Genomic DNA, 57,671 nt, shown 5'->3' with positions numbered 1-57,671 from the left:
CGACGACAAGGGACCGACGACAAGGGACCGACGACAAGGGACCGACGACAAGGGACCGACGACTCGGGACCGACGACGAGGGACCGACGACGAGGGACAGGGGAGGACACGATGCCCGAGACCGTGACCCGGGAGGACGCCGGCGGCGTCGCGACCGTGACGCTGCGGCAGGCGGGGCTCACACGGGTCGCGCGCCGGGAGCTGCTCGACGTCGTGCGGGGCATCGCCGGCGACGACGCGGTCCGCGCGGTGCTGCTGACCGGGACCGGCCGGGCGTTCTGCGTGGGCCAGGACCTCGCCGAGCACGTCGAGTCCCTGCGCGGGGACGCCGCCACCTCGCTGTCGGTGGTCGAGGAGGAGTACAACCCGCTGGTCCTGGCGCTGGCGGGGCTGCGGGTGCCGATCGTCGCCGCGGTCAACGGCGCGTGCGCCGGGGCCGGGCTCGGGCTGGCCATGGCCGCCGACCTGCGGGTGGCCGCCGCGGGGGCGAAGTTCACGACGGCGTTCACCGGCATCGGGCTGTCCAGCGACTCCGCGCTGGCCGCCCGGCTGGTGCACACCGTGGGCGTCGGCCGGGCCACCGAGCTGCTGCTGCTGCCCGACGCCTTCCCGGCCGAGACCGCGCTGCAGTGGGGCCTGGTGCACCGGGTCGTGGACGCCGGCGAGGTGCTCGGCGCGGCGCGGGCGCTGGCCGAGCGGCTGGCCGGCGGGCCGACGGCGGCCTACCGCGCGCTGAAGACGGTGCTGGCCGGCGCGCCCACCGACACGCTGGAGGAGACCCTCGCCCTCGAGGCGCGGCTGCAGACCGAGCTCGGGCGGACCGCCGACCACAGCGAGGCGGTCGAGGCCTTCCTCGCCAAGCGGCCGGCGAGGTTCACCGGTCGGTGACGCTGTGTCGTCCCCGTATGACCCGGGGTGCCGACACGGGGCCACCCGGACCGTCGCCGCGCGGGCGGCCCGGTGCCGCTCCGGTACGGCTCCGGCGCGGTGACACCCTGCCCGCACGCCAGTGGAGGGAGCGACGGTGGACGCAGGCTCGACCGGGACGACGGAGGCCGCCCTCGGGGAACGGCCGCTGCCCCGCGGGCCCGTCCGGGCTCCCGGCCCCGCCGGCCGGCCCGCACCGCCCCGGCCTCCGCTCACCAGCGCCCTCGCCACGCCGCTCACCCCGGCGGTGCCACCGCGCCCCGGCGCCGTCCGCGCCGCCGGCCTGCTGTGCTGGGCCGGGGCCCTGGCGGCCGCCGCCGGCCTGCTCGCGCTGCTGCTGGACCGCGCGGCGCTCGACGCGCGGCTGACCGCCACCGCGACCGCCGCCGATCCCGCCGCGTCGGCCGCGGAGGTCTCCGACGCCGTCGCCGCGACGATCGCCGCGGTCGTCGGCGCGGTCGGGCTGGTCACCGCGCTCGTGGTCGCCGGCACCGCCCTCGCCCTGCGGCGCCGCGCGTGGGCCCGCCGGCTGCTGCCGGCGCTGCTGCTACCGACCCTGCTCGTGCTCGGCGTCGCGCAGAGCACCGCCGCCGGGGACGCCGACCTCGACCGCGTCGCGCTGCTCGCCGCCGCCGTCCTGTTCCTGCTGGTCCCGGTGGCGCTGTCCACCCGCTCGGCCCGGGCCTGGTCCCGCCCCCGCTGACCCGTCCGCGAGCGCGGCGAGGACCCCCTCGCAGGAGCGCACCACCACGTCGGCGGCGTCGGCGGCCGCCCGGTCGGCCAGCGGGTCGCCCGCCGCCTCCCGCCAGCGCCGCAGCGCCTGCACCGCCGCGGCCCGCAGCGCCCCCTCGGGCGAGCCCTCGGGCAGCCCCAGCCGCGCGGCCGGCGTGGTCCCCGCGACGCCGAGCAGCCGCTCCCCCTCGGTCAGCAGCGCGGCCGGCAGGGGACCGCCGGGCGCCCGGGTGCGGGCCAGCAGCGCCAGCTCCGCGACGTCGTCGGAGGACAGCCGGATCCGCTCGACCTCCGCCCGCACCGCGTCGGCGCCGCCGACCGGGTGCTCGACGAGCAGCTCCTCCACCAGCCGCAGCGCCGCGGCCACCCGGACCGGCCCGCCGCGGGCGGTGACGTGCACCCGCAGCAGCCGCTGCAGCTCGGTCAGGCCGCTGCGGCGCAGGAGCTCGGCGGCCAGCGCGTCGGCGTCGTCGACCCCGGTCCGGACCAGTGCGACCGACAGCCGGGTGCCGAACAGCCCCAGCCGCTCGAGCAGCGCGGCCCGCACCTCCGCCGACAGCGGGACGGCGGTCTCGGCCCGGCGGAAGCGGTCGGCGGTGAGCAGCACCGAGGTCACCGCCGCCGGGTCGGCGCCGGCCAGCGCGCGCAGGGCGAGCAGGTCGCCGTGCCGCAGCGTCCGCCCGGCCAGGGCGAGCTGCCCGGCCACGGGGACGACGGCGGAACTCACCGCCCGCAGCTGCGGGTCGGCCGACATCCGGCGGGCCACCGCCGCGGCCGCCTGCAGCGCGTCCATCCGCCCGGCGCCGACCTCGTCGGCCCGGGACAGCACGGTGATCGTCGTCGTCAGGGTGCCGCTGGCGCCGGTGGCGGCCTGGAAGGCGCGCAGGACGGCGAGGTCGTCGGGCTGCGGCTGGCGGGTCAGGTGCACGACCGCGTCGGCGCCGGCGAGCCCGGCGCCGGTGCCGAGGAAGGCGTGCGTCCGGTCGCTGGTGCCCGCCGACAGCGAACCGGTGCCCGGGGTGTCGACGAGGGTGGCGCCGAGCAGGTCCGGGGAGGGCCAGTCCACGACCAGCGCGGCGACGTCCTCCGGCGGCGTGCCGGCGAGGTCCAGCCGCAGGCCGCCGCCGACCCTCCGCACGGGCAGGTCGCGGGCGGCGCCGTCGGTGCCGTGCTGCACGACCCGGGGCACCGCGCCGTGCCGGTACTCCGTCACCACCCGGGTGCACTCACCGGCGTCGGTGGGTGCGACCCGGGCGCCCACCAGGGCGTTGAGCAGCGTGGACTTGCCCGCCTTCACCCGGCCGACCAGCGCCACCCGCAGCGGTCCGTCCAGCCGCCGGCGGGCCGCGGCCAGCCGCTGCGCCGCCTCCGGCACGCCCGCCCAGCGGACCCGCGCGTCGTCGAGGAGCGCCCGGACGTCGTCGGTGAGGGGGTGGTCCGTCACGGGGCCGGCACCGGGGTGCGGTCGAGCCGGGCGACCTCGACGGTGAGCCGGTCGAGGCGCTCGAGCCGGGAGCGCAGCGCGCGGATGCGGGCCTCGTGGTCGGCGGTGGCCTCCTTCGCCGACCGCTGGGCCGCCCTGACGGCGTCGGCGAGGGTGCGGGCGGTCTCGTCGGTGGTGTCGGCGACCAGGTCCCGCAGCGTGCGCTGCACCGTGCGCAGCCGGTCCTTGAGGTGCTTGGCCACCTGGAAGACCACCTCGTCGAGGTGCCGGCGCACCACCGTGCGGGCCTCCGACTCGCGCCGCTGCCGCCGCTGCCGCGCGTCGTCGTTGTAGGCCTTGCGGCCCAGCACGACGCCGGCGGCCAGCGAGAACGGGTTGATGATGGCCAGTCCCGCCAGGCTGGTGACCAGGCCGGTCATGAGCACGCCGGTGTAGGAGCCGCGCAGGCCGATGAGCGCGCGCTCGCGCAGCGTCATGGCCCCGTCGTCGATGCCGGGGAGGTCGACCAGGGTGGACAGCGCGTCACCGGCGGTGCCGACCCCCAGCGCCGGCACCGTTGCGCCGCCGTCGCGGGTGACCTGCTCGACCACCTGCTCGGCCAGCCAGCGGGACCGCTGCTCGGCCCACACGTAGCTGTCGGCGACCGCGGCGGCGATGCGCTGGTCGAGCCAGGCGGTGATCTCCGGCCAGGCCGGGCCGGGGTCGCGGGCGGCGATGACCTCCTCGGCCTCGCGGACGACGGCTCTGGAGCGGTCCCGCAGGTCGTGGTCGATGTCGGCCATGAGGTCGGTGACGCCGTCGCCCAGCACCTGCTGCCAGCGTGAGGACCGGCGGCGCTGCTCGTCGACGGCGGTGCGGGCCTCCTCCAGCTCGGCGAGCAGCGCCTCGCGCGAGGCGGGGTCCTCCAGGCTGCGCAGCTCCGACCGCAGCGCCGGCGACAGGTGGGCGATCACGGCGGTGAGGTCGTGGACGAGGGAGCGGCGGGCCAGCGTCGCGCCCCGGCCGGCCACCTCGTCCTGCAGGTGGGTGACCAGCGGGGCCAGGCCGGACTCCTCGTGCAGCTCGCGGTCGCGGTGCTGCACGGCGAGCAGCGCCAGCGTCGAGGAGACGGCGAACACCGGTGCGTCGAGGCCGCGGGCGGCGAGGTGGCCGCGGTCGAGCTCGGCGATGCGCCGCCAGTCGGGACAGGTGTCGGTCTTGGTCAGGACGCAGACCACCGTCGGGCACAGCGCGGTGGCCTGCTCGAGGAGCGCCATCTCCGGCGCGGTGAACTCCTGGCTGGCGTCGGAGACGAACAGGACGGCGTCGGCGGTGGGCAGCAGGTCCAGGGTGCTCAGCGCGTGCGCCACCCCGAGGCCGCCGACGCCGGCGGTGTCGACCAGCTCCAGCCCGCCCGCGAGCAGCCGCCGCGGCAGCTCCACCTCGGCCTGCACGATCCGCTCGGCTCCGGCTCCGGCTCCGGCTCCGGCTCCGGCTCCGGCCCCGGCGACGCGGGCGGCGACCGTCTCGACCGGCACGGGCACCCGCTCGGTGGCCGGCTCGGCGCCCGGCTCCCCGGACGCCGGCCCGACCGCCCGCACCAGCGTGGCCCGCGGCGCGTCCCCGTTGCGCACCACCGTGGGGACGACGGTGACGACGTCGTCGGCGACCGGGCACACGGGCACCCCGGTCAGGGCGTTGACCAGCGAGCTCTTGCCCTGCTTGGGCTCGCCCAGCACGAGGACGCGCACGCCCGGGGCGGCGTGCCTGCCCCGCACCTGGGTCAGCCGGCGCTGCAGGTCGGGCCGCCCGCACTCCTCGGCGAGGACCAGCACCCGGTCGACGAGCTGCTCCGCTGTGGCCACGGTCACCTCCTCGGCGTCCGGTCATCCCACCACGGGGACCGGCGGCGGACGGGGAGCCGCCCGGCCCCGGCGCGGGAGACGCCGGGGCCGAGCGCGGAGGGTGAGGTCAGGCGACCGCGTGGTCGACGTCGACGGCCGTGACGACGTTGTCCTCGACGTCGCCGCTGTCGTCGATGAGGGTGTTGTCCTCGATGTCGCCGCTGTCGTCGACGACGACGTTGTCCTCGATGTCGCCGCTGTCGTCGATGAGGGTGCTGTCCTCGATGTCACCGCTGTCGTCGACGACGTTGCCGTCGTCCCCGTCGTCGGAGTGGTCGGAGTAGTCGTTGCCGACGTCGTCCAGGTTCGTGGAGTTGTCGGAGTAGTCGTTGCCGACGTCGTCCAGGTCGACCGAGGTGTTCCCGTCGTTGCCGTCGTTCGAGTCGCCGACCTGGCCGCCGTCGTTCGCGGTGGTGTTCGTGCCGCCCTGGTTCTCGCTGCCGACCTGGTCGCCGCCCACGACGCTGCCGTCGCCGGTCTCGACACCCTCGGAGTCCTCGATGATCGGGCTGTCGTCCCCGACGGTGACGTCGTTGCCGTTGAAGGACCCGTTGACGGAGTTGTCGACGTCCACCGAGTTGTCGGAGTTGTCCGTCGTCGAGTCGTCGGAGTTGTCGGTCGCGTTGCCGCGGCCGACGGCGTTGCCGTCGCCGGAGACGTCGTAGCTGTTGCCCGAGTCGGTGACCGTGACGGTGACGTCGTCGTCGCTGCTGTCGACCTCGGCGCCCTCGACGTCACCGCCGGCGGCGATGCCGTCGTCGGACACGACGTTGTCGTCGCCGAAGATCGCCTGCGCGTCGCCGCTGACCCAGATGCTGTGCGAGGCGTCGATCTCCACATCGACGTCGGTGTAGGTCACCGAGATGTTCTGCAGGTGGGTGATGACCACCGTCTCGCTGCCGCCGGCCGGGACGGGGGCGGGTGCCGGTGCGGGGCCGCTGCCGCCCGGGGCGCCGCCGTGGTCGTCGTGGTGGTGGTCGTCGTGGTGGTCGTCGTGGTGGTCGCCGCCGTCGGTGGTCGGTGCGGAGGCGGAGGCGGAGGCCGACGGGGTGCTCGGCGCGGGGTGGTCGTCGTGGTCCGCCGCGGAGGCGGTGCGGGGCGCCTCGTCGTCGCAGTGCCCGTGCTGCCACGGTGCCTGGTGGACCGGGGCGGCCGGGGCGGCCGGGGCGGCCGGGGCGGCCGGGGCGGAGCCACCGCCGTGCCCGCCCCAGGTGACCGGCGCGTACCCGGCGACCATCGGCACCAGGTCGTCGACCTCGGCCGGTGTGGCGTCGAGGCCCGCGGCGGCCAGGGCGCCGACGGGGTCGGCCGCGTAGGCGTCGGCGGCCTCGGAGTCGCGGAACAGGTCGAGGATGAAGTCGAGCAGCGAGTGCGTGATGTCGGTCATGGCCGGTCCTCCGTGTCGGTGAGCCGTCCGCCGTCGGCCGGCTGTCGACAGCAGTCCAACCGCCCCCGGGGGGACCGGGCATGGGGGTGTCGGCCCCTCCCGTGGTACCTCGATGGGGGGTGTCCGCTGACTCACCGTTAGGGGCTGCGGGGTGTCACCCCTCACTCACACCCTGCAAGCCGGAACGGGAGGGAGAAGCGGGACGCGTGTGACGTCCACGGCATACGGTCCTGCGACGTACCGGCGCGGGCGGGGGCCGGGAACGGTGCGACGGGGGGGAACCGTGCGCGACGGCGAGTACGGGCTGGGCATCGACATCGGGGACGGGACGGTCGCCGCGGCGGTCTCCCGCGCGGGCACCGGAGAGCTCCGGCCCCTCCCGCTGGGGGACGGGGGCTCCGGCCCCGCCGCGTACACGGTCGCCGACGACGGCGTCCGTCTGGGTGCGCCGGCGACGGGCGGCACGGCGCACGTCCTGGCGCGGGTCGGCGCCGCGACACCGCTCCACCTGGGGGGCCGCCCCGTCCCCGCCGCGGACGTGCTGGCCGAGGTGGTCCGGCAGGTGCGGGAGACGGCCGGGGCGCAGGAGGGCGGACCGGACGGGTGGACCGTCGTCACGGTGCCGCCGTCGTGGTCCGGTCACCGCCGCGGCGCCCTCGCCGCCGCGCTGCAGGAGGCGGGCACGCCGCGGTTCACGCTGGTGTCCTCGGCCGCCGCCGCCGTCGCGGCGCACACCGCCGCCGGGGAGCTGCCGGACCGGTCGGCCGTCGCCGTGTACGACCTGGGTGCCGCCACCCTCGACGTCGCCGTCGTCGGCCCCGACCCCGGGGACCCCGCCGCCGCGCTGCCCGTGCACCTCGCGACCCCGCCCGCACCGCACCCCTGGGCCGGGCGCGACGTGGACGACCTGCTCGTGGCCCACGTGCTCGGCTGCCTGACCGCAGCGCTGGACGGGCCGGCCGCCGCGGCGCTGCGGCGCTCCTGCACGGCCGCCAAGGAGGCGCTCGCGGAGGAGACCGCCGTGCGGGTGACGGCCGGACCGGAGACGGTGCGGGTCACCCGGGAGGAGTTCGACGAGCTGGTCGAGGGCCCCGTGCGGGAGTCGGCCGCGCGGCTGGCCGCCGCGGCGGAGTCCGCCGGCCTGCGCCCCGCGGACCTCGACGCCGTGGTGCTGACCGGCGGCGGGTCCCGCATCCCCCTGGTCGCCGAGGTGCTGTCCGGGGAGCTCGGCCGGCCGCTGGTCCTCGGCGCGGATCCCGCGCTCACGCCCGCGCTCGGTGCGGCCGGCCTGGCCGCCGCGGCACTCGCCGCCGAGGAGCCGGTCGCCGACGTGCCGGCCGTGCCCGCCGTGGGTCTCGCCGTCGACGCCGGCCGGCCGCCGCACCGCGCGCCCGCCGCCCCACCACGGGGCCCGTCCGGTGCCCGTCCCTCCGCTGCCGGCCCGGCGCGGCCCGGACGGTCCCGCCGCACCCGGCGCGCGGTGGTGGTCGGGTCCCTGCTGACGGTGCTGCTCGTGCTGCCGCCGGCGTTGACCGGGCTGTTCGGCGCCGGGGACACCTCGGCGCCCGCCGCCGGGGACGTCCCGACGGCGCAGGCGGAGACCGCGGAGGACGGCACGGCGCTCCCCGCGGGGGACTCCCTCTCGGTGGCCGGTGCCGCGATCGTCGATCCCGGGGGCGCCTCGGGCGGCGGCGCGGGAAGCGGCCGCACCCGCGCCACGGGCGAGGGGACGGCCACCGACGCCCCGGCCGCCTCTCCCGGCAGCGCCGGCACGCTGCCGGCGACGGCGCCGGGGTCGGCCGGTGGCACCGTCGCTCCTCGCGGCAGCGCGAGCTCGGCGTCGGCCGCCGGCGGCACGACCACCCCGGCGTCCGCCTCCCCGGGCGACACCGCGGGTGCGCGGGGAGTGCCGCCCGCGGGGACGGTGCCGCCCGCGGTGACCACCGCACCCGGGACGACAGCGCCCGGGGGGACGACAGCGCCCGGGACGACAACGCCCGGGACGACAACGTCCGGGACGACGTCGCCGCCGGTCACCTCCAGCACCCCGGACACCGGCACCCCGGACACCGGCACCCCCGACACCGGCACCCCGGCTCCGCCGGTGACGACCACGCCGCCGGTGGAGACCCCCGACCCGCCGCAGGTCGAGACGCCCGACCCACCGACGACGCCGGATCCCGAGCCGGTGACGGACCCCCCGACGACCGGCGACACGGGAACCGACGGCGAGACGACCGGCGACACCGAGATCACCGGCACCGGCACCGGCACCGGCGACACCGCGACCACCGGCGACGCCACGTCGGGGACCCCGTGAGCGCCGGCGCCCGCGTCCACGGCCCGGGTCCGTCCGTCCCGGTCCCGGTGGGGGCCGAGCCGACGGGGCCCGTCGTCCGGGCCACGGCGGCGCGCGCCGTCGTCGTCTCCGGACCGGCCGGGACCGGCAAGACCCACCTGCTCGACGACCTCGCCGCGGCCCACCGTCGGGCCGGGACGGCGGTCCTCGACGGGCGCACCGCCGACCCGGACGGCGTCCCCGGCGGCTTCGTCCTCGTCGTCGACGACGCCCACCGGATGGCCGGCGAGGTCGCCGACCGCGTCCGGCGCGCCCTCGAGCACCCGGGCGGCCGCGTCGTCCTCGCCGCCCGGCCCTGGCCCCGGCCGCCCGAGCTGACGGCGCTCCTGGCCGACGTCGCGGCGGCGGTCCCGGGTGACCGGCAGTCGGTGGTCCTCGGCCACGCCGACCGCGCCCTCGTGGCCGGCTGGGCACGCGCCTGCCTGGGTCCGGCCGCCACCCCCGCGCTCGCCGACGCCGTCCTCGCCCGGACCGGGGGGCTGCCGGCGCTCGTGCACTGCATGCTGCGCTCCCTCTCCCGCCGCGGCGGGCGACCCGGAGCGGGCGACGTCATCCCCGAGGAGGTCCTCGCGCTGCTGCACGCCGACCTCGACGGGCTGGACGAGCCGACCCGCGCCCTGCTGCACGCCGTCGCGGCCGGCGCACCGCTCGACGACGACGTCCTCGGCGGGCTGCTGGACGTGCCCGAGGCGCGGGTCGCCGACCTCATCGCCGCCGGGCGGGCCACCGGCTGGCTGCTGCCCGACGGCCGGGTGGTGCCGCTCGCGCGGGAGGTGCTGCTGGCCGCCACCCCCGCCGACGTCACGCGGCGCACCCGCCGGGCGCTGCTCGGGCTGCTCGTCGCGCGCAGCGAGGAGCCGGTCGACCTGGCGCTGCGCCTGGCCGCCGACCGGGTGCGCGACCCCCGTGCCGCGGCGCTGCTGGAACGGCACGCCGACGCCGCGCTCTCCGCCGACCCCGCCCTGGCCGGGCAGCTGCTGGCGGCCGCCGCCGACAGCGGGGCCCCGGTGACCGGGCTGGCCGCCCGCCGCGCGCAGGCCGCGGCCCTGACCGGCGACCTCGACGGCGCGGTGCGGTGGGCCGACGCCGCCCTCGCCGACCCGGGCGCCGCGGACCGGCCGCGTGCCGCCGGCGTGCTCGCGGCGGTGCTGGCCCGCCGCGGGCTGCTCGGCCGCGCCGCGGAGCTCTACCGCCTGGCCGGCGCCGAGCACGCCGGGTCGGCGGCCCTGGCGCTGCTGGCCACCGGCGACCGCGACGCCGCCACCCGGGTGGTCGCCGAGGCCCGGGGCGCGGCAGCCGCGGTGCCGACGATGGTCTCGGTCAGCGAGGAGCTGATGGCCGAGGGCGTCACCGCCTCGCTGCGGTCGGGCACGGACGCCGGTGACACCGTGGCCGCGGCGCTGTCCACGCTCACCCGCGCCGCGGCGCTGCTGGAGCCGGTCGGCCGGACCGCCCTCCTGGTCGACACCCCCTCGGCGCTGGCCGCCCTGGTCGCCCTGCACTGCGGGGAGCTGACCGTCGCCGGGTCCGTGCTCCAGCGCGCCGTCGACACCGACCTGGGCGGCCGCCCGGCCCGGCCCCGGCACCTGCTGCTGCTGGCGTGGATCGCCATGCTGGCCGGGCGGATGACCCGGGCCCGTGAGCTCGCGGCCGAGGCCCAGGACACCGGCGACGGCGCGCTGGAGCCTCGCGACGAGGTCTTCCTGCAGGCCCTCGAGGTCGGCCTGGCCCGCCGCAGCAGCGACGTCCCGGCGCTGGTGCGCGCGTGGGTGCGGGCACGCGAGGCGGTGGTCCGCCACCCGGTGGACCTGTTCACGCTGCTGCCCCTGGGCGAGCTCGTGGTGGCCGCGGCGCGGCTGCGCGACGTCGACCGGCTGCGCTGCCACGTCGCGGCGGCGCAGGAGCTGCTGCACCGGCTGGGGGACCCGGAGCTGTGGGCCGCGCCGCTGCACTGGAGCGGCGCCCAGGCGGCGATCATCATCGACGACCCGGCCGCCCTGCGGCCGCACGCCGCGGCGCTGGTGGCCGCGGCACGGACCCACCCGCACGCGGCCACACTGGCCGAGGCCGGGCGCAGCTGGCTGCACGTCCTGACCGACGAGATCGACCCGGCGGCGGTCGTCGCGGCGGCGGAGGCGCTCGGGGCGGCCGGGCTGGGCTGGGACGGCTCACGCCTGGCGGGACAGGCCGCCGCGCGGGTCACCGACCCGCGGGTGCGGTCGATGCTGCTGGCCTGCGCCCGGACGCTGGTCGACCCCGCCGACGGCGAGGCGGCGCACGGGGAGGACGGGGAGGGCGCCGCGACGACGACGCCGGTGGCGCCCGGTGCGCTCAGCGACCGGGAGCGGCAGGTGGCGCGGCTGGTGGTGGAGGGGCGGACCTACCGGGAGATCGGCGGGCGGCTCTACATCTCCGCGAAGACCGTGGAGCACCACGTCTCCCGGATGCGCCAGCGCCTGGGCGCCGGCACGCGGTCGGACCTGCTGGCCCGCCTGCGCGCGGAGCTCGCCGAGGGCGCCTAGCGGCCCGCGGTCGACGGGCCGCCGGTGAGGACGACGCAGGGGGCGCACACGTCGCGGGTCGACGCCGGCCACTCCTCGTCGAGGCTGACGCGCGCCAGCGTGCCGCAGAGGGTGAGCTCGCAGGCGCCGTCGACCTCGGTGGCCGGGCGGTGCAGTTCCACGGCGTGCCAGAGGGCGGCCGTGGGGCCGTGCGCGCGGCTGCGGGCGGCGGCGTAGGCGGTGGTCGCGAACGCGGTGGGGGCGCTGGTCGGGACGGTCGGAGCGGCCATGCAGGAGAGGTCGGCAGCGGCGGGGCGCCGCGGGAGGCCGAGGAGCGCGGCACCACCCCTCCGGGTGAGGCGGCGGCCCTCCGCCCGTGGCGGCAGGATGCCGTCCATGGAGCTCACGAAGCAGGGGCACGCCTGCGTGGTGGTCAGCGACGGCGACCGGCGGCTGGTGGTCGACCCAGGGGCGTTCACCGACCCGGCGGCGCTCCAGGGGGCCTCCGCCGTCCTGGTCACCCACGAGCACGCCGACCACGTGGTGCCCGAGCGGCTGCGGGCGGCGCTGAAGGCCGACCCGGCGCTCGAGGTGTGGACGAACCCGTCCGTCGCGGCGCTGTTCGAGGGGCTCGGCTCGCGGGTGCACGCGGTGGGCGACGGCGACGCGGTCACCGCCGCGGGGTTCGAGGTGCAGGTGCACGGCGAGTGGCACGCGGTGATCCACCCGGACCTGCCGCGGGTGCGCAACGTGGGCTTCCTGATCGAGGGCCAGGTGTTCCACCCCGGCGACGCGTTCACCGTGCCCGGGACGCCGGTGCCGACGCTGCTGCTGCCGCTGCACGCGCCGTGGTCCAAGGTCGCCGAGGTCATCGACTACGTGCGGGCGGTGGAGGCCGACCAGGCGTACGCGGTGCACGACGGCCTGCTCAACGACACGGGGCTGGGCCTGGTGACCGGGCTGCTCGGTGAGCGCGGCCCCGGCACGCCCACCCCGTTCAGCCGGCTGGCCGCGGGGGAGTCGGTCGACCTGTGAGGCCGGCCGGCTCCCCCGGCGGACGTCAGCGCCGGATGGCGCGGTTGTTGCGGCCGGCGATGCCCTCGGCGACGCCGACGAGCAGGACGGCGGCGATCACGGCGCACACGAACCCCAGCACGTTCAGCTCCCAGATGGAGCCCGTCCGGAAGAACTGGGCGATCAGCCCGCCGATGAGCGAGCCGACGACGCCCAGCGCGAGGGTCGCGAGGATCCCGAGGTTCTGCTTGCCCGGGACGATGAGGCGGGCCAGGGCACCGATGACGAGCCCGGCGACGAGGAAACCGATCACGACTGTCCTCCAGGAGGGGGATGCGGCACCCGGCCGGTCGCCGGGTGCTCCTGAGCTTCCCGTACCCGCGGCACTCGCGGTGACGCTCCCGTCCCCCGTGTGGTGGACCACGTCAGTCGGCGGCGACCTGCTCCAGGTGCGCCGGGAGCTTGGCCAGCTCGCCGTCGACGGTGCGCTGGACCATCCGCTGCAGCGCCGTGCGGGAGAGCCGGTCGGCCAGCCGCACGCGGCGCGGCTGGTGCGTGAGCGTGACGGTGACCCGCGTGCCGCCGGCGTCGGCGTCGGCGTCGGCGAGCTCGATGCGCGTCGTCCAGGTCTCCGGCGTGAGCTCCAGGCGGGTGGTGACCACCCGCTCGGGCTCCCACTCGACGATCTCGCCGCGGGGCGCTCCGGCACGCGGCGTCTGGCCCTCGGGCAGCGTCCCCGGCACGCAGACGAACGTGGTGCCGGGGCCGGCGGCCTCGCCGTCGACGACGTAGGAGACGTCGCAGACCGCGCAGTAGGGCTCGAGCACCGCCAGCGCCCGCCACACGCGGCTGCGCGGGGCGGCCACCTCCCGACTGCCGCTGGCCGTGGTCACGCTCCCGACGGTAACCGGCTCAGCGGCCGGTGACCGAGACCTCGAACTCGACCTGGCTGACGTCGGGGCGCAGCCGGGAGAAGCTGTGCACCAGCGGGTGGCCGGCGCTGTCGCGCACGGTGGTGCGGACGACGAGCAGCGGTGACCCGACGGCGATCCGGAGCAGGTCGGCCTCGTCGGCGGCCGCGGTGCCGACGTCGACGACGATCCGGGCGTGGGCGAGGTCGGCGTCGTACTCGCGGCGGAGGAAGTCGTAGAGCGAGCCCTCGGTGAAGTCCTCCTCGGCGGCGCGCGGGTAGAGCGTCGCGGGCAGGAAGCTGTGCGCCACGTGGTTGGGGGCGCCGTCGACGCTGCGCAGCCGCTCCAGCTCGACGACGTCGGTGGCGACCTCGAGGGAGAGCTCCGCGGCCACGGCCGCCGTCGCCGGGACGACGCGCTGCTGCAGCACCGCCGTCCCCACCTGCGCGCCCTGCTCGGCCATCACCGAGCTCCACCCGGCGATGCGGTGCACGAAGCTCTCGCGGTACTCGTGCCGGATCGCCGGGCGGGTGACGTAGGTGCCGCGGCCCTGCTCGCGCACGAGGTGGCCGTCGATGACCAGCCCGTCGACGGCGCGGCGCAGGGTGATCCGGCTGACGCCGTACTCGGCGCACAGCGTCGGCTCCGGGGGCAGCAGCGCCCCCTCGGGCATGGCCCCGACCCGCCGCCGCAGGTGCTCGCGGACCGAGAGGTACTTCGGTCCTGCCGTCGCCGCCGTCACAGGTGCCAGCGTAGGCGCAGGTAGACGTCTGCGGACGTCATGTCGTATGAGACGTCTGTGGCGCTGCTCACCCGGCGCGCAGCTCGACGACGGTGACCTCCGGGCGGGCGCCGACCCGCATCGGCGGTCCCCAGTACCCGGCGCCGGCGGTGACGTAGAGCTGCGTGCCGCCGTGCTGCGAGAGTCCCTCGACGGCGGGCTGGTCCAGGCGGATGGCGTAGTCGAAGGGCCACAGCTGGCCGCCGTGGGTGTGCCCGGACAGCTGCAGGTCGACCCCGGCGGCCCGCGCCTGATCGACCATGACCGGCTGGTGGGCCAGCAGGACCACCGGGACGGCGTCGTCGCGGCCGTCGAGGGCGGCGTCGAGGTCGGCACCGTGGCCGGGGAGGCCGGAGGCGGCCGCCGTCCGGTCGTCGATGCCGGCCAGGTCGAACGCGGCGCCGCCGCGCGTGACGGGCACCCGCTCGTTGCGCAGCACCTCGACGCCGAGCGTGGGCAGGTGGCGCAGCCAGGCGGTGGTGTCGACGAAGTACTCGTGGTTGCCGGTCACGAAGTAGACGCCCTGCTCGCTGACCAGGTCGGCCAGCGGGGCGACGTCCTCGCGGAGCTGGTCGACGTCGCCGTCGACGAGATCGCCGACGATCGCCACGACGTCGGGGCGCTGCGCGTTGACGGTCTCGACCAGCCGCTCGAAGCGCCGTCCGCCGTAGGTGGCCGAGAGGTGGCCGTCGGAGAAGGTCACGATCCGCAGCCCGTCGAGGGCCGGGTCCAGGCGCGGGAGGGCGATCGGGACCCGGCGGACGACCGGTGCGGCGTTGGCGAGGTACGCGCCGGTGCCCGCGGTGCCCAGCGCCACCGCGCCGGCGGTCAGCGCCAGGCCGCGGGCCAGGAGCAGCCGGCGGGACGGGTCGGGGACGCCGTCCCCCTCCCGGGGCGCACCGCCTCCCGGTGCCGTGCCGGCCGCGGCGGGGTCGCCGTCCGCGGCCGGGTGCTGCGCGGGCACCGGCCGGAGCTCCTCGGCGGCGCGGCGCCGCCCGGCCCGCCGCAGGACCCGGGTGACTCCCCAGCGCACGGGCTCCAGGGCGAGCAGCGCCAGGAACAGGTAGAAGACGGTGCCCAGCCAGCTGAAGCCGACCCACTGCAGGGCGGTGCTGACGGCGGAGTCCTCGCGGCGCAGCAGGACCGCGCCCATGGGCAGCAGGGTGAGGACGGCGGTGAGCAGCGTGAGCCGCCGGCGGGTGCGGCCGGGCCGGGTGGTGCCGCGGACGAGCCGCCACCACACGTAGCCGTGCAGGACCAGCAGGGCGAGGAGGACGACCGTGCCGAACCCCAGCAGACCGATGAGGGACAGGGTCAGGACCTCCTGCGCCTCACCGCTGGCGAACCCGCGCCGGGACCCTGCGAGGGGGCCGCTCCGGCACGTCACCGGCCCCGCGGCGGGACCCTGCGCGCAGGCCGCCGGTGCGGGCCGGTCGGACGGTGGACAGGTTACGCCTGGGCGGCGGCGCGGACGGCGGCCCGCAGCGACGGCTCGAGCGCCCAGAACGCCTGGTCGGCCCGCTCGGCGCGCCACTCCTCCAGCGCGTGCAGCCGGCCATAGGTGAACGTGTCCTCCCCCGCGCCGGTGGCCGCCGCGGCCAGCCGCGTGCACACCGCCCGGGCGACCACGGTGTCCTGGGCCTCGCCGAGCACGTCCTGCACCTGCTTCGTGCAGGCGACCAGCGCCTCGGCGGGGGTCCCGAGCAGCGGGGCGGCGACCTCGGCGGTGTAGCGCACCCGCTTGGCGGCCTTGCGCACCTCGTGCAGGGCGTGCTCCTCCGCCTCGGAGGAGCCCGGCACCGTCTCCTGCCGCCCAGTCCCGGTCCCCTCCCCCGCCTCCTGCTGCGCCTTCTCCCGCGCCTCGGCGGTGCGGTGCCGCAGCCGCTTGCCGGTGCGCCGGATCGCGTCGGCGAGCACGGCCGGCGCCGGCTGCCCGGCGGCCTCGGCCAGCGGCGGGTCGGTGAGCAGGGCGTCGAGGGCGTCGAGCAGCTGCAGGTGCCGCCGGTCCGACAGCGCCCGGACGGCGGCCCTGCGGCCCTTCTCGTGGTCGGCGACGGTGGTCGACCGCAGGCGCGCCACCACCGGTCCGCGGACCAGCTCGGGAGGCTCGGCGTCCACCACCGCGCGCAGGTGCTGCAGGGCCACCTCGCCGTCCCGGGCCGCCGACAGCCGGGCGCCGGTCACCTGCAGCTCCGCGCGCAGCGGCTCGGTGGCGGCGCGGTCGAGCACCGGCCGGAACGCGGCCAGGATGCTGCGCAGCCGCCGGCAGGCGACCCGCAGGTCGTGGACGCCCTCGGGATCGCCGGTGCGGACGCCGATGTCGGCGGTCTGCAGGGCCCGGACCTGCGTGCGGACGGCGGCGAGCACCACCTCGGCCGCCGTCGGCGCGGCCCGTCCGGCCTCCGCCCGCTTGCTGCCCTTGCGGGCCTTTCCGCCCTTGCCGCCCTTCCCGCTCCTGCCGCGCTCGGGTCCGCCGTCCCCGTGGTCGGCCGCCGGCAGCCGCGGCGGCGCGGGGGTGAGCTCGGCGAGCCGGTCGGCCAGCACCCGGGTGAGCTTCGAGGGGGAGTCGGAGAGCGCGATGCCCGCGCCGGTCAGCGCCGCGGTCACGGCGTCGAGCAGGGCCTCGTCGCCGTCGACCAGCTCGACCTCGAGCTCGCGCCACGTCGTGGTCGTCGAGGGGGCGTCCGCGTCGGGGGCGAACGCGGTGCCGGTGACGGTGTCGCTCGCGACCTCGGCGAGCACCCGGCCCTCGGCGTCGAGCAGCGGCGTCACCAGCCGGGTGGTCCGCAGCGTGGCCACCGGCCCGGGGCGGATCCCGCGCAGCACACCGGTCACCGGCTCGGTCACCGCCCGCGGCACCACGCTGCGGCGCGGGCCGAGCGGGGCGTGCACCTCCCGGCGCGACCCGGCGACGGCGGTGGGCAGCTTGAGGTGCCAGCCGGCGTCGGTGCCGCCGGTGCGGCGGCGCAGCGTCACCCGCGCGCGGGCCAGCCGGAGGTCGGGGGTGTCGTAGTAGGTGGCGTCGAGCTCGTGGGTGACGACGTCCCCCACCGTGGCGACGCCGTCGACGGCCGTGAGGTCGGGCAGGACGGCGTCCGGTCCCGCCTCGAACTTCCGCTCCACCTCGAGCTGTCCGCTGCTCACGCCGTCCTCCTCAGCCGGTGGTCCCTCGACCGACCGTAGGTGTGACGGGGGTGTCGGGGCACGTCGGACCGGGCACTCCTGCGCCTGAGCGACGCCAGAGCAGGCGACGTGCGAGGAGGCGAGCAGCGTGTTGAGCGAGCGAGACCTGTCCGCAGCGGTCGGCAGCACGGCGCAGGGACCGGACGGCGAGAAGATCGGGACCGTCGAGAGCTTCTTCGTCGACGACCGCACCGGCGCACCGACCTGGGTCGCCGTCAGCACCGGCCTGTTCGGCACACGGCACTCGATCGTCCCCGCGACGCAGGCCAGCTTCGCCGACGGCGTGCTGCGGGTGCCCGTGAGCAGGGACGCCGTCCGGCACGCCCCCGCCGTCGGCGGTGACCACCTGGGGCCGGACGAGGAGGCGGAGCTGCGCCGGCACTACGGCCTCGACACCGACACCGACACCGGCGTCGACAGCGGCACCGACACCGGGCTCGGCACCGGGCTCGGCACCGACGGGCCGGCGACCCCGGTGACCGGCGGGCGCCCGGTCGACGACGCGCATGCCGCCCGGGACGACACCGCCCGGGACGGCACCGCCCGGGACGACACCGCGACCATGGGTCTCGCGGCCCCGACCACCCCCATCGACCCCGTGGCGGCCCCCGTCCCGGGGACGGTCCCGGCAGCTCCCGCCGCGGGGGCGGCCCCGGCTGCTCCCGCCGCGGGGGCGGCCCCGGCCGCTGCGGCGCCGGGACGGTCGACCGACGGCGCCATGACCCGCAGCGAGGAGCAGCTGCGGGTGGGCACCGAGCAGGTCGCCGCCACCCGCGTCCGGGTGGTCAAGTACGTGGTCACCGAGGAGGTGCAGGTGACCGTGCCGATCCGCCGCGAGGAGGTCCGGGTCGAGGAGGTGCCCCTCGACGCCCCCGACCCCGGCCCCGGCGAGTCGCTGGCCCCCACCGGCGGCGCCGCGGTGCCGGGCTCCGCGACCGGTACGGGCAGCGGGGTCGGGACGGGGACCGGCGTCGGCGCCGGCCTGCCCGAGGAGATCGTGCTGCACGCCGAGCGCCCGGTCGTGACCGTCGAGGTGGTGCCGGTCGAGCGCGTCCGGCTGCGGACCGAGCTGGTCGGCGGGCAGGAGCGGATCACCGAGCAGCTGCAGCGCGAGCAGATCGTCGTCGACCAGACCCCGGCGCAGCAGCCGGCCACGCAGCAGCCGCCCGTGCAGCAGGGCCCGAGGCACCAGGCCCCGGCGCCCCAGGACCCGACGCCCCAGGCCCCGGCTCAGCAGGGCTCCGTGCCGCCGACCCCCACCCAGCAGATCCGCTGAGGCGCGCTGCGGCCCCTGCGGGGTCCGTCAGCGGTCGGCGAGGAACTGGAAGCGCTTGCGGGTCGCGGCCACCTCGGCGGCGTCGACGTCGGCCAGCACGAGGGTCTCCCCGCCCGCGGCGGTGGCCAGGAGCTCGCCCATCGGGTCGATGACCTGGCTGTCGCCGGCGTGCTCGATGCCGTCGCCGCCGGTGCCGACCCGGTTGCAGGCGACGACGTAGGCCTGGTTCTCGATGGCCCGCGCCCGCAGCAGCGTCGTCCAGTGGTGGCGGCGGGTGGCCGGCCAGTTCGCCGTCACCAGGTAGACGTCGGTGGTCTCCGCCGCGCTCCAGAAGGCGTCGGCGAAGCGCAGGTCGTAGCAGATGAACGGCGTGATCCGCAGGCCGCCGATCTCCAGGCTGACCGGTGCGTCGCCGCCGAGGTACCGCTCGGCCTCGCCGCCGTGGGTGAACGGGTGCAGCTTGCGGTAGCGGTGCACCGTGCCGTCGGGCCCGGCCAGCACGAGCGAGTTGTACGGCAGCTCCTCCCCCGGCGCGATCTCCGGGCAGCTGCCGGCCACCCAGACGCCGTGCTCGGCGGCCTGCGCCCGCAGGAAGCCCGCGGACGGGCCGTCCTCGGGCTCGCCGATGCCCGGCGTCATGGAGAAGCCGGTCGAGAAGGTCTCGCTGAGCAGGACGAGCTCCGCGCCGGCGGCGGCCGCGCGGGCCACCTGCGGCGCCAGCCGGGCGTAGTTCGCCTCCCGGTCCTCCCAGACGATGTCGTGCTGGACGACCCCGATCCTCATGCCGCCATCCTCCCCAACCGGGCGACCGCCTCGCCCAGCACCTCGTCGCGCTTGCAGAAGGCGAAGCGCACCAGCGGGCGGCCGAGGTCGGCGTGCCCGCGCGTGTAGAAGACCACCGACGGGACGGCGACCACGCCGGCCCGCGCGGGCAGCTCGCGGCAGAACGCCAGGCCGTCGCCGTCGGGCTGCACCCCGCGGACGTCGACGGTGGCGAAGTAGGTCGCCTGCGGGCTGACCGTCGGCAGGCCGGCCCCGCGCAGCCCCGCGACCAGGACGTCGCGCCGCCGCTGCAGGTCGGCGGCGATGCCGGTGAAGTAGGCGTCGGGCAGCCCGAGCCCGGCGGCGATGGCCGGCTGGAAGGGGCCGGCGTTGACGTAGGTGAGGAACTGCTTGGCGGTCCGGACGGCGGCCACCAGCGGCGGCGGGCCGCAGATCCAACCGACCTTCCATCCGGTCGTGTTGAACGTCTTGCCGCCGCTGCCGACGACCAGCGTCCGATCGCGCATGCCGGGCAGCGTGGCGAGAGAGACGTGCTCGGCGCCGGCGAACACCAGGTGCTCGTAGACCTCGTCGGTGAGCACCAGCAGCCCGGCCTCCAGCGCCACCTCGGCGACCAGGGCCAGCTCGGCGCGGTCGAGCACCTTGCCGGTGGGGTTGTGCGGGGTGTTGAGCAGCAGCAGGCGGGTGCGGGGGGTGACGGCGGCCCGCAGGTCCGCGGGGTCGAAGGTCCACACGCCGCCGTCGGTGTCGGCCGGTGGCGGGGTGAGCGGCACGGGACGGACGACGCCGCCGGCCATCGCGATCGCGGCGGCGTAGCTGTCGTACATGGGCTCCAGCAGCACCACCTCGTCGCCGGGCTCGACCAGCGCGAGCAGCGCCGCGGTGAGCGCCTCGGTGGCGCCGGCGGTCACCAGGACCTCCGTGTCGGGGTCGTAGGTCAGGCCGCGGAAGCGCGCCACGTGCGCGGCGACGGCGGTGCGCAGCTCCGGGGTGCCGGGGCCGGGCGGGTACTGGTCGGCTGCGGTGCCGATCGCCGCGCGGGCGACGTCGAGCACCTCGGCCGGGCCGGGGGTGTCGGGGAAGCCCTGCCCCAGGTTGATCGAGCCGGTGGCCACCGCCAGCGCGCTCATCTCGGCGAAGACCGTCGTCCCGAAACCCTGCAGCCGCTCGGCCAGGTACGGCTCGGCCATCACTCCCCCTCCACCGAGAAACGCACCGTCCGCCGGTCGACGTCGGCCTCCGCCAGGCGGACCCGCACCCGCGAGCCGGCCCGCAGCCCGGCCCCGGTGCAGCGGGCCCGGATGGCCAGCTCCTGCAGGACGACGGTGCCCCGGTCGCCGTCGGCGTCCACCACCACCGCATCGAACAGCGCGCCCTCGCGGCCGGCGAGCAGCCAGGCCTCGGTGGCGTCGACGGCGGCGCGCTCCACCGCCCGGGTGCGCCGGTCGGAGGCGGCCATGAGCGCCGGCAGCTCCGGCAGCGCGGCCCGGACGGCGGGATCGGGCACGGTGTCGGCGGCCAGCGCCAGGCACACCTCGGTGGCGAACCGGTCGGCCAGCCGGCGCAGCGGCGCGGTCACGTGGGCGTAGGGCGCCCCGACCCCCGCGTGGCCGGTCTGCTCGGGCGCGACGCCGTCGAACGCGGTGTAGGCCGCGCCGCGCAGCAGGGCCGCCGCCTCCTCGAGGAAGGCCGCGTGCCGGGCGTCGGTGACGTCGAGGCCGGCGAGCACCTGCCCGGGGCCCGCGCCGGCCGGCCAGTCGACGCCGAGCGCGGGCGCCAGCCGGCGCAGCCGGGCGACGTCCTCGGGCCGGGCCGGCGGCAGCGTGCGCAGCAGGCCGACGCCGCCGTCGAGCATGAGCCCGGCGGCGACGCGGCCGGTCAGCAGCGAGATCTGGGCGTTCCACCCCTCGACCGGCAGGTCGCTGCGGGCGACCAGCGTCCAGCCGCCGCCGTCGGTCCGGACGACCTGCTGCTCGGGGGTGCCCAGCTCGATCGCGCCGCGGGCGGCCGCGGCCCGCTCGAGCAGCGCTCCGAGCTCGGGCAGCAGGGCGATCGGGTCGGGCAGCGTGCCGGCGTCGGCCTGCGCCTGGACGTCGGCGTAGGCGAGCTGCGCCCGGCTGCGGACCCGGGCACGGCGCAGGTCGACCGCGCGGACCTCGCCGTCGGCGTCGAGCCGGATGGTCCACAGGGCGGCGGCACGCACCTGGCCGGGCAGCAGGCTGGCCGCGCCCTCGCTCAGCACCGGCGGGTGCAGCGGCACGCGCCGGTCGGGGCTGTACAGGGTCTGGCCGCGGCGTCGGGCCTCGGCGTCGAGCGCGCCGCCGGGGCGCACGACCGCGCCGACGTCGGCGATGGCGTAGCTGACCAGGTAGCCGCCGGCCTCGCGCTGCAGGTGCACCGCCTGGTCGAGGTCGCGGCTGCCCGCGGGGTCCACGGTCACCAGCGGCAGCTCGGTGGCGTCGAGCTCCGGCAGGTCGGGGGCCGCGGCCGCCCGCTCGGCCTCGGCCAGCACCTCGGGCGGGAAGTCCTCGGGGACGTCGAACTCCGCGCGGACGGCGGCGAAGTCGGGCCCGGCCGGCGCGTCCTCGGGCCAGCGCGGCACCGCCAGCGGCAGCGGGACGCCGTCGTCCCCGGCGGTCGCCCCCTCGGCCCGGTTCCACGTGGAACTCACGCGACGCGCACGTCCTCGGCGCCCTCGATGGACACGACGTCGCCGCGGCGGACCTGCCGGCCGCGGCGGTCCTCGGCCTCCCCGTTGACCCGGACCGCGCCGGTGACCAGCACGTCCTTCACCTGGGCGCCGGTGGGGACGGCGTCGACCAGCTTGAGCAGCTGGCCGAGGCGGATGGACTCCTCACCGGGACGGAGCTCGACGGTGCGCACCCGGCCATGGTGCCTTCAGGCCGGCGTGAGCGCGTCGCCGACGGCCACCCGGCCCGGGACGGGCACCAGCGCGCCAATCGCCAGGTCCCCGTCGCGCTCACGGTGGATGGTCCTGAGCACCGAGGTGTCGCGGCCGATGCCGCCGGGCTGGGGCCGGGTGACCATGACGCAGCGGCTCACCGGCCCGACGACGTCGAGCACCGCCGTCCCCAGCCGGACCGTCGTCCCGACCAGCCCGTCCTCGCCGTCGCCGGCCAGCAGCACGTTGGACCGAAACCGCCGCCGGTCCCAGGCGCCCAGCGTGCCGGTGGAGACGAGCGAGACCCGGATGCCGGAGCTGTCGTGGAAGGCCCCGCGCGCGCCCTCGAAGGCCTCCCAGTCGCCCTCGTCGTCCTCGTCGTCCACCGCCGGGACCTCGTACAGCCGCGGGCCGCGCTCGGCCCCGGCCGCGCGCAGGGTCACCGGCCGGCCGAGCCAGCCGGACAGGACGGCGTCGTCGGCGGTGACCGTGCCGTCGGGCAGCACGACGTCCACCCCGCCGTCGTCGCGCAGCCGGGCCGCCGCGAACAGCAGGTCGGGCACCCGGCGGGCGGTGAGGCCCAGGCCGGTGGACCGGTCGAACAGCGCCCACTGCCGGTCGCCGGTCAGGCCCTCCGGCCCGACGTCGGCGGCGTCGACCCGCTCGCCCTGCAGCGACTTGACCGGGTAGCGCCACAGCTCCTGCACGCGCACGTCAGGCTCCCGTCCAGGTGAGGGTCCACGTGCCCGACCACGTCTCGGCCGGGTCGAGGACGACCAGGTCGACGCCGTCGGCGAGCGCGTTGGGCGGGCAGGTCATCGGCTCGACGGCGAGGCTGCGGCGGCGCTGGCCCTCGGGGAGGGTGTCGCCGCTGTAGACCTGCAGCCACGGCCACGCGCGGTCGACGGCGAGCTCGAGCTCACCGGCGCTGCCCCGGAGCCGCACCCGGGCCCAGCCGTCGCCGTCGCGCTCGAGGTCGGTGACGGCGTCGTCCAGCGCCCGGTCGCCGATCCGGCCGACGGCGCCGTCGAAGGGACGGCGGGTGCCGGTGGGCAGGCCGCCGTCGAGGTCGAGCGCGGTGCGGGCGGGGACGGTGAGCTCGGCGTCGCCGATCCCGCCGTCCCCGGTGGCGCCGACCGACAGGTAGGGGTGCATGCCGGCGCCGAACGGCGCCGGGCGGTCGCCGGCGTTGCGCACGCGCACGGTGACGGTGAGCCGGTCGGGGGCCAGCAGGGTGTCGACGGCGGCGGCCAGCCGGAACGGGTAGCCCGGCCGTGCCTCGACGACGGTGCCCACGGTGAGCGCGTCGGAGTGGCGGGCCAGCACCTCCCACCGCTGCCAGGTGACCAGCCCGTGCGCGGCGGGCTTGCCGGGGGCGGCGACGTCGAGCTGCAGCTGCCGGCCCTCCCACGTCCACCGCCCGTCGCGCAGCCGGTTGGGCCAGGGCAGCAGGACGCCGCCACGCCGCCCGACGGGGACGGTGCCGGCCGGGTAGCCGTCGAGGACGTCCCACCCGCCGGCGGTCAGCGCGCGCAGCCCGCCGCCCCGCAGGTCGACGGCGAGCCGCGCGTCGCCGCTGACCAGTTCGACGTCGGCCGGCTCGGTGGTCGGCCAGGCGGTCATCGGCGGGATGCTCATGTCAGGCAGCCCACCACACCCGGTGGCGGTCAGCCCAGCTCGTAGTCGAGTACGAGGACGGCACCGGACTCGTCGTGGGTGAGCTCGACCGTGCCGCGCAGCCCGGCCAGCTCCCCCGTGCCGGTGCCGGGCAGCACTACGCCGGACGCCCGGGAGTCCGCCCCGTCGACCACGCCGCTGTGCTGCAGGACGACGGTGCCGGCGCGACCGTCCAGCGCGCCGGTGATCAGCTCGACGGCGGTGTAGCCGGCGGGCGTCTCCCCGACGCTGACCGACGTCATGGTCACCACGCTGGTGCCGGTGAGGGCGCCGGAGAAGGTCTTGCGCAGCGTCACCCGCCCGAAGGCGACCGGGCCGGGCTCGCCGAGCGCCAGCGGCTCGGGCTCGAAGCCGGTCACGTCGAACGGGATGCGGACGACGGTGCCCACACGGACCTCCTGGACGTCGGGACGGTGGTCGCAGCCTGCCCCACCCCACCGACGGTCCGCGTCCCGCCGACTCGCGGTAGCGGCGCCTCGAGCAGCGCTCGGGCTGTTCCTGCGGTCGTCCACAGTCACGCTCTCCCACTCACGTGAAGCGGTCCGGCGGATCTGTGGACGGAGCTCTGACCTGCGAATTCAGGTGGCCAGGGCCTGTCGACTGCGATATTCTTCGCACAGGTGTTCGAACGGATCGGGAGGTGTCGTGGACGAGCTACTGGCGGTCATCGACGCCCTCGCCGACGACGACCTGACCGTCGTGTTCGGCCCGCAGCTCAACGCCCGCCTGCGAATGCTGCTGACGGCCAGCAACAAGCTGGCCGCGCTCTTGGCCCGGACAGTGCGACAGGGGGAGCTGGCCCAGGCCGCCGAGCACGACGGGCTGAAGAGCATGGCGTCGTGGCTGCGCGGGCACGGACACGTCTCCTCCGCTGCCGCTGCCCGGCTGGTGACGACGGGCCGGGCGCTGGAACAGCTGCCCGCGGTCGAGGGTGCCTTCTCGGCCGGGGCGGTGACCGGCGAGCAGGTCGCCGCCATCGCGCCGATCGTCGCTCCGGAGAACGCGGCGAAGGCCGCCGCGCAGGACGTCGACCTCGGGGAAGTCGACGCCGCACTGGCCGTGGTGGCCGCCGCCAAGCCGCACAAGGAGCTCACCGAGGTCGTCGCCGGCTACCTCGCCCGGCTCGACCCCGACGGACCCGAGCCCGACCCCACCGAGAGCCGCCGGTTGTCCATGGCCCGGCACGCCGACGGGTCGCTGTCCCTCCGCGGGGAGCTCGACGCGATCGGCGGGGAGAAGCTGCAGGCGGCGCTGGAGTCGCTGGTGCAGGCCGGCCGGTGCGCCGGCGACGATCGCACCCGCGCCCAGCAGCAGGCCGACGCCCTCGTGCAGCTGGCCGACAACGCCCTCGCCGCCGGCACTCTCCCCACGCTGCGCACGGTGAAGCCACACGTCGCCGTCGTCATCGACCTCGACGACCTGGCCGGCCCGGCCACCGGCCCCGCGACGGGGCGGATGGGCTTCGGCGCGACCATCTCTGCCGCCCGCGCCCGCTGGCTGGCCTGCGACAGCACCGTGAGCCGAGTCGTGTTCGGCCCCGACGGGGCACCCCTCGACCTCGGCCGCGAACAGCGCCTCGCCGACCGCCACCTGCGGCGCGCGGTGGAGCTGCGCGACGGCGGGTGCGTGTTCACCGGGTGCGACGCCCCGACCTGGTGGGCGGAGGTGCACCACCTGGTGCACTGGCTCGACGGCGGCGAGACGAACCTGGACAACTCCGCCCTGCTGTGCGAGCGGCACCACACCAAAGTCCACCACGGCTTCCGCATCGAACGACAACCGGACGGCCGATGGCGCACCTGGCGCCCCGACGGCACTGAGATCCGCACCGGACCACCACTCCTGCAACCCGCCGCCTGAGCGCACCCCCGACCCCGCAGTCCCGCACCCTCCCGCCGTTGCACGTGGAACGGCGGGAGGGTCGACGTGCGCGGTCAGGAGTCCGCGGTCAGGAGTCCGCGGTCACCTGCTCTCCGATCTGCAGCACCTGGTCCTGGGTCAGCTCCTGCGGCGCCAGCAGCAGGAAGCACCGGCCGTTCGGGAGCCGGCCGGCCAGCGTCCAGGAGCCCGGACCGCCCGCGTCGCGGCCGGCGGCGAGCAGACCCGGCAGCCCCTGGACCGTCACCGGCTCCGGCGGGCCGGCCAGCGGGGTCCCCTCCAGCAACTCGTCGAGCGTGCCGGCGTACTGCGGGCCGACGAGGCTCAGCCGCAGCAGAGAGTCGGGGTCGGTGTCGCTGACCAGGTCCAGGCTCCGGCTCTCCTCGTAGCCGCCGACCGACCAGCCGGCCGGCGCCAGCCCGAACTGCAGGCCCACGGGCTGCGGCCGGTCGACGATCGACCCGCCCAGCCCGACGAGTGTCGCGGTGTCGGCCTGGGCGCCCTCCCCCACCAGCGAGACCCACCGCCCGTCCGGCCGCTGCCACAGCAGGCTGACGGTCCCCCGCTCGCGCCACACGGTGGCCTCGGCGCCCTGGACCGTCACCGTCCCGGTGGGGTCCCCCTCCGGCCGGAAGCCGTACTCCTCCGACGACCGCGGGTCCTCGGGGTAGACACCGAGCAGGACCCGCCCCGGGTCGGCCACCGCGGGACCGGTGTCCCCGGACACCAGGGACGTCGGCTCGTAGTCGGCGACGAAGAACGCCGGCGTGCTCCCGTACCGCGGCAGCCCGCCGCGGCGGCTGAACAGGGGTGTCAGGCCGTCGGGCACCTCGGCCAGGGACAGCGGGAACGTGACCTCCTCGGCCGCCACCAGTGCGATGCCATGACCCGGGGTCGTGGCGGTCGGCGTGGCCGTGGGTCCGGCCGGCGTCGCCGGCGAGCCCACCAGGACGGCCGTCGTCCACGCCGCCGCGAGGACGAGCACCGCCGTCGTGGCGCGGACGAGCGTCCTCCGGTGCGGGCGCCGCCGGGGTGTGCCGCGGGCCGCCTGCGCGTCGGCGACCAGCTGGCGCGCGGCCACCACCGACGCCGGCTCGTCCGCCACGAGCGACAGGCCGGCGTCGGCCGTCACCAGGTCGAGGAACTCCTCGGGCAGGTCGGGCAGGTCGGCGTCGCGCACCCCGGCCGCACCGGCGAGCAGGACGTCCAGCTCTCGGTCAGTGGTCACGGTCGCCCTCCTGGACGTCGTCGGGCGTACCGAGGAACGCGCGGAGCCTCGTCCGCGCCCGGTGCAGCCGGACCCGAGCGGTGCCGGGCGCGATGCCGAGGGCGACGGCGGCCTGCGCGGGGGTGAGGCCCTCCCAGGCCACCAGCGTGACCAGCTCCCGGTCCTCGGCGGAGAGCCGGCCGAGGGCCTCGCGCACCAGCCGGAGCTGTGCGCCGTCCTCGTGCGCCGCCGCCGGGTCGGGCACGACGACGTCGGTCATCGCCTCCGCCAGCCGCTCCCCCAGGCGGTGGGCGCGCCGGCTGCTGCGGGCGGCGTTGGCCAGGCACAGGCGGGCGATGCCGAACAGCCACGGCCGGACCTCGTCGTCCGCCGGTGGCAGGTCGGCCCGCCGCCGCCAGGCGGTCGCGAAGGTCTCGGCCACGACGTCGAGCGCGTCCTCCCGGGACGCCGCCCGCCGCAGCGCGTAGCCCAGCACGGCGGTGCCCGAGGCGCGGTAGGCCGCCTCGAGGCGTTCCTCCGCGGACACGGGCGGGTCGTCGGTGGCCGGCGGCGGCCCGTGCATCGCGACCACACCCCCTCATGTCCGGCTCGGGCCGATCGTTACGCCGGGCGGGACGACGGTCACGGCGCCCGGCCAGCGCGGGGCGGGGCAGGAAGGCTCAGGTCACCGGCTGATGCCGTGCAGCAGCAGCGCGGCCAGCTCCCGGTAGGCGGCGGCGTCGTCCAGGCCGGTGGCGCGGGCGGTGTCCCCACGGCCGATGCGCAGCATCAGCGTGGTGACGGTGTCGGCCACCAGGGCCGCGTTCACCTCCCGGAACCGCCCGGCGGCCACGCCGTCGGTGATCAGCGAGCTCACCCGCTGCGCGGCGACGGCGGTGTTGTGCTCGTACACCGCCCGCGCCGGCGGGAAGGCCTCCAGGTCGCGGTGGAAGGCCCGCGACGCCGGTGTCAGCGCCCGTGCCACCGCCTCGAGGTAGGCGGTCACCCGCCGGGCGGGGTCACCCTCCCCCGCGGTCCGCGCCTCGACCGCCTCGGTGGCCCGCCGGAAGAAGTGCCGCACCACCCGGACGGCGAGCTGCTCCTTGCTGTCGGCCAGCGCGTACAGCGTCGTCTTCGAGCAGTGCAGCCGGACGGCGAGGTCCTCGAGGGTGAAGCGGGCGAAGCCCTCGGCGAGGAAGAGCTCCTCGAGCTGATCGAGCAGCTGCGCCTGCCGGGCGGTCAGCTGCCGCTCACCGCTGTCCGTCGTCGTCACCGCACCTCCCGGTCCGACAGCATGCGCCTGGACGCAGGACCGTACTGCGGTATCGTCCTCGGTACTGTCGAACCGTCCGCACCGAGGGGGACACCGTGGCCGTCGACCGGGAGCTGCCCACGCAGGAGGCCGCCGACCTGATCGCGCTCACCCGCGAGCTGGCCGACGCCGAGCTGGCGCCGCGGGCCGCGGAGTACGAGCGCGAGGAGCGCTTCCCGCGGGAGGTGTTCGCCACGCTCGGCGAGGCCGGCCTGCTGGGCCTGCCCTTCGGTGAGGACGTCGGCGGCGGCGGCCAGCCCTACGCCGTCTACCTGCAGGTGGTCGAGGAGCTGGCCATGCGCTGGGCCAGCGTGGCCCTGGGCGTCAGCGTGCACACCCTCGCCTGCGGCCCGGTCGACCGCTTCGGCACTCCCGAGCAGCGCGAGCAGTGGCTGCCCGCCATGGTCGGCGGCCGGCTGCTCGGCGCCTACTGCCTGTCCGAGGCGCACGCCGGCTCCGACCCCGCCGCGATGCGCGCCCGCGCCGTCCGCGACGGCGAGGGCTGGGTCGCCACCGGGGAGAAGGCGTGGGTCACCCACGGCGGACGCGCCGACTTCTACTCCACCTTCCTGCGCACCCCCGACGACGGCGACCGCGCCATCTCCTGCTTCCACCTCACCCCCGACCTGCCCGGGTTCGGCGCCGCGCCCCCCGAGCAGAAGATGGGCCTCACCGGCTCCACCACCGCCGCCATGCGCCTCGACGACGTCGCCGTCCCGGCCGGCCGGATGGTCGGCGAGCCCGGCCGCGGCCTGGCCATCGCGCTGTCGGCCCTGGACTCCGGCCGGCTGGGGGTCAGCGCCGTCGCCGTGGGCCTGGCCCAGTCCGCCCTCGACGTCGCCGTCGCCTACGCCTGCGAGCGCGAGGCCTTCGGCCGGCGGATCGTCGACCACCAGGGCCTCGCCTTCCTGCTCGCCGACATGGCCGCCGCCGTCGAGTCCGCCCGCGCCACCTACCTGGTCGCCGCCCGCCGCAAGGACGCCGGCCTCCCGTACTCGCGGCAGGCCAGCATCGCCAAGCTCGTCGCCACCGACGCCGCGATGACGGTCACCACCGACGCCGTCCAGGTCCTCGGCGGCGCCGGCTACACCCGCGACCACCCGACCGAGCGCTACATGCGCGAGGCCAAGGTCATGCAGATCTTCGAGGGCACCAACCAGATCCAGCGCATGGTCATCGGCAAGCACCTGGCGAAGGAGGCCACCCCCGCCAACGGCTGAGGGTGCAGGACGCACGGCGGATCCGTGACGTCTGTCAATGGTGGCGGCCACCACCGCGGGAAAGACTCGGGCCACACCGCCTGACGAGGAGCCCGAGATGCCCGAGCCGCACCTGCGCGCCAGCGACACCGACCGCGCCGCCGTCGCGACGACCCTGGACCGGTCCCTCGCCGACGGCCGGCTGGACCTGGCCGAGTACGAGGACCGGGCGGCGCGCGCCTCCGCCGCCCGCACCTACGGCGAGCTGGCCGAGCTCACCGCCGACCTCCCCCGGCCGGCCCGCACCGAGCCGCGGCGGTCGCCGGTCCACCAGGCCGTCCACGCCGGCGCCTGGCACGGCGCCTGGGGGCACGACCTGCGCGCCGCCTGGACCGGCTGGCTGACCACCGCGGTCATCGTCGTCGGCATCTGGCTGGTGTCGATGCTGGCCACCGGCGACCTGCAGTACCCGTGGCCGGTGTGGGTGCTCGGCCCCTGGGGCGTCGTCCTGCTGGCGCGCACGCTCGGCGAGCGCCGCGGCCGGGACGACGACCGGCGGCGGCTGACCGCCTGAGATCCGGTGCGGGTGCGTCCGCGACCGGCCGGGTAGCCCCAGGGGGACCGCAGCCCACCCCGGGAGGACCCCGTGCACACGCTCACCGAGCGCTTCACCGACGCCCTGCACCACCTCGACGCCGAGCGCGATCCGCAGCCCATGGTCGACCTGACCGGTGAGGACGCCGACCTGGTCAAGCTCAACCAGACCCACGAGGCCCACGGCCCCGAGGGTGCCCGCCGGTTCTGGGAGGACTACCGCAACGTCTTCGGTGACCTGGAGACGACGTTCACCTCGAGCACCGTCGGGGAGAAGACCGCCGCGCTGGAGTGGGAGTCGCGCGGCACCCTGAGCAGCGGCAAGCCCTTCACCTACCGCGGCGTGACCGTCATCGAGGGCGACGGCTCCGACGACGGCAAGCTCACCGGCGTCCGCACGTACTACGACTCGGCCGCCTTCCTCCAGGAGACCGCCGGCACCGCCTGAGCCGCGACACACCGAGCCGGGAACGCGAACGGCCCCCGGGGATCCCCGGGGGCCGTCGTGGTGGTGTGGGCAAGGGGGGAGTTGAACCCCCACGTCCTCTCGGACACACGGACCTGAACCGTGCGCGTCTGCCATTCCGCCACTTGCCCTGGCGAGGAAGGACAGTAGCAGCCACCGGGCGCAGGCCGGCGCAGGGGTCGGGCGGCGCCGCACGGGCCGTGCGGGCTCCCGGCAGGGGACGGCGGACCGGGCGGACCCGCCCCGGGGCGTCACGCGTTCCTGGCCGGTCGCGGCACCGTCACCCGGCTACGATCATCGGGAGTGTCACCGGTCCGGGCGAGCGTGGAGGAGCGACTGTGGGCGTGCTGCAGCGCTTCGAGCGACGACTCGAGGGCATGGTCGGCTTCGCCTTCGCGCGCATCTTCAAGGGCAAGGTCCATCCTGCCGAGATCGCCAAGTCGCTGCAGCGCGAGGCCGACGAGCAGCGCTCGGTGCTCGGGGAGGGCCGGGTCCTCGCACCCAACGTCTACGACGTGAAGCTGGGCCCCACCGACTACGAGAACCTCGCCGAGTGGTCCGGTCAGCTCGCCGCCGAGCTCGCCGACATGGTCGCCGAGCACATCCAGGGCGAGGGCTGGCAGGTCTTCGACGAGGTCCAGGTGCGCCTCGAGCGCGACGAGGACCTGCCCACCGGGGTGTTCGAGGTCAGCTCGCACGTGGCCGACCCCGCTCGGCCGGCCTCCCGGGCCGACGCCACCGCGGTGCCCCCCGCCCCGCCGCCGGTGACCGGCTCGGGCGCCGTCCCGCCGCTGCCGCCGCTGCGCGGCCGGGTGGCCACCGACACCGGCAAGCAGCACCCGTCGATGGTCGGCCGCGCCGGCACGAAGCCCGGTGTCACGCACGTGCTCGTCGTCGACGGGCCGGGGACGCGGCACGAGCTGACCACCGGCCGCAACGTCATCGGCCGCGGCACCGACGCCGACATCCGGCTCCCCGACACCGGGGTGAGCCGCAAGCACGTCGACGTCGTGCTCGACGGCGGCACCGCCTTCGCCGAGGACCTCGGCTCGACCAACGGCACGCTGGTCAACGGGCGGAAGATCACCCGGCAGGCGCTCGCCGACGGCGACGTCATCCGCATCGGCCACTCGGTCCTGGTGTACCGGCAGGACGGCACGTGAGCGACCTCCCGGGTGTGCACAGCAGCGGGAGCCGGCCGTGACCGCCGAGATCGTCCTGCAGGTCTTCCGCTTCGGCTTCCTGCTGCTGCTGTGGCTGTTCATCTTCGCCGCGTTCCGCGTGGTGCGCGCCGACCTGTTCGGCGGCCGCGCCGGGCGGGTGGCCTCGGTGCCGCCGCGGGCGGCCGCCCCCGGCCGCAAGCGCGGCCGCGGCCCGCGCACGCTGGTGGTGACCGCCGGCCCGCTGACCGGCACCAAGATCACCCTGGGCGAGCAGCCGATCCTCATCGGCCGCGCCGACGACTCCACCCTCGTGCTCACCGACGACTTCGCCAGCTCCCGGCACGCGCGACTGACCAACCGTGGTGGACAGTGGTACGTCGAGGACCTGGGTTCCACCAACGGCACCTACCTCGACCAGCAGCGGGTGCAGGGCCCGCTGCTCGTGGCTCCGGGCCAGCCGATCCGCATCGGCCAGACCGCCCTGGAGCTGCGGTGACGACGACCAGGGGGAGCGGCAGTCCAGACGTGAGCAGGGTCCGATGAGTCTCGCGCTGCGCTACGCCGCCCGTTCCGACCGCGGTCTGGTCCGCGGCAACAACCAGGACTCGGTCTACGCCGGGCCCCGGCTGCTGGCCGTGGCCGACGGCATGGGGGGACACGCGGCCGGCGACGTCGCCAGCAAGGTGGTCATCGCGGCCCTCGAGCACCTCGACGACGACGCGCCCTCCGGCGACATGCTGCAGGCGCTGCGCGCGGCGGTGTTCGACGGCAGCGAGCACCTGCGCGAGGTGATCCGCGAGTCGCCGCAGCTGGAGGGCATGGGCACCACGCTCACCGCCGTCCTGTTCGCCGGCGGCCGGCTGGCCCTCTGCCACGTCGGCGACTCGCGGGCCTACCTGCTGCGCGACGGCGTGCTGCAGCAGATCACCCACGACGACACGTTCGTGCAGACCCTCATCGACGACGGGCGCATCACCCCCGAGGAGGCCAACCACCACCCGCAGCGCTCGCTGCTGCTGCGGGCGCTCAACGGCCAGGACGTCGACCCCGACCTGTCCATGCGCGAGGCCCGGGCCGGCGACCGCTACCTGCTGTGCTCCGACGGCCTCTCCGGCGTCGTGAGCGAGGAGACCCTCGCCGAGGCCCTCAAGGACCCCGACCCGCAGTCGACCGCCGACCGGCTCATCGAGCTGGCGCTGCGCAGCGGCGGGCCGGACAACATCACCGTGATCGTCGCCGACGTCGTCGAGGACAACGGCTCGGGCATCCTCATCGAGCCGGTCGTCGACGGCGCCGCCGGGGACAACCGCGGACAGCGCGAGGTGGACCCCCGATCGGCGGCCGGGCGGGCCGCGCTGGCCGACCCGCCACCGGCTCCACCACCCCCGCCGACAGCACCCACGGCCGCCGCACCCCCCGACCGCCGCCGCCCTCGGCGGCGGCTGTTCCTCGCTGTGGGGACGGTTCTGGTCCTGGTGGCCGGCGGGATCGCCACCTGGCTGTGGGTGCTCACCCACTGGTTCGTCGGGGTCGCGGCCGCCGACGACAGCGACCGGGTGGCCGTCTTCCGCGGGTTCAACACCGATCTGCTGGGCCTGGACCTCTACCGGGTCGACGACGTCACCGACATCACGCTGGACGACCTGAGCTCCTACGACCAGAACAGCGTCCGGCAGGGCATCGACGCCGGCGACGCCGCCGACGCCCAGCGCATCGTCGCCGACCTGCACGACGCCGCGCTCCCGGAGTGCCCCTCCACCGCGGCCGCCGCGGCGTCGGCGTCCCCCTCCCCCGAGCCGCCCGCCGCACCCTCGCTGCCGCTGCCCGACGGCGCCCTGCCCGCGCCCGAGACCGGCGCGGCGCCCGCGCCCGGCACGGCCGCCCCGACTCCCACCGTCCCGACGACCACCGCGGCCTCGTCGACGTCGGCGGCGACGCCCGAGCCCGGAGTCGAGTGCCGGGAGGCGGAGTGATCGGCGGCCCCACGACCGACCCCCGCTCGGCGGCGCCGGGCACGGCCACCCCCACGCGGCGCAACACCGAGCTGGCGCTGCTGGGCTTCGCCGTCCTCATCACGCTCGCGGCGCAGTGCATCGTCGACCTCACCGTCACCGGCTCGCTGCGCGCGGAGCTGGTCACCTTCGGCAGCTGGTTCGCCGCGCTGTGGGCGGTGCTGCACCTCGTCGTCCGCCGGTTCGCGCCCTACGCCGACCCCCTGCTGCTGCCCGCGGTCGCGCTGCTCTGCGGCCTGGGGCTGACCATGATCCACCGCCTCGACCTCGCCGGTGAGCAGGGCGGCACCGCAGGGGGCGAGGACGCGCCGGTGCAGCTGCTGTGGGCGACCGTGGGCTCCGGCCTGTTCATCGCCGTGCTGGTCGTCCTGCGCGACCACCGGCTGCTGTCCCGTTTCGCCTACACCCTCGCGCTGGTCGGGCTGGTCCTGCTCGCGCTGCCCGCCGTGCTGCCCGCCTCGATCTCGGAGGTCTACGGCGCCAAGATCTGGATCCGCGTCGCCGGCTTCAGCATCCAGCCCGGCGAGTTCGCCAAGATCTGCCTGATCGTCTTCTTCGCCTCCTACCTGGTCGACAAGCGCGACGTGCTCGCGCTGGCCAGCCGCCGGGTCGTGGGCCTGGAGATCCCGCGGGCCCGCGACCTGGGCCCGGTGCTGGTCGCCTGGGCGCTGTCGATCCTCGTGCTGGTCTTCGAGCGCGACCTGGGCAGCTCGCTGCTGCTGTTCGGCATCTTCGTGGTGATGCTCTACGTCGCCACGGAGCGCGCCAGCTGGCTGCTCATCGGCCTGGCCCTGTTCGCCGGCGGCGCGTTCCTCGCCTACCAGGTCTTCGGGCACGTGCGGGTGCGCGTGGACACCTGGCTGGACCCCTTCGCCTACCGCGACGAGGGCGGCTACCAGCTGGTCCAGTCGCTGTTCGGCCTGGGCACCGGCGGGCTGTTCGGCGCCGGGCTCGGCGGCGGGCGGCCCGACCAGGTGCCGGTGGCCAAGAGCGACTTCATCGCCGCCGCGCTCGGCGAGGAGCTGGGCCTGTTCGGCCTGGTCGCGATCATCGTGGTCTACCTCATCCTGGTCGAGCGCGGCCTGCGCACCTCGCTGGTCGTGCGCGACGCCTTCGGCAAGCTGCTGGCCGGCGGGCTGTCCTTCGCCATCGCCTGGCAGCTGTTCGTCGTCCTCGGCGGCGTCACCGGCCTGCTGCCGCTGACCGGCCTGACCACCCCCTTCGTCGCCTACGGCGGCTCGTCGCTGGTGGCCAACTTCGGGCTGGTGGCGGTCCTGGTGCGGATCAGCGACGCCGCGCGCCGCCCGGCCGCCCCGCCCGCACCGCCGAAGCCGGCGATCGGCGAGGCGCCCACCGAGGTGGTGACGCCGTGAACGCCCCCCTGCGCCGCGTCGCCATCAGCGTGCTGGTCCTGTTCACGCTGCTGATCGTCAACGTCAACGTCATCCAGGTCGTGCGCTCCGACGAGCTGCGCGAGGACACCGGCAACACCCGGGTGCTCACCGAGGAGTACTCCCGCGAGCGCGGCTCGATGGTCGTCGACGGCACCGAGGTGGCGCTGTCCACGCCCACCCAGGACACGCTGAAGTACCTGCGCCAGTACCCGCAGGGCCCCACGTACGCTGCGGTCACCGGTTACTACTCGCTGCTCTACAACAGCTGGCAGATGGAGAAGGCGGCCAACGACGTGCTCGCCGGCTCCGACGCCCGGCTGTTCACCCGGCGGCTGGCCGACCTGTTCACCGGCCGCGACCCGGCCGGCGGCGACGTCGTCCTGACCCTCGACGCCGGCGTCCAGGAGGCCGCGATGGCCGGGCTCGAGGGCGTCACCGGCGCCGTCGTGGCGCTCGACCCCGCCACCGGCGCGGTGCTCGGCATGGCCAGCACGCCCACCTACGACCCGGCGCAGCTGTCCAGCCACGACCCCGACGCCATCCGCGCCTACGCCGCCGAGCTCGACGCGATGGACGCCGACCCGCGGCTGAACCGGGCGATCCAGGACAACTACCCGCCCGGCTCGGTGTTCAAGGTCATCGTGTCGGCGGCGGCGCTGGCGAGCGGGGAGTACACCCCCGACACGGTCATCCCGGCCCCCGACACCCTGACCCTGCCGGGCACCACCACCCAGCTGCGCAACTTCGGCAACTCCTCGTGCAGCAGCAGCCAGGAGCAGTCGCTGATCGACGCGCTGACCATCTCCTGCAACACCGCCTTCGCCCAGCTGGGCATCGACCTCGGCGAGGACCGGGTGCGGGAGATGGCCGAGGCCTTCGGCATGACCGGCGAGGGCCTGCAGATCCCGCTGGAGACCGCCGGCAGCAGCGTCGGTGACATCGAGAGCGAGGCGGCGCTCGGCCAGAGCTCGATCGGCCAGCGCGACGTCCGGATGACCCCGCTGCAGGCGGCGATGGTCGCCGCCGCCGTGGCGAACGACGGGACCCTGATGACGCCCTACCTGGTCGACCAGGTGCGCGCCCCCGACCTCACGGTCATCGACCGGGCCGACCCGGAGGAGCTCTCCGAGCCGGTGAGCGCCGAGGTGGCCGGCCAGCTGACGGAGATGATGGAGAGCGTCGTGGCCAACGGCAGCGGACGCGCCGCGCGCATCCCGGGCGTCGCGGTGGCCGGCAAGACCGGCACCGCGCAGGTCGCCCCGGACGTGCCCGACCACAACTGGTTCATCGGCTTCGCCCCGGCCGACGACCCGCAGATCGCCGTCGCGGTGTTCGTGGCCAACGGCGGGGGTACCGGAGGCGACACCTCCGCACCGATCGCCCGCGAGGTGATCGAGGCCTACCTCGAGGGTCAGGGGGGCTGATGGCCCTGTCCACCGGCACCGTCCTGGCCGGCCGCTACGAGATCACCGAGCCGATCGCGACCGGCGGCATGGGCGAGGTCTGGCGCGCCCGCGACCGCGTGCTCGACCGGATCGTGGCCGCGAAGGTCCTGCGCAGCGAGTACACCGGCGACCCGAGCTTCGTGGCCCGGTTCCGCAACGAGGCCCGGCACACCGCGGCCCTGTCGCACCCGAACATCGCCTCGGTCTACGACTACGGCGAGACGACCGCCGACGGCCCCGGCCAGCTGGCCTTCCTCGTCATGGAGCTGGTCGAGGGCAAGCCGCTCGTGCAGATCCTCCACGAGGAGGGCTCGCTGCCGGTCGACTGGACGCTGCACGTGCTCGGCCAGGCCGCCGACGGGCTGTCGGCTGCGCACGCCGCGGGCGTCGTCCACCGCGACATCAAGCCGGGCAACCTCATCGTGCGGCCCGACGGCGTGGTCAAGCTGACCGACTTCGGCATCGCCCGCACCCGCGACGCCACGCCGCTCACCCGCACCGGGATGGTCGTGGGCACCGCCCAGTACCTCTCGCCCGAGCAGGCCCAGGGCATGGAGGTGACCGCCGCCTCCGACGTCTACTCCCTCGGCGTCGTCGGCTACGAGTGCCTCACCGGCGGGCGGCCCTTCGACGGCACCTCCCAGGTCGCCATCGCGCTGGCGCACATCAACCGGCCGCCACCCCCGCTGCCCGCCGACATCCCGCCCGCGGTGCGCCAGCTCATCGGGCGCGCGCTGGCCAAGGACCCCCACGACCGGTTCACCGACGGCGCGGACTTCGCCGCCGCGGTCCGGGCGGTCGCCCAGGGCGGGGGAGCGGCCCCCGCGGCGACGGCGGCCACCGGGATCGCGGCCGCCGCCACCGAGGTGATCCCGGAGGTCGGCGGCGACGGCACGCGCGTCTTCGGCGGTCCGGTCACCGGCGCGGCCGCGGGGGCCGCCGCCGGTGCCGCCGCGGCGGCCGCGGGTCCGCGCACCGGGGGGCGGCACGCGGCCGGTCCGCGGACCATGCCGCCGCTGCAGGGCCCGCCGGTCGACGACGAGGACGACCGCGGCTGGGACGACGCGCCGGCCGCACCGCCGCGGCCCCGGCGCAGCGACCGGCGCGACGACCGGCGCCGCGGCAACCGCCGGTGGCTGTGGCTCGTCGCCGCCCTGCTGGTGGCCGGCCTGGTGCTCGGCGCCTTCTTCCTCCTCCCGGGCGGCAGCGGCGACGACGCCGGCACCGCCACCGACGCGACCACCACCAGCGCGCCGTCCTCCGGGGCGACGAGCGCGGCGGCGCAGCAGGTGGCCATCGGCGCGGCGTCGGACTACATCGGCGAGGACGCCGACGACGTCGAGGCCGACCTGACCGGGCAGGGCCTCACGGTGGAGCGCACGGAGGCCACCGACGCGCAGCTGCAGGCCCTGGGCGTGGAGCTCGACCCCAACGACGTCGCCGGGATCGACCCGTCGGGCACCTCCGTGGCACCGGGCTCCGTGGTCACCCTGACCGTCGCGGTCGACGGGTACACGCCCGAGGAGACCCAGGACGGCGGCTCGAGCGAGCAGACCGAGGACGGCGACCAGGGCGACAGCGGCACCGACAACGGCAACGGCAACGGCGGTCAGGGGAACGGGAACGGCAACGGCAACGGCGGTCAGGGCAACGGGAACGGCAACGACGACCAGACCCAGGCGCCGCAGACGACCGCCCCGACCACCACGGCGCCGCCCACCACGAGCGCGGCGCCGACGAGCAGCTCCGCGAGCACCCAGCCCGGCCAGTCCGCGCCGGCCCCCTCGGCGGTGACGCCTCCCGTGCCGACGGCGAACAACGGCACCGGCAACACCGGCCGCGGCGACGGCGCGGGGGCGGACGCCTCCTCGCCCGCCGCCCGGGGGACCGCAGCGGAGGGCCCGACGGAGTGACACCGCTCCACCGCGCCGTCCCGGGATCGGGCAGCCCGGCCGTTACGCTGCCCGCCGGGAAGGGGTCCGTCCCCGGCGCTCTCCCGTGCCCGGGCCCGCCCGCCGCGCGCCAGCGCACCGCTCGAGAGGACTCCCGATGACCACCCCCCAGGTGCTCGGCGAGCGCTACGAGATCGGCGGGGTGCTCGGCCGTGGCGGCATGGCGGAGGTCCACCGCGGACGCGACCTGCGCCTGGGCCGGGAGGTCGCGGTCAAGGTCCTGCGCAGCGACCTCGCCCGCGACCCCTCGTTCCAGGTGCGGTTCCGGCGCGAGGCGCAGGCCGCCGCGTCGCTGAACCACCCCGCGATCGTGTCCGTCTACGACACCGGCGAGGACCGGACGACGACGGGGGCGACGCCCTACATCGTCATGGAGTACGTCGAGGGCGAGACGCTGCGCGACGTCCTCCGCCGCGAGGGCGTGCTCCGGCCCGAGCGGGCGATGAGCCTGGCCGCCGACATCTGCGCCGCGCTGGACTTCAGCCACCGCAACGGCATCGTGCACCGCGACGTCAAGCCCGGGAACGTGATGATCACGCCCCAGGGCACCGTCAAGGTCATGGACTTCGGCATCGCCCGCGCGGTGTCGGACTCCGCCGCGACGATGACCTCCACGGCCGCGGTGATCGGCACCGCGCAGTACCTCTCCCCCGAGCAGGCCCGCGGCGAGGCCGTCGACGCCCGCTCCGACGTCTACTCCGTCGGGTGCCTGCTCTACGAGCTGGTCACCGGGGCGCCGCCGTTCACCGGTGACTCCCCCGTCTCGGTGGCCTACCAGCACGTCCGGGAGGACCCGCGGCTGCCGTCGTCGGTGAACCCGGCGATCCCGGCCGACCTCGACGCGATCCTGCTCAAGGCGCTGTCCAAGAACCCGGCCAACCGCTACCAGTCGGCCGCCGACATGCGCAACGACCTGCTCCGCTCGCTGGCCGGGCAGCGGGTCGAGGCCACGCCGGTCATGGGCGACGAGGAGAAGACCACCATCCTCGGCGTCACGCCCGGCTTCCCCGGCGGCGAGGACGGCTGGGACGACGACGCGGCGGCCCGCCGGCGCAGGCGCAACCGGCTGATCGCGCTCACGGTCGGCGCGCTGGTGCTGATCGGCGCGGTGGTCGGGGTGGCGCTGCTGGTGAACAGCTCCGACGGGGAGCCCGCGGCCACGACCACGCAGGTGTCCGTGCCGGACGTGGTGGACCAGCAGGAGCAGGCGGCCCGCAGCCAGCTCGAGGAGGCCGGCCTGACCGTCGGGCAGGTCACCACCGAGGCCAGCAGCGCCGAGCAGGAGGGCCTGGTGCTCAGCACCGACCCCGCCGGCGGCGCGCGGGTCGACCGCGACAGCGAGGTCGCCCTGGTGGTGGGCGCCGGACCCGACACCCTGACGGTGCCACCGATCGTCAACCTCGATGCCGACGACGCCCAGACCGCGCTGCGCAACGCCGGTTTCACGGGGAACGTCAACACCGACCAGGTCGACTCCCTCGAGGACGAGAACACCGTCGTCGCCGCCGACCCGGGTCAGGGCTCGCAGGCCGCCCCGGACACCGACTTCACGCTGCAGGTCTCCGACGGCGACGCCGCGCTGCCCGACGTCACCGGCCAGGACGAGGCCACCGCCCGCGACACGCTCAGCACGGCCGGCTTCACCCGGGTGGGCACCGAGGAGGTCGACTCCGACCAGCCCGCCGGCACCGTCGTCTCCAGCGACCCGGCCGCCGACACGCAGGCCTCGGCCGACGAGCAGATCACGCTGCAGGTGTCCGGCGGCCTCGCCGAGGTCACCATCCCGCGGGCCGTCGTCGGCGCGACCGAGCAGGCCGCCCGGCAGGCACTGGCCCAGGCCGGCTTCACCGGGAGGATCACCGTGCAGGACGTGGCGGCCGAGGAGGGCCAGACCGTGGGCACGGTGGCCGGGAGCGATCCGCAGCCGGGTCAGACGGTGGCGCCCGACGGGCAGGTCACGCTGATCGTCTACCGCGAGGCGCCCGACGACGGGACCGGCAACGGCAACGGCAGCGGCAGCAACACCGGGGGTGGCAGCGGCACCGGCAACAACACCACCGGGGGCGGCGTCGACGGCGACCCGAACACCCCGGCCTGATCCGGCGCAGCGCACGACGAGGGCCCCCTCCCGGACGGGAGGGGGCCCTCGTGGCGTCGCGGGGTCAGGGAGCTCAGCCGGCGGCGGCGGAGAGCCGGCGGGCGCCGGCCGCGGCGGCCTCGACGACGTCCGGGTCCGGTGCCAGGCCGCAGGCCTCGAGCCAGGTGGCCAGCATCCGGTGCCCGCCCTGGGTGAGCACCGACTCGGGGTGGAACTGCACGCCCTCGACGGGCAGCTCCCGGTGCCGCAGCGCCATCACGATCCCCGACGGGGTCGTCCCGGTGACCTCCAGCTCGGCGGGCACGGTCGTCCGGTCGACGGCCAGCGAGTGGTAGCGGGTGGCCGTGAACGGCGAGGGCAATCCCGCCAGCACGCCGACACCGTCGTGCACCACCTCGCTGGTCTTGCCGTGCAGCAGCTCCGGCGCGCGCACCACCTCGGCACCGAAGGCCTCCGCGACGGCCTGGTGGCCGAGGCACACGCCGAGCACCGGCGTGCCGGCCTCCGCGGCCGCCCGCACCATCGGCACGGTCACGCCGGCGCCGGCGGGGGTCCCGGGGCCGGGGGACAGCAGCACCCCGGCGACGTCGAGGTCGGCCAGCTCGTCGACGCCGACGGCGTCGTTGCGCCGCACGACGCACTCCACGCCCAGCTGGCCCAGGTACTGCACCAGGTTGTAGACGAAGCTGTCGAAGTTGTCGACGACGAGGACGCGACGGCTCACCGTCCCTGTGTACACCGGCGGGCCGTGCACCCGCCCCCGGTTCAGCCGTCGGCCGCCGTGGCGTACCGCATCGCCAGCGGGCCGTCGTAGGCCGGCAGCGTGAGGTCGGCCTGCTCGCGGAAGGCGAAGCCCAGCCCGTAGTCGTCGACGGCCTGCAGGAACAGCTGCACCTGCGGGGAGGCGTAGAGCTGCGTGCGGATGGTGGCGGGGTCCCCGATCGCGGTCACCACGAACGGCGGCGACCAGGTGCGGCCGTGCAGCAGCAGCACGTTGCCCACGCAGCGGACGGCGCTGCTGGCCACCAGCCGCTGGCCCATGATCGCCACGCCGTCGGCGCCGGCGGCCCACACGGCGTTCACCACCGCCTGCACGTCGGACTGGTGGATGACGACGTCGTCGGGCCGGGCCCCGGTGGGCAGGCTCCCGTCGGGACGGCGCGGCGCGTCGTCCAGCGTGATCTCGACGCCGCGCCCGCGCAGGGCCACCAGCCCGGCCGACAGCGCGCCGCCGTCCGCGGAGGCCTGGGCGGCGGCGACCGCGCCGTCGCGGGAGGCCGCCTGGTCGGTGAGCGCCTCCGCCCGCCGCTGCAGGTCGAGCAGCTGCGCCTCCTGGTCGGCGATGACCTCGTTGCGCTGGGCGATCAGCGTGGACAGCTCGGTGACGTCGCCGGCGCGCAGGTCCGACCCCTGGGAGGTCTGGCTGGAGGTGGCGAACAGCAGCCCCGCCGCCAGCGCCACCACGGGCACGAGGGCGCCCCACGCGGAGCGCCCGCGCGGCGGGGTCCCGGGTGTCGGGGGCGGGGTCACGGGGGCCTCCAGGGACACGTGGGGGGAGGGAGGGCCCGCGTGCGGACCGCCCTGGTCCACCCGCAGCTTAGGCTGGGACGAGTGCGTGCCGGTCGCGACGGACCGGTGCCCCGGGGAGCAGGAGTCGGTACGAGTGCCCAAGTCGAAGGTGCGGAAGAAGTCGGTCTACACGCCGCCGGAGGGCGTGCTGCGGTCCCAGGCATCGCAGGCGCGTGCTGCCCGGCCCAGCCCGCGCTGGTACGCGCCGCTCATGGTCACGCTCATGGTGCTCGGGCTGCTGTGGATCGTCGTCTACTACGTGGCCGGGGACCAGATCCCGTTCATGGTGTCGCTGTCGGCCTGGAACTTCGCCATCGGCTTCGGCGCCATGGTGCTCGGCCTGGTCATGTCGATGCGCTGGCGCTGACGGCCGGCCCCGCGGAGGGGCCGGCGACTGCGCGACGAGGCCCTCGTCCCCCCGGGGACGGGGGCCTCTCGCGTGTCCGGGGGGTCTACACCAGCCGACCGGACGCCGGTCCCCCGGGGGCAGCGGCCGCTGTACACAGGCGGTCGGCCCGTCCACAGGTCGACATGGCGCTCCACCCCCAGGGTTGTCCACCACATGTGGAGAACGCCTGTTCGACCACACGTCGCTGAGCTGGGCGGATGTGGCGGGTGGGCCGCGTGTGACGAGAAGAGCGGCCGAGTAACTACAGCTCTGTGCTTTGTCCCCAGGTGTGTACCCAGCTGGGGACAAGCCGACAAGCAGCTGCGGACGGACGGTCACCCAGCGCAATCGTCCCCTCGGTATCGAGGAGTCGACACGCGCGGTGAGCAGGGGGAATGCCGCCCGGCGGGCGGCCGTCCCCAGGGACGCGGGCCTGTGGACGGACGCGGCCACGCCCGGCCGCGGTCGCCTGGGAGGCTGGGGACGTGCAGTGGTCGGCGCGGACGGCGGAGACGGTCACCCTGGCAGTCGCCGGCGCGCTGCTCGGACTGGCCGCCGTGGGGCTCGACGTCGTCGGCAGGGTGCTGGTCGGCGCGGCGGGCCTGCTGCTGCTCGGCCTCGCCGTCCGCGACGTGGCCCTGCGGCCGCGGCTGTCGGCAGGTGACGGCGGCGTGGAGGTCCGGACGCTGACCGGCCGGACGCGGCTGCCCTGGCCCGGCCTGCGGGTGCGGCTGCGGACGACCAGCCGGCTGGGGGTGCGCTCGCGGCTGCTGGAGCTCGACACCGCCGGCGGTCCGGACGACGACGGGACGCTGGTGCTGCTGGGCCGCCGTGACCTGGGCACCGACCCGGCCGCTGTCGCCCAGGCCCTGCAGGCGCTCCGCCCATCGTGACGTGCTGGAACGGCCGCCCGGCAGGGGCCCGCCGCGAGCTCGCGAGCGGTGGGGGGCGGGCGGCCCTCCTGCAGGGGCCCGCCACGAGCGCCAGCGAGTGACGGGGGGCAGGAGGGTCCTTCTAGAGGCCGAGGACCACCACGGGGACCGGGACCGCCAGTGCGAGGGTCACCAGCACGGCGGCGAGCAGGACCAGCCCGGCCGCCTGCAGCCCCGTGCGGCGCCGGCCGAGGACCAGCAGCCCGGTGGCGAGGACACCGGCGACGAACCCGCCGATGTGCCCGAGCAGGGAGACCCCCGGCAGGAAGCTGATGACGACGTTGATGGCCAGCAGGGTGAGCAGCCCGCGCAGGTCCTGCCGGGCGACGAGCATCAGGACGCCCAAGGCGCCGAGGAGGCCGTAGAGGGCCGCCGAGGCCCCCGCGACGGGGCGGCCGGGCTCACCGAAGAGCTGGATGGCCACCGAGCCGCCGAGGGCGGAGACCAGGTAGACCGCCAGGTAGCGCCACCAGCCCAGCCGGGCCTCCAGCTCGGGGCCGAAGACGAGCAGGCTGAGCATGTTGAGCAGCAGGTGGGTGATCCCGATGTGCAGGAACGCCCCCGTGATCAGCCGCCAGTCCTGCCCGAAGACGTCGACGAGGACGGGGACCTGGGAGAACTCCTGGAAGACCGGGGAGCGCCAGTTCTCCAGCGCGCTCTCACCGGCGGAGACCGCGGAGACGGCGGTGATGAGGAAGACGACGACGTTGACCGCGACGAGCGTGGTGGTCACCGGGCCGAAGCGGCGGCGGGCGGCGGTCCAGCGCGGGACCGGCCGGACGCGGCGCACGCCGGCGTTGCCCGCCCGGACGTCGTCGGGGCACTGGAAGCCGACCGAGGCCGGCGTCATGCACTCGGGGCAGATCGGCCGGCCGCAGCGGGTGCAGCGGACCCCGGTCGGCCGGTCGGGGTGCCGGTAGCAGGTGGTCGGCGGGGGCGCCGGCGGCGGTGGGACGTCGCCGGCGCCCCCGTCGGACGGGGAGGTGGTCAGCTGCGCTGCACCTCGACCGACTGCAGGACGACGTCCTCCACCGGCCGGTCGCCGCGGGCGGTGGCGACCTTGCTCAGCCGGTCGACGACCTCGCGGCCGGCCTGGTCGGCCACCTCGCCGAAGATCGTGTGCTTGCCGGTCAGCCACGGGGTGGCGGCGACGGTGATGAAGAACTGCGAGCCGTTGGTGCCGGGGCCGGCGTTGGCCATGGCCAGCAGGTAGGGGCGGGTGAAGGCCAGCTCCGGGTGGATCTCGTCGCCGAACTGGTAGCCGGGGCCGCCGATGCCCTGCCCCAGCGGATCGCCGCCCTGGATCATGAAGCCGTCGATGATCCGGTGGAAGACGGTGCCGTCGTAGAGCCGGTCGGTGGTCTTCGCGCGCGTGCGCGGGTGGGTCCACTCGCGGCGCCCCTCGGCCAGGTCCGCGAAGTTCGCGACCGTCTTGGGCGCGTGGTCCGGGAACAGGTCGACGGTGATGTCGCCGTGGTTGGTGTGGAGCACGGCACGGCGTGCAGGAGTCGCTTCGGTCACGACGTCCACTCTCCCATCCCGTGCCCGGACGGTCCCGCGGGACGAGCAGCGGCTGCTCCGGCCGGTGTGGCCCTGGTGTCCACCGGCCGGCAGCTCACGGCCGGCGTCGCGCTGCTCCTGCCGCCGGCCCGGGGACGGCGGCGCCCGGCCTGCTGAGCGGCCGGGCGCGGGGACCGTGCGGCTCCCCCTGAGGGGGTGTTCCGGGACGGTCCCGTCAAGGAGACGCGCCTCGCCGTCGATGGCCTGTCCGTGCTCCGCTCCTCCACGCCCGCTCCCCGGCCGGCTGCCGACCGCTCGCGGGTCCTCCGTCGCGCCCTGGCGGTGGTCGCGGCCGGCTGCGGCGTCCCGTACACGGTCTCCCTACTGCCCGGCGTCCGGTCGGAGGCCGGCTTCTCCCTCGTCCTGGACGGGTGGTGCCAGACCGTCTTCGTCGCCGCCGTCATCGGCCTGGCGTTCTGCCGGGCCGCCGCCTCGCACCAGGACCGCCGTGCGTGGACCGCCTTCGGGCTGGGTCTGGCCTGTTTCCTGGCGGGCACCCTGGTCTACTACGCGCGCTACCAGGACCTCGCCGTGGTCCCCTACCCGGCGTGGTCGGACCTCGGCTGGGTCCTGTTCTACCCGTTCGTGTACGCCGCTCTGACCGGCATGCTGCGGACCCGGGTCACGCGGCTGGGCGCCGGCGTGTGGCTCGACGGTCTCGTCGTCGGCCTGACCGTCGCCGCGGCCGGCGCGGCCTTCGCCCTGGGCGCGGCGGTGCGCGCGGCCGAGGGCAAGCTGGACGTCGTCCTGGTCGGCCTCGCCTACCCCGTGGCCGACCTCGCGCTGCTGACGCTGGTGGGCGGCGGCATCGCCGTCATCGGCCGCGGCGCGGGCGCCGCGTGGTGGTGGATCTCCGGCGGCATGGGCCTGTTCGTCGTCGTCGACACCGTCTACGCCTTCCAGCTGGCCCACGGCACCTACGTCGACGGCGGCCCGGTCGACCTCGGCTGGGCGCTGGCGTTCGCCTGCTTCGGCGCGGCCGCCACCCGCCGTCCCGCCGGCGAGCGGGCCCGGCGCCGCGAGGGCACCGAGGCGCTGGTGCTGCCCGGCGTCTGTGCCGTCGGCGCCCTGGCGCTGCTGCTGTACGGCTACCTGGGCACCGGCGAGCCACTGGCCGGGTGGCTGGCCATCGGGGCGGTCCTGGCCGCCCTGGCGCGCACCGGCCTGTCCTTCCGCGTGGTCAAGGCCCTGGCCGACAGCCGCCGCCAGGCCCGCACCGACGAGCTCACCGGGCTGGTCAACCGGCGCGGCGTGTACGAGCTGCTGGCGCCCCTCGACGCCGAGCTGACCGCCGGGGGCGAGGTGGCCGTGCTGCTGATCGACCTCGACCGGTTCAAGGAGATCAACGACTCGCTGGGCCACGCGGCCGGCGACGAGCTGCTGCGCCAGGTGGGTCCCCGGCTGGTCCCGGACCTGCGCGCGACCGACGTCCTCGCCCGCCTGGGCGGCGACGAGTTCGTCGTCCTCGCCCGCGACCTGGACGCCGACGGCGCCACCGCGCTGGCCGAGCGGATCCGCACGCGGCTGCAGCAGCCGTTCCGGTCCGGCTCGATGGACCTCACCGTGGACGCCAGCATCGGCATCGCCGTCGGCCCGGCGCAGGCCCACTGGGCCGAGGAGCTGCTGCAGATGGCCGACCTGGCGATGTACGCGGCCAAGCGCCGCCGCACCGGCGTGGCCCTGTACGACGAGGCCCGCGACGGGCAGGGCCGCCACCGCCTGGAGCTGGCCGACCAGCTGCGCCGGGGGATCGCCGGCGGTGAGCTGGTGCTGCACTACCAGCCCAAGCTCGCCTTCGACGGCGACCACGTGGTCGGGGCCGAGGCGCTGGTGCGCTGGCGCCACCCCGAGCACGGCCTGCTGTTCCCCGACGCCTTCATCGAGCTGGCCGAGTCCTCCGGGCTCATGGGCGAGCTGACCGTCGCCGTGCTCGACCTCGCCCTCGCCCAGGCGCGGGCCTGGTCCGACCTGGGCCACCGGCTCAGCGTCGCGGTGAACGTGAGCCCGTCGAACCTGGTCGACGACCGCTTCCCCGAGGAGGTGGCCCAGCGGCTGCAGGCGCACAGCCTGCCGGCGTCCGCACTGGTCCTCGAGGTGACCGAGAGCCTGCTCATGGAGGACCGGGAGCGCGCCGTCAGCGTGCTGCGGCGGCTGCGGGACGCGGGGGTGGGCATCGCGATCGACGACTACGGCACCGGCTACTCCAGCCTGGCCTACCTCGCCGAGCTGCCGGTCACCGAGCTCAAGCTCGACCGCGCGTTCGTGGGCACGATGATCGACAGCCCTCGCAACTCCGCCATCGTCACCTCGACGCTGCAGCTGTCGCACGCCCTCGGGCTGGTGCTGGTCGCGGAGGGCGCCGAGGACCAGGCCACCGTGGACGCGCTCGCCGACCTCGGCTGCGACCAGGTGCAGGGGTACCACCTGAGCCGGCCGCTGCCGCCCGAGCAGCTGCTGGGCTGGCTCAGCGACCGGGCCGCCGCCGTCCGCCCGGCGACCGTGCCGGCCTGAGGCGGGCTCGATCCCCGGGCCGAGGCTCGAGCGATGCCGGTGGAACGAGGCGGCCAGGCGCGCGTCGAGGCGCCCGTCGAGGGACCGGCCACTCCGAGCGGGATCGTGACACCGGAGCACCCGATGACGACGAGCCCGAGGGCTGCGCGTGCGGACCGACTGCGGACTCGGGCGGACCGGACGCCCGCCGGAGAGGCTGCCACGTACGGCCTCGAAGGACGGAAGACGCAGCTCAGCGGGCTGCCGAGAGGGTGGAGACGAGGGGAATCGAACCCCTAACCCCCGCCTTGCAAAGGCGGTGCTCTGCCAATTGAGCTACGTCCCCGGGAGCTGTGCCCCGGACGGCCCCGAGGGGCCGGGGGTCAGCGCGTGGTGGGCCGGCTGACGGCCTGCGGGCCGCTGGTGGCCTCGTGCCAGAGATCCGCCTCGGCCTTGGCGCCCGCGCCCGCTGCACCGGAGCGACGGCGGACGGCGGCGACACCGGCGGCCGCGACGGCGGCTAGAGCCAGCTTCTTCAACACGCGGTACCTCCTGCGGTCGACGGCGCCCCCGCGCCGTGACGACGGGGCCGTCCGGCGCCGGGGCACCGGTACACGGGTGGGCCTGGGAGGACTTGAACCTCCGGCCTCATCCTTATCAGGGATGCGCTCTAACCGCCTGAGCTACAGGCCCGTGGACCTCGACCAGCCTACCTGGCGCCCACGCCGCCGCGACGAGGGGGCCTTCCTCAGTCGCGCTCGGCGAGGGTGACCTCGAGGCCGCCGACCAGGTCGGCGCAGAGGTTGTAGATGAACGCCGCGACGGTGCACAGCGCGGTCATGAGCACGATGTTGATCGCGCCGACCACCGAGGCGCCGCCGAAGACGATGCCGGGGGTGATGACCTCGCCGCCGCCCTCGCCGCCCGACGCGGTGCCGAGCTGGCCGAACAGGTCGTTGAGCGTGTCGAAGACGCCGACGGCGGACAGGACGCCGTAGAGGATCCCGACCGCGACCATCCAGATGAAGAACAGCGCGATCGACAGGACCAGCGAGATCTTCAGCGCCGACCAGGTGTCGATGTGTCGCAGTTGCAGGCGGGCCCGTCGCGGACCGCGCGCGCCGCGCTTGGCGGCCTTGCCGGTCACCTGCTGGCTGCCGGTCACCTGCTGGCCGCCGGTCACCTGCTGGCCGCCGGTCAGCTGCTGGCCGCCGTGGGCCGCGGCCAGCGGCGGCGGGGCGGAGCCCGGGGTGATGGTCTGCGTGGTACCCGACGGGTCCGTGCGCGACGAACCCTCCGTGCGCGACGAACCCGTGGCCGACGAGCCCGGCGTGGCCGACGAGCTGGCGGCCGGGCCGGCCGGCGGGACGCCGGGAGCGCCGGCCGGCGACCGGGTCGCCTGCTGGGCGGGCGCCTGCCCGGTGGCCGGCTTGCTCAGCGACGGCGCGCCGCCGGGAGCCGGCTGGGCGGCCGGGGAGGCGCCCGCGGGCGATCCACCGACGGCGGAGGAATCGGCGGCGGGAGCCCCCGCGGCAGGCGTCCCCGGGGCGCCGGACCCCGAGGTCCCGGCAGCGGACGCGCCGGCAGCGGAGGCGCCGGTGGGCGGGGAGCCCACCGGGGCGGTCGGCGACGGGTCTGCCCCGGGCGCCCTGTCCGCTCCGGGCGCGCCGTCCGGGCGGACCCCGGTGCGCACCGCCTGCGGCCGGTCGCTCATGCCAGTCTCCCGTTCGCCTGCGGCCCTCGCCGCGCTCTCGCGTCCGGGTGCCCCGGCTCGGTGCCGGAGGCGCCCGGGCGCCGGTTCCCGTCAGGAGGCCCGGGGGACGCGTGGCGCGCGGCCACGGTCCCCCCTGCTCCGGGTCCCACCCTAGGCGGCGGGCTCGTCGTTGTCCGTCGTGCGGGCGATCGCCACGATCGTCACGTCCTCGGGCAAGTTCATGAGCTTGACACCCATGGTGGCCCGGTCCTTGTTGTGGCGCACGCCGTTGACCGGCGTCCGGATGACGCCGCCGCCGGAGGTGATCGCGTAGAGCTCGTCGCCCAGCCGCACCGCCAGGGCCCCGACCAGGTTGCCCTTGCGCGCCTTGGGGTCGGCGGTGAGCACGCCCTTGCCGCCGCGGCCCTGCGGCGGGTAGTTCTCGATGCCGGTGCGCTTGGCGAAGCCGCGCTCGGTGGCGACCAGCACGTCGACACCCTCCTCGACCACCATCATCGACAGCAGGGAGTCGTCCGGCGACAGCGCGATGCCGCGGACACCCTCGGTGGCCCGGCCCATCGGCCGCAGCGTGGCGTCGTCGGCCTTGAACCGGATCGACATCGCCTTGCGGGTGACCAGCAGCAGGTCCTGGTCGGGGTCGATGAGCGCCGCGCCGACCAGCTCGTCGCTCTCGCGCAGGTTGATCGCGATGACGCCGCCGGTGCGAGGTGAGTCGAAGTCGGTGAGCCGGGTCTTCTTCACCTGGCCGTTCGCCGTGGCCAGGACCAGGTACGGAGCGACGCCGTAGTCCTTGATCTGCATGACCTGGGCGATCTTCTCGTCGGGCTGGAACGCCAGGATGTTGGCCACGTGCGCGCCGCGCGCGGTGCGGTTGGCCTCGGGCAGCTCGTAGGCCTTCGCGCGGTAGACCCGGCCCTTGTTGGTGAAGAAGAGGATCCAGTCGTGGGTGGAGCCCACGAAGAAGTGGTCGACGATGTCGTCCTGCTTGAGCTGGGCGCCCATGACGCCCTTGCCGCCGCGCCGCTGGGAGCGGTAGAGGTCGCTCTTGGTCCGCTTCGCGTAGCCGGTGCGGGTGATGGTGACGACGACCTCCTCCTCCGCGATGAGGTCCTCCATCGACACGTCGCCGTCGTTGGCGACGAACTGCGTGCGCCGGTCGTCGCCGTACTTCGCGACGATCTCGGCCAGCTCGTCGCGGACGATCTGCCGCTGCCGCTCCGGCGAGTCGAGGATGGCCTGCAGGTCGGCGATGCGGGCCTCGATCTCGGCCAGCTCGTCGAGGATCCGCTGCCGCTCCAGGGCCGCCAGCCGGCGCAGCTGCAGGTCGAGGATCGAGACCGCCTGGATCTCGTCGACGTCGAGCAGCTCCATCAGACCGGTCCGCGCCGCCTCCGCGGACTCGCTGTTGCGGATCAGCGCGATGACCGCGTCGAGCTGGTCGAGGGCCTTGGCGTAGCCGCGCAGGATGTGCGCGCGCTCCTCGGCCTTGCGCAGCCGGTAGCGGGTCCGCCGCTGGATGACCTCGATCTGGTGGAGCACCCAGTTCCGCACGAGCTCGTCGAGGCGCAGCGTGCGCGGCACGCCGTCGACGATCGAGAGCATGTTGCAGCCGAACGACGTCTGCAGCTGGGTGTGCTTGTAGAGGTTGTTCAGCACGACCTTGGCGACGGCGTCCCGGCGCAGCGTGATGACCAGCCGACGCCCGACGCGGTCGCTGGACTCGTCGGCGATCTCGCTGATGCCCTGCAGCCGCCCCTCCTTGACCCCCTCGGCGATCGCCTCGGCGAGGTTGTCCGGGTTGACCTGGTAGGGCAGCTCGGTGACGACCAGCTGCACCCGGCCGCGGGCGTCCTCCTCGACGGTGACCACCGCGCGCATGCGGACCGAGCCGCGGCCGGTGCGGTAGGCGTCCTCGATGCCCTCGCGGCCGACGATCAGGCCGTGGGTCGGGAAGTCGGGCCCCTTGATCCGCTCCATGCAGGCGGTGAGGGCCTCCTCCGGCTCCGCGTCGGGGTGGTCGAGCATCCAGAAGACGGCCTCGGCCACCTCGCGCAGGTTGTGCGGCGGCATGTTCGTGGCCATGCCGACCGCGATGCCGGCGGAGCCGTTGATCAGCAGGTTCGGGATGCGCGAGGGCAGGACGACCGGCTCCTGGGTGCGGCCGTCGTAGTTGCCCTGGAAGTCGACGGTCTCCTCGTCGATGCCGGCCAGCATCTCCATGGCCAACGGCGTCAGCCGGCACTCGGTGTACCGCATGGCCGCCGCCGGGTCGTTGCCCGGCGAGCCGAAGTTCCCCTGGCCGTCGATGAGCGGGTAGCGCATCGACCACGGCTGGGCGAGCCGCACCAGGGCGTCGTAGATCGCCGAGTCACCGTGGGGGTGGTAGTTGCCCATCACCTCGGCGACCGGACGGGCGCACTTGACGTACCCGCGGTCGGGGCGGAAGCCCTGGTCGTACATGGCGAACAGGACCCGCCGGTGCACCGGCTTGAGCCCGTCGCGGACCTCGGGCAGCGCGCGCCCCACGATCACGCTCATCGCGTAGTCGATGTAGCTGCGCTGCATCTCCTGCTGGAGGTCGACCGCCTCGACGCGGTCGCGACTCGGTGTCTCGGTCACGGTTCAGTTCTCCACAGTCGAAGAATGGGGTCGCAGATCAGCGCCGTGTGGCCCCCGTGCAGGGACCCACCGCGAGCGTGCGAGCAGTGGGGGGCACGGGGGTCCTTGCCTCACACGTCGAGGAACCGGACGTCCTTGGCGTTGCGGGTGATGAAGCTGCGGCGGGCCTCGACGTCCTCGCCCATGAGCACGCTGAAGATCTCGTCGGCGGCGGCGGCGTCCTCCAGGGTGACCTGCCGCAGGATCCGCGTCTCGGGGTTCATCGTGGTCTCCCACAGCTCGCTGGCGTTCATCTCGCCGAGCCCCTTGAACCGCTGGATCATCTCGTCCTTGATCTTGCGGCCGCTCTCGACGCCGGCCCGCACGACCGCGTCGCGCTCCCGGTCGCTGTAGGCGTACTCGTCACCGATCTTGCCGCCCCACTTGATCTTGTAGAGCGGGGGCTTGGCCAGGTAGACGTACTGGCCCTCGACCAGCGGCCGCATGAAGCGGAACAGCAGCGTCAGCAGCAGCGTGCTGATGTGCTGGCCGTCGACGTCGGCGTCGGCCATCAGCACGATCTTGTGGTAGCGGAGCTTGGTGAGGTCGAACTCGTCGTGGATGCCGGTGCCGAAGGCGGTGATCATCGACTGGACCTCGGTGTTCTTGAGCACCCGGTCGATGCGCGCCTTCTCGACGTTGATGATCTTCCCGCGGATCGGCAGGATCGCCTGGTACATCGAGTCGCGGCCGGACTTCGCCGAGCCGCCGGCGGAGTCCCCCTCGACGATGTAGACCTCGGAGTTGCGCGGGTCGGTGGACCGGCAGTCGGCCAGCTTCCCGGGCAGGCCGCTGACCGACAGCAGGCTCTTGCGGGCGAGCTTGCGGGCGTCCTGCGCGGCGCGGCGGGCCCGGGCGGCCGAGGCGGCCTTGGTGATGATCGTCTTCGCCTCGGTCGGGTTGGCCTCGAACCAGTGGCCGATCTGCTCGTTGCAGATCCGCTGCACGAAGCCCTTGACCTCGGTGTTGCCGAGCTTGGTCTTCGTCTGCCCCTCGAACTGCGGGTCGCCCAGCTTCACCGAGACGATCGCGGCCAGGCCCTCGCGGATGTCGTCGCCGGTGAGCTTGTCGTCCTTCTCCTTGAGCAGCTTCTTGTCCACCGCGTACCGGTTGACGATCGAGGTGAGCGCCGCGCGGAAGCCCTCCTCGTGGGTACCGCCCTCGTGGGTGTTGATCACGTTGGCGAAGGTGTGCACCGACTCGGAGTAGGCGTCGGACCACTGCATCGCGATGTCGACCGACATGGCCATGTCGTTCTTCCCGGTGCCCTCGGCGGAGAAGCCGATGACCGACTTATGGATCGCGGTCTTGCGCCGGTTGAGGTGGGTCACGAAGTCGACCAGGCCGCCGTCGTACCGGTAGGTGATCTCGGTCGGCTCGAAGGCCTCCTCGTCGGCCTCCACCGGCGCCGCCAGGGTGGCCAGCGACTCCTCGCCCACACCGGTCTCGGCCTTGCCGTGGCCGGGGCGCTCGTCGCGCAGGACGATGGTCAGGCCGGCGTTGAGGAAGGCCATCTCCTGCAGGCGGCGGTTGATGGTGTCGAACGAGTAGGTCGTCGTCTCGAAGATGCCGCCGTCGGCCCAGAAGGTGATCGCGGTACCGCGCTTCCGGGTCGGGCCGACCTCCTCCAGCGGGCCGGGCTTGGCCTCGGTGTATGACTGCTGCCACTCCCTGCCGTTGGTCCAGATCCGGACGTCGAGCCGGGTGGACAGGGCGTTGACGACGGTGACGCCGACGCCGTGCAGACCGCCGGAGACGCCGTAGCTCTTGCCGTCGAACTTCCCGCCCGCGTGCAGGACGGTCATGATCACCTCGACGGCCGGGCGCTTCTCGACGGGGTGCATGTCCACCGGGATGCCGCGGCCGTTGTCCTCGACGCGGACGCCGCCGTCGGCCAGCAGGGTGACGCGGACGGTGTCGCAGTAGCCGGCCAGCGCCTCGTCGACGGCGTTGTCGACGACCTCCCACACCATGTGGTGCAGGCCGCGCTCCCCGGTGGAGCCGATGTACATGCCGGGCCGCTTGCGGACCGCCTCGAGCCCCTCGAGGACGGTGATGGAGCTGCCGGAGTAGCTGTTGTCGGTCTGGGTCCGAGCGACCACGTGGGGCCCTTCTGTCGCGCTCCCGGCGCGGGCGCCTCCGGACGTGGAGGGGCCCCGGGGGCGCACAGCGCCACTGAGCCGGATGCTGGGGATTCCTGTCCTCCATGTTACCGGGTCCACCGACAGGAATGCCGCCGTCCACGCCCTGACGCGGCGTCTGCGCCACTCGCGGCACCGACTGCACCACCTGTGTTGGCCCGGGGGGCGACACGCCCGCCCAGGGCCGCTGGGCAGGTCGACCGGACGGCGCCGTCCGTCAGGGGCTCCCAGACTGGTCGACATGCAGCCCGCCGAGCGTGCACTCACCTGTCTGGTCACCGGCGCCACCGGCTACGTCGGGGGCCGCCTCGTTCCCGAGCTCCTGGCCGCCGGCCACCGCGTCCGGGTGTTCACCCGCTCACCGCGCAAGCTGCGCGACGTCCCGTGGAGCGGGCGGGTGGAGATGGCCGAGGGGGACGCCACCGACCCCGACGCCGTCGGCCGGGCCTGTGCGGGCGCCGACGTCGTCTACTACCTCATCCACTCCCTCGGCAGCGGCCCGGAGTTCGAGGAGAAGGACCGGCGGACGGCGCAGGTCGTGGCCCGGGCCGCGGAGGAGGCCGGCGTCGGGCGGCTGGTGTACCTCGGCGGGCTCGAGCCGGTGGACGAGGAGCTCTCCCCGCACCTGCGCAGCCGGGCCGAGGTCGCGGAGATCCTGCTGGCCTCCGGCGTGCCGACGGCGGTGCTGCGGGCGGCGGTCGTCCTGGGCTCGGGGTCGGTGTCGTTCGAGATGCTGCGCTACCTCACCGAGCGGCTGCCGGTCATGGTGACGCCCCGCTGGGTGCACAGCCGCATCCAGCCGATCGCCGTCCGCGACGTCCTGCGCTACCTGGTCGGGTGCGCCACGCTGCCGCCCGACGTGCACCGCTGCTTCGACATCGGCGGCCCCGACGTCATGGACTACGCCACGATGATGCAGCGCTACGCCGAGGTGACCGGCCTGCCGCGACGGCGGATCCTGCCGGTCCCGATCTTCTCGCCGTCGCTGTCGAGCCACTGGGTCGGCGTCATCACCCCGGTGCCGGCGGCCATCGCCCGGCCGCTGGTCGAGTCGCTGCGCAACACCGTCGTCTGCTCCGAGCACGACATCGCGCGGTACGTGCCCGACCCGCCCGGCGGGCTGCTCGGGTTCGACGAGGCGGTGCGGCTGGCGGTGCTGAAGGTCCGCAACAACGCCGTCGACACCCGGTGGACCGGGGCCTCGGTGCCCGGGGCGCCGTCGGACCCGCTGCCCAGCGACCCGGACTGGGCCGGCGGCAGCCTCTACCTCGACGAGCGGACCCGGGAGACCGACGCCTCGCCGGAGGCACTGTGGCGGGTGGTCGAGGGCATCGGCGGGGAGGCCGGCTGGTACAGCTTCCCGCTGGCCTGGGAGGTGCGCGGGTGGCTGGACCGCGCGGTGGGCGGCGTCGGCCTGCGCCGGGGACGGCGCGACCCCAGCGACCTCCACGTCGGCGACGCGCTGGATTGGTGGCGGGTCGAGGAGCTGGAGGAGGGTCTGCTGCTGCGGCTGCGCGCGGAGATGCGGCTGCCCGGCCTGGCCTGGCTCGAGTTCCACGTGGAACGAGCCGGCTCCGGCCGCACCCGGCTGCGGCAGAAGGCGACGTTCCACCCGCTGGGCCTGCTCGGCCAGCTCTACTGGTGGAGCATCTCGCCGTTCCACGGCATCGTCTTCGGCAGCATGATCCGCAACATCTGCCGCACGGCCGAGGCGCTCGAGGCCGGCGACGAGCGCGCCGCCACCGACCGCGCCGCCTGACGGCGGGGCCGTCCTCCCCCACCGCTGGACGGGCCGGGCCGGGCGGCGTCCTCCCGCACCGCAGCGCGTCCTCCCGCACCGCCCACCGTCAGGGAGGACGCGCGACGATCAGGGTCCCTGATCGTCGCGTCGCTGCTCACACCAGCAGCTGGGCGGCGGCCAGCTCGCGGTAGAGCGGGCTGGACCCCACCAGCTCCGCGTGCGTCCCGCGGGCGACCACCCGGCCGGCGTCCAGGACGACGATCTGGTCGCTGTCGAGCACGGTGGACAGCCGGTGGGCGACGACCAGCAGCGCGCGGTCGGCGGCCGCGGCGGCCAGCGTCTCGCGCAGCAGCCCCTCGTTGCGGGCGTCGAGGCTGGCCGTCGGCTCGTCGAGCAGCAGCAGCGCCGGGCGGGCCAGCAGCGACCGGGCGATCGCCAGCCGCTGCCGCTCCCCGCCCGACAGCAGCACGCCCTCGTCGCCGACCGGGACGTCGAGGCCCCGGGGTGAGCGCTGCACCACCCCGGTCAGGCCGACGTCGGCCAGCACCGCCCACAGCTCGTCGTCGGCGGCGTGTGGCGAGGCCAGCAGCAGGTTCTCGCGCACCGTGCCGGCCAGCACCGGCGCCTCCTGCTCGACGTAGCCCAGCCGGGCCCGCAGCCCCGCGCGCGGCAGCTCCCGGACGTCGGTGCCGGCCCACCGGATCACCCCGCCGGTGAGCGGGTAGAAGCCCTCGACCAGCGCCAGGACCGTGGACTTGCCCGCGCCCGAGGGGCCGACCAGGGCCACCCGGCTGCCGGCCGGCACGGCGAGGGACACCCCCCGCAGCACCTCCGTGCCGTCCGGGTAGGCGAAGGAGACGTCGTCGAGGTCGAGCAGCGGGGCGCCCGGCGCCGGACGGCGCGGCACCGTCACGGCCGCGCCCACCTCCGGGACGTCGTCGCGCTCGGGCTCCAGCGCCAGGACCTCCTGCACGCGGGCCAGCGCCCCCAGCCCGGTCTGCAGCTGCGTCCACGCCCCGATCGCCTGCCCCAGGGGCATGACCAGCAGGAACAGGTAGAGGATGAACGCGACCAGGTCGGCGACGGCGATCGAGCCGGTGGCCACCCGGTAGCCGCCGAGGCCCAGGACGGCGAGGAACGCCCCCTGGACGGCGATCGACCCGGCCGGCGCCACGAGCGCCTGCACCCGGGCCACCGAGACGCCGGCCCGGTAGGCCCGCGCCGCGCTCTCCCCCACGCCGCTCACCTCGCGGGCGGTGGCCCCGCTGGCCCGGATGGTGCGCACCGCCGACAGCGCCCGCTCGACGGCCGCCGTCATCGCGCCGACCTCCTCCTGGGCCTGGCGGGACAGCCGGCGCACCCGCCGGCTGGTGCTCACCACCACGACCAGCCCCACCCCGACGGCGGCCACGGTGACCAGCAGCAGCCACACGTCGACCAGTGCCATGGCCACCAGCGCGCCGACGCCGACGACGGCCGACCCGACCACCTCGACCACGCCGGAGGTGACCGTGGCCCGCAGCATCGTGGTGTCGGCGCCGATGCGGGACATCAGGTCGCCGGTGCGGCGGCGGTCGTACTCGGCGACCGGCAGCCGCAGCAGCCGGTCGGCCAGCGTGCGGCGGGTGGTGAGGACCACGCCCTCCCCCGTGCGCTGCAGCAGGTAGGACTGCAGCGCGTTGAGGACCGCCCCGGCGACCAGGACCAGCAGCAGCGCCGCGACCGCGGGCAGCAGCGGCCGGCCCGCGCCGACGGCGGAGATGACCCGGCCGGTCAGCGCCGGCTGGGCGAGCGCGGCGGCCGCACCGACCAGCGACAGCCCGGCCGCCAGCAGCAGCGGACGGCGGTGCGGCCGGACCAGCGGCAGCAGCTCCCGCAGCCCGGCCACCGGACCCGGGGCCGGACCCGGGCTCGGCGGCCGGCCGGCCGGCGGCGGCCCGTCCGGCGGCGGTCCCTCGGCGGCTCCGGCTCCGTCGGCGGTGGTGGCCACGTCGGGCT

General features: G+C 75.9%; 48 protein-coding genes and 3 tRNA genes. 20 read left to right on the top strand and 31 right to left on the bottom strand.

What is annotated here, in order from left to right:
- The first annotated feature begins 111 nt into the window (after window positions 1-111).
- Window positions 112-888, top strand: coding sequence for an enoyl-CoA hydratase-related protein (locus tag ACU616_RS08460; RefSeq protein WP_446758027.1), 777 nt, complete (start codon window positions 112-114; stop codon window positions 886-888).
- Between the two features lie 586 nt (window positions 889-1,474).
- Here ACU616_RS08460 and ACU616_RS08455 read toward each other — a convergent pair.
- The 3 genes from ACU616_RS08455 to ACU616_RS08445 all read right to left on the bottom strand — a co-directional run bounded on the left by ACU616_RS08455 (window position 1,475) and on the right by ACU616_RS08445 (window position 6,373).
- On the bottom strand, window positions 1,475-3,103 hold the full coding sequence (locus ACU616_RS08455) for a dynamin family protein (protein WP_446758026.1): 1,629 nt from the start codon (window positions 3,101-3,103) through the stop codon (window positions 1,475-1,477).
- A complete protein-coding gene (locus tag ACU616_RS08450; RefSeq protein ID WP_446758025.1) occupies window positions 3,100-4,947 on the bottom strand; it encodes a dynamin family protein in 1,848 nt (615 codons plus the stop codon). Before ACU616_RS08450 ends, ACU616_RS08455 begins: the two co-directional genes overlap by 4 nt.
- Before the next feature lie 106 nt (window positions 4,948-5,053).
- Window positions 5,054-6,373, bottom strand: coding sequence for an IniB N-terminal domain-containing protein (locus ACU616_RS08445; protein ID WP_446758024.1), 1,320 nt, complete (start codon window positions 6,371-6,373; stop codon window positions 5,054-5,056).
- 283 nt (window positions 6,374-6,656) lie between these two features.
- Between ACU616_RS08445 and ACU616_RS08440 the strand changes: the two genes are divergently transcribed.
- Window positions 6,657-8,693: an Hsp70 family protein gene (locus ACU616_RS08440; RefSeq protein WP_446758023.1), complete on the top strand. Its 2,037-nt coding sequence runs from the start codon at window positions 6,657-6,659 to the stop codon at window positions 8,691-8,693.
- Window positions 8,690-11,254 (top strand): LuxR C-terminal-related transcriptional regulator, encoded by a 2,565-nt coding sequence (locus ACU616_RS08435; protein ID WP_446758022.1) that lies wholly within the window; start codon window positions 8,690-8,692, stop codon window positions 11,252-11,254. The genes ACU616_RS08440 and ACU616_RS08435 overlap by 4 nt, the downstream gene beginning before the upstream one ends.
- On the opposite strand, the gene ACU616_RS08430 is transcribed toward ACU616_RS08435, so the two are convergent.
- Window positions 11,251-11,523: a hypothetical protein gene (locus ACU616_RS08430; RefSeq protein WP_446758021.1), complete on the bottom strand. Its 273-nt coding sequence runs from the start codon at window positions 11,521-11,523 to the stop codon at window positions 11,251-11,253. The genes ACU616_RS08435 and ACU616_RS08430 overlap by 4 nt on opposite strands.
- Window positions 11,524-11,629: 106 nt before the next feature.
- Here ACU616_RS08430 and ACU616_RS08425 point away from each other — a divergent pair, with 106 nt between their 5' ends.
- Window positions 11,630-12,268 (top strand): MBL fold metallo-hydrolase, encoded by a 639-nt coding sequence (locus ACU616_RS08425; protein WP_446758020.1) that lies wholly within the window; start codon window positions 11,630-11,632, stop codon window positions 12,266-12,268.
- 25 nt (window positions 12,269-12,293) lie between these two features.
- On the opposite strand, the gene ACU616_RS08420 is transcribed toward ACU616_RS08425, so the two are convergent.
- From ACU616_RS08420 to ACU616_RS08400, 5 genes are all read right to left on the bottom strand, one after another.
- Complete coding sequence (locus tag ACU616_RS08420) at window positions 12,294-12,560, bottom strand: GlsB/YeaQ/YmgE family stress response membrane protein (RefSeq protein ID WP_446758019.1); 267 nt, start codon at window positions 12,558-12,560, stop codon at window positions 12,294-12,296.
- A 112-nt stretch (window positions 12,561-12,672) separates the two neighbouring features.
- Entirely contained in the window at window positions 12,673-13,140 is a 468-nt protein-coding gene (locus ACU616_RS08415) for an SRPBCC family protein (RefSeq protein WP_446758018.1), read from the bottom strand.
- Between the two features lie 19 nt (window positions 13,141-13,159).
- Window positions 13,160-13,900 (bottom strand): GntR family transcriptional regulator, encoded by a 741-nt coding sequence (locus ACU616_RS08410; RefSeq protein ID WP_446758017.1) that lies wholly within the window; start codon window positions 13,898-13,900, stop codon window positions 13,160-13,162.
- 67 nt (window positions 13,901-13,967) lie between these two features.
- Complete coding sequence (locus tag ACU616_RS08405) at window positions 13,968-15,326, bottom strand: metallophosphoesterase (RefSeq protein WP_446758016.1); 1,359 nt, start codon at window positions 15,324-15,326, stop codon at window positions 13,968-13,970.
- A gap of 62 nt (window positions 15,327-15,388) precedes the next feature.
- A complete protein-coding gene (locus ACU616_RS08400; RefSeq protein ID WP_446758015.1) occupies window positions 15,389-17,083 on the bottom strand; it encodes a CYTH and CHAD domain-containing protein in 1,695 nt (564 codons plus the stop codon).
- 127 nt (window positions 17,084-17,210) lie between these two features.
- On the opposite strand from ACU616_RS08400, the gene ACU616_RS08395 reads away from it, so the two are divergent.
- On the top strand, window positions 17,211-18,398 hold the full coding sequence (locus tag ACU616_RS08395) for a DUF2382 domain-containing protein (RefSeq protein WP_446758014.1): 1,188 nt from the start codon (window positions 17,211-17,213) through the stop codon (window positions 18,396-18,398).
- 27 nt (window positions 18,399-18,425) lie between these two features.
- On the opposite strand, the gene ACU616_RS08390 is transcribed toward ACU616_RS08395, so the two are convergent.
- The 7 genes from ACU616_RS08390 to ACU616_RS08360 are packed head-to-tail and all read right to left on the bottom strand — an operon-like array spanning window position 18,426 to window position 24,149.
- Complete coding sequence (locus ACU616_RS08390; RefSeq protein WP_446758013.1) at window positions 18,426-19,181, bottom strand: nitrilase-related carbon-nitrogen hydrolase; 756 nt, start codon at window positions 19,179-19,181, stop codon at window positions 18,426-18,428.
- Window positions 19,178-20,371, bottom strand: a complete 1,194-nt coding sequence (locus ACU616_RS08385) for a pyridoxal phosphate-dependent aminotransferase (RefSeq protein ID WP_446758012.1) — start codon at window positions 20,369-20,371, stop codon at window positions 19,178-19,180. Before ACU616_RS08385 ends, ACU616_RS08390 begins: the two co-directional genes overlap by 4 nt.
- Window positions 20,371-21,852: an RNB domain-containing ribonuclease gene (locus tag ACU616_RS08380; protein ID WP_446758011.1), complete on the bottom strand. Its 1,482-nt coding sequence runs from the start codon at window positions 21,850-21,852 to the stop codon at window positions 20,371-20,373. The genes ACU616_RS08385 and ACU616_RS08380 overlap by 1 nt, the downstream gene beginning before the upstream one ends.
- Window positions 21,849-22,064 (bottom strand): RNA-binding S4 domain-containing protein, encoded by a 216-nt coding sequence (locus ACU616_RS08375; protein WP_446758010.1) that lies wholly within the window; start codon window positions 22,062-22,064, stop codon window positions 21,849-21,851. The genes ACU616_RS08380 and ACU616_RS08375 overlap by 4 nt, the downstream gene beginning before the upstream one ends.
- Before the next feature lie 15 nt (window positions 22,065-22,079).
- A complete protein-coding gene (locus ACU616_RS08370; protein ID WP_446758009.1) occupies window positions 22,080-22,796 on the bottom strand; it encodes an MOSC domain-containing protein in 717 nt (238 codons plus the stop codon).
- A 1-nt stretch (window position 22,797) separates the two neighbouring features.
- Window positions 22,798-23,721, bottom strand: coding sequence for an aldose epimerase family protein (locus tag ACU616_RS08365; RefSeq protein ID WP_446758008.1), 924 nt, complete (start codon window positions 23,719-23,721; stop codon window positions 22,798-22,800).
- 29 nt (window positions 23,722-23,750) lie between these two features.
- Window positions 23,751-24,149: a DUF3224 domain-containing protein gene (locus ACU616_RS08360; RefSeq protein ID WP_446758007.1), complete on the bottom strand. Its 399-nt coding sequence runs from the start codon at window positions 24,147-24,149 to the stop codon at window positions 23,751-23,753.
- Window positions 24,150-24,405: 256 nt separating this feature from the next.
- Here ACU616_RS08360 and ACU616_RS08355 point away from each other — a divergent pair, with 256 nt between their 5' ends.
- Window positions 24,406-25,620 (top strand): DUF222 domain-containing protein, encoded by a 1,215-nt coding sequence (locus ACU616_RS08355; RefSeq protein WP_446758006.1) that lies wholly within the window; start codon window positions 24,406-24,408, stop codon window positions 25,618-25,620.
- A gap of 88 nt (window positions 25,621-25,708) precedes the next feature.
- Here the strand turns inward: ACU616_RS08355 and ACU616_RS08350 are convergent, their stop codons facing one another.
- The 3 genes from ACU616_RS08350 to ACU616_RS08340 all read right to left on the bottom strand — a co-directional run bounded on the left by ACU616_RS08350 (window position 25,709) and on the right by ACU616_RS08340 (window position 28,118).
- Window positions 25,709-26,866, bottom strand: a complete 1,158-nt coding sequence (locus tag ACU616_RS08350; RefSeq protein WP_446758005.1) for a hypothetical protein — start codon at window positions 26,864-26,866, stop codon at window positions 25,709-25,711.
- Complete coding sequence (locus tag ACU616_RS08345; RefSeq protein ID WP_446761461.1) at window positions 26,856-27,428, bottom strand: RNA polymerase sigma factor; 573 nt, start codon at window positions 27,426-27,428, stop codon at window positions 26,856-26,858. Before ACU616_RS08345 ends, ACU616_RS08350 begins: the two co-directional genes overlap by 11 nt.
- A gap of 102 nt (window positions 27,429-27,530) precedes the next feature.
- On the bottom strand, window positions 27,531-28,118 hold the full coding sequence (locus ACU616_RS08340; protein ID WP_446758004.1) for a TetR/AcrR family transcriptional regulator: 588 nt from the start codon (window positions 28,116-28,118) through the stop codon (window positions 27,531-27,533).
- A gap of 95 nt (window positions 28,119-28,213) precedes the next feature.
- Here ACU616_RS08340 and ACU616_RS08335 point away from each other — a divergent pair, with 95 nt between their 5' ends.
- The 3 genes from ACU616_RS08335 to ACU616_RS08325 all read left to right on the top strand — a co-directional run bounded on the left by ACU616_RS08335 (window position 28,214) and on the right by ACU616_RS08325 (window position 30,398).
- A complete protein-coding gene (locus ACU616_RS08335) occupies window positions 28,214-29,377 on the top strand; it encodes an acyl-CoA dehydrogenase family protein (RefSeq protein WP_446758003.1) in 1,164 nt (387 codons plus the stop codon).
- Between the two features lie 97 nt (window positions 29,378-29,474).
- Window positions 29,475-29,930, top strand: coding sequence for a DUF1707 SHOCT-like domain-containing protein (locus tag ACU616_RS08330; RefSeq protein ID WP_446758002.1), 456 nt, complete (start codon window positions 29,475-29,477; stop codon window positions 29,928-29,930).
- Window positions 29,931-30,002: 72 nt separating this feature from the next.
- Window positions 30,003-30,398, top strand: a complete 396-nt coding sequence (locus tag ACU616_RS08325) for a nuclear transport factor 2 family protein (RefSeq protein WP_446758001.1) — start codon at window positions 30,003-30,005, stop codon at window positions 30,396-30,398.
- 66 nt (window positions 30,399-30,464) lie between these two features.
- On the opposite strand, the gene ACU616_RS08320 is transcribed toward ACU616_RS08325, so the two are convergent.
- Window positions 30,465-30,547 (bottom strand) — tRNA-Leu (locus ACU616_RS08320).
- Between the two features lie 207 nt (window positions 30,548-30,754).
- On the opposite strand from ACU616_RS08320, the gene ACU616_RS08315 reads away from it, so the two are divergent.
- The 7 genes from ACU616_RS08315 to pknB all read left to right on the top strand — a co-directional run bounded on the left by ACU616_RS08315 (window position 30,755) and on the right by pknB (window position 40,480).
- Window positions 30,755-31,579 (top strand): FhaA domain-containing protein, encoded by an 825-nt coding sequence (locus ACU616_RS08315; protein WP_446758000.1) that lies wholly within the window; start codon window positions 30,755-30,757, stop codon window positions 31,577-31,579.
- A 37-nt stretch (window positions 31,580-31,616) separates the two neighbouring features.
- Window positions 31,617-32,075: an FHA domain-containing protein FhaB/FipA gene (locus ACU616_RS08310; protein WP_089405435.1), complete on the top strand. Its 459-nt coding sequence runs from the start codon at window positions 31,617-31,619 to the stop codon at window positions 32,073-32,075.
- A gap of 43 nt (window positions 32,076-32,118) precedes the next feature.
- Entirely contained in the window at window positions 32,119-33,552 is a 1,434-nt protein-coding gene (locus tag ACU616_RS08305; RefSeq protein ID WP_446757999.1) for a PP2C family protein-serine/threonine phosphatase, read from the top strand.
- Window positions 33,549-34,964 carry an FtsW/RodA/SpoVE family cell cycle protein gene (locus ACU616_RS08300; RefSeq protein WP_446757998.1) on the top strand — a complete coding sequence of 472 codons (1,416 nt, stop codon included), beginning with the start codon at window positions 33,549-33,551 and terminating at the stop codon, window positions 34,962-34,964. Before ACU616_RS08305 ends, ACU616_RS08300 begins: the two co-directional genes overlap by 4 nt.
- A complete protein-coding gene (locus ACU616_RS08295; RefSeq protein WP_446757997.1) occupies window positions 34,961-36,409 on the top strand; it encodes a peptidoglycan D,D-transpeptidase FtsI family protein in 1,449 nt (482 codons plus the stop codon). Before ACU616_RS08300 ends, ACU616_RS08295 begins: the two co-directional genes overlap by 4 nt.
- A complete protein-coding gene (locus ACU616_RS08290; RefSeq protein ID WP_446757996.1) occupies window positions 36,409-38,343 on the top strand; it encodes a protein kinase domain-containing protein in 1,935 nt (644 codons plus the stop codon). The genes ACU616_RS08295 and ACU616_RS08290 overlap by 1 nt, the downstream gene beginning before the upstream one ends.
- A 136-nt stretch (window positions 38,344-38,479) precedes the next feature.
- Window positions 38,480-40,480, top strand: coding sequence for a Stk1 family PASTA domain-containing Ser/Thr kinase (gene pknB / locus ACU616_RS08285; protein WP_446757995.1), 2,001 nt, complete (start codon window positions 38,480-38,482; stop codon window positions 40,478-40,480).
- A 73-nt stretch (window positions 40,481-40,553) separates the two neighbouring features.
- On the opposite strand, the gene ACU616_RS08280 is transcribed toward pknB, so the two are convergent.
- Both ACU616_RS08280 and ACU616_RS08275 read right to left on the bottom strand, forming a co-directional pair.
- On the bottom strand, window positions 40,554-41,204 hold the full coding sequence (locus ACU616_RS08280) for an aminodeoxychorismate/anthranilate synthase component II (protein ID WP_446757994.1): 651 nt from the start codon (window positions 41,202-41,204) through the stop codon (window positions 40,554-40,556).
- A gap of 41 nt (window positions 41,205-41,245) precedes the next feature.
- A complete protein-coding gene (locus ACU616_RS08275; RefSeq protein WP_446757993.1) occupies window positions 41,246-42,010 on the bottom strand; it encodes a DUF881 domain-containing protein in 765 nt (254 codons plus the stop codon).
- A 133-nt stretch (window positions 42,011-42,143) separates the two neighbouring features.
- Here ACU616_RS08275 and crgA point away from each other — a divergent pair, with 133 nt between their 5' ends.
- Together crgA and ACU616_RS08265 are read left to right on the top strand one after the other, a co-directional pair.
- Window positions 42,144-42,416, top strand: coding sequence for a cell division protein CrgA (gene crgA / locus ACU616_RS08270; protein WP_446757992.1), 273 nt, complete (start codon window positions 42,144-42,146; stop codon window positions 42,414-42,416).
- A gap of 506 nt (window positions 42,417-42,922) precedes the next feature.
- On the top strand, window positions 42,923-43,330 hold the full coding sequence (locus tag ACU616_RS08265) for a PH domain-containing protein (RefSeq protein WP_446757991.1): 408 nt from the start codon (window positions 42,923-42,925) through the stop codon (window positions 43,328-43,330).
- Between the two features lie 121 nt (window positions 43,331-43,451).
- Here the strand turns inward: ACU616_RS08265 and ACU616_RS08260 are convergent, their stop codons facing one another.
- Both ACU616_RS08260 and ACU616_RS08255 read right to left on the bottom strand, forming a co-directional pair.
- A complete protein-coding gene (locus tag ACU616_RS08260) occupies window positions 43,452-44,219 on the bottom strand; it encodes a rhomboid family intramembrane serine protease (RefSeq protein ID WP_446757990.1) in 768 nt (255 codons plus the stop codon).
- A gap of 137 nt (window positions 44,220-44,356) precedes the next feature.
- Complete coding sequence (locus tag ACU616_RS08255; RefSeq protein ID WP_091368626.1) at window positions 44,357-44,890, bottom strand: peptidylprolyl isomerase; 534 nt, start codon at window positions 44,888-44,890, stop codon at window positions 44,357-44,359.
- Window positions 44,891-45,085: 195 nt separating this feature from the next.
- On the opposite strand from ACU616_RS08255, the gene ACU616_RS08250 reads away from it, so the two are divergent.
- Window positions 45,086-47,440, top strand: coding sequence for a putative bifunctional diguanylate cyclase/phosphodiesterase (locus tag ACU616_RS08250; protein WP_446757989.1), 2,355 nt, complete (start codon window positions 45,086-45,088; stop codon window positions 47,438-47,440).
- 252 nt (window positions 47,441-47,692) lie between these two features.
- On the opposite strand, the gene ACU616_RS08245 is transcribed toward ACU616_RS08250, so the two are convergent.
- From ACU616_RS08245 to gyrB, 6 genes are all read right to left on the bottom strand, one after another.
- Window positions 47,693-47,765 (bottom strand) — tRNA-Ala (locus tag ACU616_RS08245).
- 37 nt (window positions 47,766-47,802) lie between these two features.
- Window positions 47,803-47,961 (bottom strand): DLW-39 family protein, encoded by a 159-nt coding sequence (locus ACU616_RS08240; protein WP_446757988.1) that lies wholly within the window; start codon window positions 47,959-47,961, stop codon window positions 47,803-47,805.
- Window positions 47,962-48,038: 77 nt separating this feature from the next.
- Window positions 48,039-48,112 (bottom strand) — tRNA-Ile (locus ACU616_RS08235).
- 55 nt (window positions 48,113-48,167) lie between these two features.
- Window positions 48,168-49,133, bottom strand: a complete 966-nt coding sequence (locus ACU616_RS08230; protein ID WP_446757987.1) for a DUF3566 domain-containing protein — start codon at window positions 49,131-49,133, stop codon at window positions 48,168-48,170.
- A 150-nt stretch (window positions 49,134-49,283) separates the two neighbouring features.
- On the bottom strand, window positions 49,284-51,752 hold the full coding sequence (gyrA, locus tag ACU616_RS08225; protein ID WP_446757986.1) for a DNA gyrase subunit A: 2,469 nt from the start codon (window positions 51,750-51,752) through the stop codon (window positions 49,284-49,286).
- Window positions 51,753-51,862: 110 nt separating this feature from the next.
- Window positions 51,863-53,893: a DNA topoisomerase (ATP-hydrolyzing) subunit B gene (gene gyrB / locus ACU616_RS08220; protein ID WP_446757985.1), complete on the bottom strand. Its 2,031-nt coding sequence runs from the start codon at window positions 53,891-53,893 to the stop codon at window positions 51,863-51,865.
- 280 nt (window positions 53,894-54,173) lie between these two features.
- Between gyrB and ACU616_RS08215 the strand changes: the two genes are divergently transcribed.
- The gene (locus tag ACU616_RS08215) at window positions 54,174-55,691 is read left to right on the top strand and encodes an SDR family oxidoreductase (RefSeq protein WP_446757984.1); all 1,518 of its coding nucleotides are present in this window, start codon (window positions 54,174-54,176) and stop codon (window positions 55,689-55,691) included.
- A 136-nt stretch (window positions 55,692-55,827) separates the two neighbouring features.
- Here the strand turns inward: ACU616_RS08215 and ACU616_RS08210 are convergent, their stop codons facing one another.
- Window positions 55,828-57,663: an ABC transporter ATP-binding protein gene (locus ACU616_RS08210; protein ID WP_446757983.1), complete on the bottom strand. Its 1,836-nt coding sequence runs from the start codon at window positions 57,661-57,663 to the stop codon at window positions 55,828-55,830.
- Between the last annotated feature and the right edge of the window lie 8 nt (window positions 57,664-57,671).

The organism is Geodermatophilus sp. URMC 62 (genome assembly GCF_052931475.1).
Note: the sequence above shows the minus strand (reverse complement) of the source record. Positions and strands in the feature narration are given on the sequence as shown.

Excerpts from the sequence above, each read along its gene's own strand:
- pknB (WP_446757995.1), top strand. The coding sequence starts at position 38,480 with ATGACCACCCCCCAGGTGCTCGGCGAGCGCTACGAGATCGGCGGGGTG.
- ACU616_RS08215 (WP_446757984.1), top strand. The coding sequence starts at position 54,174 with ATGCAGCCCGCCGAGCGTGCACTCACCTGTCTGGTCACCGGCGCCACC.
- ACU616_RS08430 (WP_446758021.1), bottom strand. The coding sequence starts at position 11,523 with ATGGCCGCTCCGACCGTCCCGACCAGCGCCCCCACCGCGTTCGCGACC.
- ACU616_RS08390 (WP_446758013.1), bottom strand. The coding sequence starts at position 19,181 with ATGAGGATCGGGGTCGTCCAGCACGACATCGTCTGGGAGGACCGGGAG.
- ACU616_RS08385 (WP_446758012.1), bottom strand. The coding sequence starts at position 20,371 with ATGGCCGAGCCGTACCTGGCCGAGCGGCTGCAGGGTTTCGGGACGACG.
- ACU616_RS08425 (WP_446758020.1), top strand. The coding sequence starts at position 11,630 with ATGGAGCTCACGAAGCAGGGGCACGCCTGCGTGGTGGTCAGCGACGGC.
- ACU616_RS08330 (WP_446758002.1), top strand. The coding sequence starts at position 29,475 with ATGCCCGAGCCGCACCTGCGCGCCAGCGACACCGACCGCGCCGCCGTC.
- ACU616_RS08305 (WP_446757999.1), top strand. The coding sequence starts at position 32,119 with ATGAGTCTCGCGCTGCGCTACGCCGCCCGTTCCGACCGCGGTCTGGTC.
- ACU616_RS08345 (WP_446761461.1), bottom strand. The coding sequence starts at position 27,428 with ATGCACGGGCCGCCGCCGGCCACCGACGACCCGCCCGTGTCCGCGGAG.
- ACU616_RS08445 (WP_446758024.1), bottom strand. The coding sequence starts at position 6,373 with ATGACCGACATCACGCACTCGCTGCTCGACTTCATCCTCGACCTGTTC.
- ACU616_RS08460 (WP_446758027.1), top strand. The coding sequence starts at position 112 with ATGCCCGAGACCGTGACCCGGGAGGACGCCGGCGGCGTCGCGACCGTG.
- ACU616_RS08260 (WP_446757990.1), bottom strand. The coding sequence starts at position 44,219 with ATGACGCCGGCCTCGGTCGGCTTCCAGTGCCCCGACGACGTCCGGGCG.
- ACU616_RS08365 (WP_446758008.1), bottom strand. The coding sequence starts at position 23,721 with ATGAGCATCCCGCCGATGACCGCCTGGCCGACCACCGAGCCGGCCGAC.
- ACU616_RS08230 (WP_446757987.1), bottom strand. The coding sequence starts at position 49,133 with ATGAGCGACCGGCCGCAGGCGGTGCGCACCGGGGTCCGCCCGGACGGC.
- ACU616_RS08290 (WP_446757996.1), top strand. The coding sequence starts at position 36,409 with ATGGCCCTGTCCACCGGCACCGTCCTGGCCGGCCGCTACGAGATCACC.